Annotated in this window: 51 protein-coding genes and 1 riboswitch (2 of these 52 running past the window's edge); of the genes, 18 read left to right on the forward strand and 33 right to left on the reverse strand. The window is 72.0% G+C overall.

From position 1 onward, the window contains the following. Window positions 1–2: a 2-nt sliver of a pyridoxamine 5'-phosphate oxidase family protein gene (locus IE317_RS07255; RefSeq protein WP_191307550.1), read on the forward strand. The gene continues 445 nt to the left of window position 1, outside the view; only 2 of the gene's 447 nt are visible here; its start codon lies beyond the left edge, outside the window; the stop codon is cut by the window's left edge — 2 of its three bases fall inside, at window positions 1–2. Window positions 3–28: 26 nt separating this feature from the next. Continuing rightward, on the forward strand, window positions 29–607 hold the full coding sequence (locus IE317_RS07260) for a PH domain-containing protein (RefSeq protein WP_191307555.1): 579 nt from the start codon (window positions 29–31) through the stop codon (window positions 605–607). A 13-nt stretch (window positions 608–620) separates the two neighbouring features. On the opposite strand, the gene IE317_RS07265 is transcribed toward IE317_RS07260, so the two are convergent. Further along, window positions 621–1,190, reverse strand: a complete 570-nt coding sequence (locus IE317_RS07265) for a Uma2 family endonuclease (protein WP_191307896.1) — start codon at window positions 1,188–1,190, stop codon at window positions 621–623. 132 nt (window positions 1,191–1,322) lie between these two features. After that, on the reverse strand, window positions 1,323–3,170 hold the full coding sequence (gene lepA, locus IE317_RS07270) for a translation elongation factor 4 (protein WP_191307557.1): 1,848 nt from the start codon (window positions 3,168–3,170) through the stop codon (window positions 1,323–1,325). Between the two features lie 115 nt (window positions 3,171–3,285). On the opposite strand from lepA, the gene IE317_RS07275 reads away from it, so the two are divergent. Continuing rightward, window positions 3,286–3,906, forward strand: a complete 621-nt coding sequence (locus tag IE317_RS07275; protein WP_191307559.1) for a class I SAM-dependent methyltransferase — start codon at window positions 3,286–3,288, stop codon at window positions 3,904–3,906. Here IE317_RS07275 and IE317_RS07280 read toward each other — a convergent pair. Both IE317_RS07280 and IE317_RS07285 read right to left on the reverse strand, forming a co-directional pair. Continuing rightward, window positions 3,903–4,277, reverse strand: a complete 375-nt coding sequence (locus tag IE317_RS07280; RefSeq protein WP_191307560.1) for a VOC family protein — start codon at window positions 4,275–4,277, stop codon at window positions 3,903–3,905. The genes IE317_RS07275 and IE317_RS07280 overlap by 4 nt on opposite strands. Window positions 4,278–4,300: 23 nt before the next feature. After that, entirely contained in the window at window positions 4,301–5,164 is an 864-nt protein-coding gene (locus IE317_RS07285; protein WP_191307562.1) for a DMT family transporter, read from the reverse strand. A gap of 315 nt (window positions 5,165–5,479) precedes the next feature. Here IE317_RS07285 and rpsT point away from each other — a divergent pair, with 315 nt between their 5' ends. Beyond that, window positions 5,480–5,740 (forward strand): 30S ribosomal protein S20, encoded by a 261-nt coding sequence (gene rpsT, locus IE317_RS07290; RefSeq protein ID WP_013228460.1) that lies wholly within the window; start codon window positions 5,480–5,482, stop codon window positions 5,738–5,740. Window positions 5,741–6,013: 273 nt separating this feature from the next. Here the strand turns inward: rpsT and holA are convergent, their stop codons facing one another. After that, the gene (gene holA / locus IE317_RS07295) at window positions 6,014–6,994 is read right to left on the reverse strand and encodes a DNA polymerase III subunit delta (RefSeq protein WP_191307564.1); all 981 of its coding nucleotides are present in this window, start codon (window positions 6,992–6,994) and stop codon (window positions 6,014–6,016) included. Between the two features lie 148 nt (window positions 6,995–7,142). Continuing rightward, window positions 7,143–7,276, forward strand: a riboswitch (SAM riboswitch). A 13-nt stretch (window positions 7,277–7,289) separates the two neighbouring features. Between holA and thrC the strand changes: the two genes are divergently transcribed. After that, window positions 7,290–8,555, forward strand: a complete 1,266-nt coding sequence (gene thrC, locus IE317_RS07300; protein WP_091316170.1) for a threonine synthase — start codon at window positions 7,290–7,292, stop codon at window positions 8,553–8,555. 316 nt (window positions 8,556–8,871) lie between these two features. Here the strand turns inward: thrC and IE317_RS07305 are convergent, their stop codons facing one another. From IE317_RS07305 to nadD, 7 genes are all read right to left on the reverse strand, one after another. Further along, window positions 8,872–11,244, reverse strand: coding sequence for a ComEC/Rec2 family competence protein (locus tag IE317_RS07305; protein ID WP_191307566.1), 2,373 nt, complete (start codon window positions 11,242–11,244; stop codon window positions 8,872–8,874). A gap of 157 nt (window positions 11,245–11,401) precedes the next feature. After that, on the reverse strand, window positions 11,402–12,121 hold the full coding sequence (locus IE317_RS07310) for a ComEA family DNA-binding protein (RefSeq protein ID WP_191307568.1): 720 nt from the start codon (window positions 12,119–12,121) through the stop codon (window positions 11,402–11,404). 112 nt (window positions 12,122–12,233) lie between these two features. Then, window positions 12,234–13,103, reverse strand: coding sequence for a DegV family protein (locus IE317_RS07315; RefSeq protein WP_191307570.1), 870 nt, complete (start codon window positions 13,101–13,103; stop codon window positions 12,234–12,236). 4 nt (window positions 13,104–13,107) lie between these two features. After that, complete coding sequence (gene octT / locus IE317_RS07320) at window positions 13,108–13,836, reverse strand: diglucosylglycerate octanoyltransferase (RefSeq protein WP_191307572.1); 729 nt, start codon at window positions 13,834–13,836, stop codon at window positions 13,108–13,110. A 3-nt stretch (window positions 13,837–13,839) separates the two neighbouring features. Continuing rightward, entirely contained in the window at window positions 13,840–14,454 is a 615-nt protein-coding gene (locus tag IE317_RS07325) for a histidine phosphatase family protein (protein WP_191307573.1), read from the reverse strand. After that, complete coding sequence (rsfS, locus tag IE317_RS07330) at window positions 14,451–14,846, reverse strand: ribosome silencing factor (protein ID WP_191307575.1); 396 nt, start codon at window positions 14,844–14,846, stop codon at window positions 14,451–14,453. Before rsfS ends, IE317_RS07325 begins: the two co-directional genes overlap by 4 nt. A 59-nt stretch (window positions 14,847–14,905) precedes the next feature. Further along, window positions 14,906–15,475, reverse strand: coding sequence for a nicotinate-nucleotide adenylyltransferase (gene nadD / locus IE317_RS07335; protein WP_229902549.1), 570 nt, complete (start codon window positions 15,473–15,475; stop codon window positions 14,906–14,908). A 197-nt stretch (window positions 15,476–15,672) separates the two neighbouring features. On the opposite strand from nadD, the gene IE317_RS07340 reads away from it, so the two are divergent. Continuing rightward, entirely contained in the window at window positions 15,673–17,784 is a 2,112-nt protein-coding gene (locus IE317_RS07340) for a RecQ family ATP-dependent DNA helicase (protein WP_191307578.1), read from the forward strand. Window positions 17,785–17,875: 91 nt separating this feature from the next. After that, entirely contained in the window at window positions 17,876–19,600 is a 1,725-nt protein-coding gene (argS, locus tag IE317_RS07345; RefSeq protein ID WP_191307579.1) for an arginine--tRNA ligase, read from the forward strand. Here argS and IE317_RS07350 read toward each other — a convergent pair. Next, window positions 19,597–20,172, reverse strand: coding sequence for a TetR/AcrR family transcriptional regulator (locus IE317_RS07350; protein ID WP_191307580.1), 576 nt, complete (start codon window positions 20,170–20,172; stop codon window positions 19,597–19,599). The genes argS and IE317_RS07350 overlap by 4 nt on opposite strands. A 61-nt stretch (window positions 20,173–20,233) precedes the next feature. Between IE317_RS07350 and IE317_RS07355 the strand changes: the two genes are divergently transcribed. Then, a complete protein-coding gene (locus tag IE317_RS07355) occupies window positions 20,234–20,947 on the forward strand; it encodes an SDR family oxidoreductase (RefSeq protein WP_191307581.1) in 714 nt (237 codons plus the stop codon). 43 nt (window positions 20,948–20,990) lie between these two features. Here IE317_RS07355 and proB read toward each other — a convergent pair whose 3' ends face one another. The 5 genes from proB to IE317_RS07380 all read right to left on the reverse strand — a co-directional run bounded on the left by proB (window position 20,991) and on the right by IE317_RS07380 (window position 27,371). Then, the gene (gene proB / locus IE317_RS07360; RefSeq protein ID WP_191307582.1) at window positions 20,991–22,100 is read right to left on the reverse strand and encodes a glutamate 5-kinase; all 1,110 of its coding nucleotides are present in this window, start codon (window positions 22,098–22,100) and stop codon (window positions 20,991–20,993) included. Then, a complete protein-coding gene (obgE, locus tag IE317_RS07365; RefSeq protein ID WP_191307583.1) occupies window positions 22,097–23,554 on the reverse strand; it encodes a GTPase ObgE in 1,458 nt (485 codons plus the stop codon). The genes proB and obgE overlap by 4 nt, the downstream gene beginning before the upstream one ends. Before the next feature lie 107 nt (window positions 23,555–23,661). Beyond that, the gene (gene rpmA, locus IE317_RS07370) at window positions 23,662–23,919 is read right to left on the reverse strand and encodes a 50S ribosomal protein L27 (protein ID WP_191307585.1); all 258 of its coding nucleotides are present in this window, start codon (window positions 23,917–23,919) and stop codon (window positions 23,662–23,664) included. Between the two features lie 38 nt (window positions 23,920–23,957). Then, window positions 23,958–24,272, reverse strand: a complete 315-nt coding sequence (gene rplU, locus IE317_RS07375; protein ID WP_003067132.1) for a 50S ribosomal protein L21 — start codon at window positions 24,270–24,272, stop codon at window positions 23,958–23,960. Between the two features lie 165 nt (window positions 24,273–24,437). Then, entirely contained in the window at window positions 24,438–27,371 is a 2,934-nt protein-coding gene (locus IE317_RS07380) for a translation initiation factor IF-2 N-terminal domain-containing protein (protein WP_191307586.1), read from the reverse strand. Between the two features lie 547 nt (window positions 27,372–27,918). On the opposite strand from IE317_RS07380, the gene IE317_RS07385 reads away from it, so the two are divergent. Continuing rightward, window positions 27,919–29,346: a S8 family peptidase gene (locus IE317_RS07385; protein WP_191307588.1), complete on the forward strand. Its 1,428-nt coding sequence runs from the start codon at window positions 27,919–27,921 to the stop codon at window positions 29,344–29,346. A 217-nt stretch (window positions 29,347–29,563) separates the two neighbouring features. Here IE317_RS07385 and IE317_RS07390 read toward each other — a convergent pair whose 3' ends face one another. From IE317_RS07390 to IE317_RS07420, 7 genes are all read right to left on the reverse strand, one after another. After that, on the reverse strand, window positions 29,564–30,385 hold the full coding sequence (locus IE317_RS07390) for an ABC transporter permease (protein ID WP_191307590.1): 822 nt from the start codon (window positions 30,383–30,385) through the stop codon (window positions 29,564–29,566). A 1-nt stretch (window position 30,386) separates the two neighbouring features. Continuing rightward, window positions 30,387–31,193, reverse strand: coding sequence for an ABC transporter permease (locus IE317_RS07395; protein WP_191307592.1), 807 nt, complete (start codon window positions 31,191–31,193; stop codon window positions 30,387–30,389). 137 nt (window positions 31,194–31,330) lie between these two features. Next, window positions 31,331–32,287 carry an ABC transporter ATP-binding protein gene (locus IE317_RS07400; RefSeq protein ID WP_191307594.1) on the reverse strand — a complete coding sequence of 319 codons (957 nt, stop codon included), beginning with the start codon at window positions 32,285–32,287 and terminating at the stop codon, window positions 31,331–31,333. A 30-nt stretch (window positions 32,288–32,317) separates the two neighbouring features. Continuing rightward, entirely contained in the window at window positions 32,318–35,608 is a 3,291-nt protein-coding gene (locus IE317_RS07405; protein WP_373308987.1) for a phosphodiester glycosidase family protein, read from the reverse strand. A 105-nt stretch (window positions 35,609–35,713) separates the two neighbouring features. After that, window positions 35,714–36,424: a maleylpyruvate isomerase family mycothiol-dependent enzyme gene (locus IE317_RS07410; RefSeq protein ID WP_191307596.1), complete on the reverse strand. Its 711-nt coding sequence runs from the start codon at window positions 36,422–36,424 to the stop codon at window positions 35,714–35,716. Window positions 36,425–36,481: 57 nt separating this feature from the next. Then, window positions 36,482–36,892, reverse strand: a complete 411-nt coding sequence (ndk, locus tag IE317_RS07415) for a nucleoside-diphosphate kinase (RefSeq protein ID WP_043777641.1) — start codon at window positions 36,890–36,892, stop codon at window positions 36,482–36,484. 55 nt (window positions 36,893–36,947) lie between these two features. Continuing rightward, entirely contained in the window at window positions 36,948–38,495 is a 1,548-nt protein-coding gene (locus IE317_RS07420; protein ID WP_191307598.1) for an alkaline phosphatase D family protein, read from the reverse strand. Window positions 38,496–38,619: 124 nt separating this feature from the next. Here IE317_RS07420 and IE317_RS07425 point away from each other — a divergent pair, with 124 nt between their 5' ends. After that, window positions 38,620–40,977: a penicillin acylase family protein gene (locus tag IE317_RS07425; protein ID WP_191307600.1), complete on the forward strand. Its 2,358-nt coding sequence runs from the start codon at window positions 38,620–38,622 to the stop codon at window positions 40,975–40,977. Window positions 40,978–40,998: 21 nt separating this feature from the next. Here IE317_RS07425 and IE317_RS07430 read toward each other — a convergent pair whose 3' ends face one another. Then, window positions 40,999–41,568: a TetR family transcriptional regulator gene (locus tag IE317_RS07430; protein ID WP_191307602.1), complete on the reverse strand. Its 570-nt coding sequence runs from the start codon at window positions 41,566–41,568 to the stop codon at window positions 40,999–41,001. Between the two features lie 87 nt (window positions 41,569–41,655). On the opposite strand from IE317_RS07430, the gene IE317_RS07435 reads away from it, so the two are divergent. Further along, the gene (locus IE317_RS07435; protein ID WP_191307604.1) at window positions 41,656–42,549 is read left to right on the forward strand and encodes an SDR family oxidoreductase; all 894 of its coding nucleotides are present in this window, start codon (window positions 41,656–41,658) and stop codon (window positions 42,547–42,549) included. Window positions 42,550–42,553: 4 nt separating this feature from the next. On the opposite strand, the gene IE317_RS07440 is transcribed toward IE317_RS07435, so the two are convergent. Both IE317_RS07440 and folC read right to left on the reverse strand, forming a co-directional pair. Beyond that, window positions 42,554–42,910, reverse strand: a complete 357-nt coding sequence (locus IE317_RS07440; protein WP_373308994.1) for a DUF4233 domain-containing protein — start codon at window positions 42,908–42,910, stop codon at window positions 42,554–42,556. Window positions 42,911–42,942: 32 nt separating this feature from the next. Continuing rightward, entirely contained in the window at window positions 42,943–44,598 is a 1,656-nt protein-coding gene (folC, locus tag IE317_RS07445; RefSeq protein ID WP_191307608.1) for a bifunctional tetrahydrofolate synthase/dihydrofolate synthase, read from the reverse strand. Between the two features lie 73 nt (window positions 44,599–44,671). Between folC and IE317_RS07450 the strand changes: the two genes are divergently transcribed. Both IE317_RS07450 and IE317_RS07455 read left to right on the forward strand, forming a co-directional pair. After that, window positions 44,672–45,307, forward strand: coding sequence for a class I SAM-dependent methyltransferase (locus tag IE317_RS07450; protein WP_191307610.1), 636 nt, complete (start codon window positions 44,672–44,674; stop codon window positions 45,305–45,307). A gap of 71 nt (window positions 45,308–45,378) precedes the next feature. Next, window positions 45,379–46,248, forward strand: a complete 870-nt coding sequence (locus IE317_RS07455) for an SGNH/GDSL hydrolase family protein (protein WP_191307612.1) — start codon at window positions 45,379–45,381, stop codon at window positions 46,246–46,248. Here IE317_RS07455 and IE317_RS07460 read toward each other — a convergent pair. Both IE317_RS07460 and IE317_RS07465 read right to left on the reverse strand, forming a co-directional pair. After that, window positions 46,232–47,008: an alpha/beta fold hydrolase gene (locus IE317_RS07460; protein WP_191307613.1), complete on the reverse strand. Its 777-nt coding sequence runs from the start codon at window positions 47,006–47,008 to the stop codon at window positions 46,232–46,234. The two genes, IE317_RS07455 and IE317_RS07460, sit on opposite strands and share 17 nt — an antisense overlap. Window positions 47,009–47,018: 10 nt before the next feature. Continuing rightward, window positions 47,019–47,780: an alpha/beta fold hydrolase gene (locus IE317_RS07465; protein ID WP_191307615.1), complete on the reverse strand. Its 762-nt coding sequence runs from the start codon at window positions 47,778–47,780 to the stop codon at window positions 47,019–47,021. Window positions 47,781–47,855: 75 nt separating this feature from the next. Between IE317_RS07465 and IE317_RS07470 the strand changes: the two genes are divergently transcribed. Then, entirely contained in the window at window positions 47,856–48,752 is an 897-nt protein-coding gene (locus IE317_RS07470; RefSeq protein ID WP_229902529.1) for a LysR family transcriptional regulator, read from the forward strand. Window positions 48,753–48,864: 112 nt separating this feature from the next. On the opposite strand, the gene IE317_RS07475 is transcribed toward IE317_RS07470, so the two are convergent. Beyond that, window positions 48,865–51,486 carry a valine--tRNA ligase gene (locus IE317_RS07475; protein WP_191307617.1) on the reverse strand — a complete coding sequence of 874 codons (2,622 nt, stop codon included), beginning with the start codon at window positions 51,484–51,486 and terminating at the stop codon, window positions 48,865–48,867. A 56-nt stretch (window positions 51,487–51,542) separates the two neighbouring features. Here IE317_RS07475 and IE317_RS07480 point away from each other — a divergent pair, with 56 nt between their 5' ends. The 4 genes from IE317_RS07480 to IE317_RS07495 all read left to right on the forward strand — a co-directional run bounded on the left by IE317_RS07480 (window position 51,543) and on the right by IE317_RS07495 (window position 56,111). Further along, the gene (locus IE317_RS07480) at window positions 51,543–51,836 is read left to right on the forward strand and encodes a hypothetical protein (protein WP_191307619.1); all 294 of its coding nucleotides are present in this window, start codon (window positions 51,543–51,545) and stop codon (window positions 51,834–51,836) included. Window positions 51,837–51,942: 106 nt separating this feature from the next. Continuing rightward, window positions 51,943–52,380, forward strand: a complete 438-nt coding sequence (locus IE317_RS07485) for a MarR family winged helix-turn-helix transcriptional regulator (protein WP_191307620.1) — start codon at window positions 51,943–51,945, stop codon at window positions 52,378–52,380. 65 nt (window positions 52,381–52,445) lie between these two features. Then, the gene (locus tag IE317_RS07490; RefSeq protein ID WP_191307621.1) at window positions 52,446–53,747 is read left to right on the forward strand and encodes an MFS transporter; all 1,302 of its coding nucleotides are present in this window, start codon (window positions 52,446–52,448) and stop codon (window positions 53,745–53,747) included. A gap of 42 nt (window positions 53,748–53,789) precedes the next feature. Next, window positions 53,790–56,111: an FdhF/YdeP family oxidoreductase gene (locus tag IE317_RS07495; protein WP_191307622.1), complete on the forward strand. Its 2,322-nt coding sequence runs from the start codon at window positions 53,790–53,792 to the stop codon at window positions 56,109–56,111. On the opposite strand, the gene IE317_RS07500 is transcribed toward IE317_RS07495, so the two are convergent. Both IE317_RS07500 and IE317_RS07505 read right to left on the reverse strand, forming a co-directional pair. Then, a complete protein-coding gene (locus IE317_RS07500) occupies window positions 56,102–56,626 on the reverse strand; it encodes a hypothetical protein (protein WP_191307623.1) in 525 nt (174 codons plus the stop codon). The genes IE317_RS07495 and IE317_RS07500 overlap by 10 nt on opposite strands. A 345-nt stretch (window positions 56,627–56,971) precedes the next feature. Continuing rightward, window positions 56,972–57,671, reverse strand: the 3' end of a protein-coding gene (locus IE317_RS07505; RefSeq protein ID WP_191307624.1) for an LCP family protein. 740 nt of this gene lie beyond the right edge of the window; 700 of the gene's 1,440 nt are visible here — the last part of the coding sequence; its start codon lies beyond the right edge, outside the window — the gene reads right to left on this strand; the stop codon is at window positions 56,972–56,974.

Consider the following 57,671-nt stretch of genomic DNA (forward strand, 5'->3'; position numbering starts at 1 on the left):
GACCCCGCCGGCCCCAGGAGTCGTCCCGTTGTCCGAGTCACCGCACCGCGTCACGACGCCGGTCAAGGTCCTCGTCGGCTTGCTCGCCGTCGCCGACGCCGGGTTCGGCGCGGCGCTCGCCACCGGGCTCGTGCGCGGCCTCTCGCCGTGGCTGATCGGCGGCGCCTACGCGGCGACCGTGCTCGCCGCGGTGGTGGCCTACCGCGTCTCCCGTGCGCGCGACCTCAAGCGGGGCTTCGAGGGCCTGCGCGACCTCACCATCGGCGACGAAGGGCTCCGCCTGCCCGCAGGCACGCTGAGCACGCGCCTGGTCCCCTGGCCGGAGATCGCCGAGGTGAGCGTCCGCCGTTCGGCTCGCTTCGGCGACGGCTACCTGCGCGACGCCCTCTGGGTCGACCTAATCACCGGCGGAGGTGTCGAGAGCTCGGTGCAGCGCTACGCGCCGCGCAGCAAGCTCCAGCCGGCGCCACCCGACCGGCGGCAGTTCGAGCAGACCGCAATCCTTTCCCCGGCCCTGTTCGACGCGGTGCTCGACCGGCTCCGGAAGGAACTGCGCCACCGGCAGCTGCACGCCCAGCTCCGCGGCACCCGCTTCCGGCAGGACTGACCGGCGGCCGGGCTCAGCCGAGCCGGCCCAGCAGCTCCCGGGGCACGATCCGCACCGGGAAGGGCCGCTCGAGCTCGACCGGCTCGTCGCCCGCAGCCTTGGCCACCTGCTGGTAGCGACCTTCCTCGTCGAGCTCGAACACCGTCAGCGCCGGCTCGGCCGGTTCGATCACCCAGTAGCTGTGAGTCCCGAGTCGTTCGTAGACCGCCTTCTTGGTGTTGAGATCGTGGATCGCCGTGCTCGGCGACAGCACCTCGACCGCCAGCGCCGGTGCTGCCGGGAGGTCCTTGTCGGTGAAGTCTTCGTCCCGGCCGACCAGGACGTCCGGCTGTAGCTCGATTTTGTCACCGGAGTGCACCGCGAACGGCGCGCCGATCACCTCGAAATCGGGCGGGCACGATGCTTCGAGCACACCGTAGAGCCGGTAAGCGATCTTCTGGTGTCTTCGACCGGGCGCGGGGCTCATGATGAGCACCCCGTCGATGAGTTCGTAGCGTCGGCCATCGTCCGGCATTCCCTCGAGGTCGTGCACCGTCAGGGGGCCCGACCCGGCGGGAAGCTCGATGTCTGCCATGACTGTCATGGTGCTCTCCTTTCGCTCTTCGCACCAGAGCAAAGCAGAGAGCACCGACAGAAACCGCATCGAACGCGAGTTCGGCGCCCATATTCACACCACTGCGTGAATATGGGCGCCGTTGTCACATCAACGGAACAGTTACTTCTTCTTTCCGGAGTCCTCAGTGGACAGTGCGGCGACGAAAGCCTCTTGCGGAACCTCGACCCGGCCGACGGTCTTCATCCGCTTCTTGCCTTCCTTCTGCTTCTCCAGCAGCTTCCGCTTCCGCGAGATGTCACCGCCGTAGCACTTGGCCAGCACGTCCTTGCGGATCGCGCGGATCGTCTCGCGGGCGATGATCCGGGACCCGACCGCCGCCTGGATCGGGACCTCGAACTGCTGGCGCGGGATCAGTTCGCGCAGCCGCGTCGCCATCCGGTTGCCGTAGCCGTAGGCCGCGTCCTTGTGCACGATCGCCGAGAACGCGTCCACGGTTTCGCCCTGCAGCAGGATGTCCACCTTGACCAGGTCCGAAATCTGCTCGCCGGCCTCTTCGTAATCGAGAGACGCGTAGCCGCGCGTACGCGACTTCAGCGTGTCGAAGAAGTCGAAGATGATTTCCGCCAGCGGAATGTTGTAGCGCAGCTCGACGCGGTCCTCGGACAGGTAGTCCATGCCGAGCAGGCTGCCGCGCTTCGTCTGGCACAGTTCCATGATCGTGCCGACGAACTCCGACGGCGCGAGGATGCTGACCTTCGACACCGGCTCGTGCACTTCGGCGATCTTCAGCCCGGACGGCCAGTCCGACGGGTTGGTCACGACCACCTCGCTGCGGTCCTCCAGCACCACGCGGTAGATCACGTTCGGCGCCGTCGAGATCAGGTCGAGGCCGAACTCGCGCTCGAGCCTGTCGCGGGTGATCTCCAGGTGCAGCAGGCCGAGGAAGCCGCAGCGGAAGCCGAAGCCCAGCGCCACCGACGTCTCCGGCTCGTAGTCCAGGGCGGCGTCGTTGAGCTGGAGCTTGTCCAGCGCCTCGCGCAGCTCGGGGTAGTCCGAACCGTCCACCGGGTACAGGCCGGAGTAGACCATCGGCTTCGGCTCGCGGTAGCCCGCCAGCGCCTCCTTGGCGCCGTGACGCTCCGACGTCACGGTGTCGCCGACCTTCGACTGGCGGACGTCCTTCACGCCGGTGATCAGGTAGCCGACCTCGCCGACGCCGAGGCCCTTGCTGGGCTTGGGCTCGGGCGAGATGATCCCGACCTCCAGCAGCTCGTGCGTGGCGCCGGTCGACATCATCTTGATCTTTTCGCGCGGCGTGATCTTGCCGTCGACGACGCGGATGTAGGTGACGACGCCGCGATAGGTGTCGTACACCGAGTCGAAGATCATCGCGCGGGCGGGCGCGTCGGCGTCGCCCTGCGGCGCCGGGACCTGCTTGACGACCTCGTCGAGCAGCTCGCCGACGCCCATGCCCGTCTTGGCCGAGACGCGCAGCACGTCCTCGGGCTCGCAGCCGATGATGTGGGCGAGCTCACCCGCGTACTTGTCGGGGTCGGCCGAGGGCAGGTCGATCTTGTTCAGGACCGGGATGATCTGGAGGTTGTTCTCCAGCGCCAGGTACAGGTTGGCCAGGGTCTGGGCCTCGATCCCCTGCGCGGCGTCGACCAGCAGGATCGCGCCTTCGCACGCCTCCAGGGCCCGGGAGACCTCGTAGGTGAAGTCCACGTGGCCGGGGGTGTCGATCATGTGCAGGACGTGGTTCTGCCCGTCGAGCTTCCAGGGCAGCCGGACGTTCTGCGCCTTGATCGTGATGCCGCGCTCGCGCTCGATGTCCATCCGGTCGAGGTACTGGGCCCGCATGGCGCGCTCTTCGACGACGCCGGTGAGCTGCAGCATGCGGTCGGCCAGGGTCGACTTGCCGTGGTCGATGTGCGCGATGATGCAGAAGTTCCGGATGAGCTCCGGCGGCGTGAAGGTGGTGTCGGCGAACTTGCTGGACGCTGTCACTCGAATGAGTCCTCGGAAAGTCGGGGATGGCCACCTCTATGTTCCCATGGCCCTCCGGGTGCGGGTGGGGGTCATCCCCGATGCGGGGTTCCGCGATCCGTGGTGCCCTCGAAGTATGAGCGATATGCACCAGCCGGCACCTCCTCCCCAGCCGGAGACCAGCGGGTTCGCCCGTGTTCTCGACCGTGCGTTCGGTCACCCCTCCGGCCCCCTCGGCCGCCTCGGCGGCTGGGTCATGGCCCGCGGCAACGCCGCCACCGAACACCGCGTCGTCGACCTCGCGAAGATCGAGCCGGACGAGACCGTCCTGGTCGTCGGGCCCGGTCCCGGCGTCGGCCTCGAGGCGGCCGCGCGCCTGGCCGGGCGCGCCATCGGCGTCGACCCCTCCCCCGAGATGCTCACGCTGTGCCACGAACGCTGCGGCGACCGGGCCGAGCTGCGCGAGGGGTCGGCGGCGCACACCGGCGAGCCCGACGGGTCCGTCGACGTCGTCCTGAGCGTGAACAACGTCATGCTGTGGGAAGACCGCGCGGCCGGGTTCGCCGAGCTGTGCCGGGTGCTGCGCCCGGGAGGACGGCTGCTGCTGTCCGCGCACGAGAAGTGGCTGCCGGTGAGCAGGCACGTCCTGGCCGACGAAGCCGCCGCCGCGGGCTTCGCCGACCTGCAGACCTGGACCTGGGAGCCGCCGGGGTTCGCCGCGCTCGCCGCGCAGCTGCGCGCGGTCAAGCCCGCCTAGCGGGTGTCCGTGCGGATCGGGTGCCCCTCGGGCACCTCGACCAGCACGATGCGCGTGCCGTCCGGATCGGCGATCCAGGCCTCGTCGAGGCCCCACGGCTCGCGCTGCGCGTCACGCACCGGCTCCAGGCCCTTCGCCTTGAGCTCGGCCAGGGTGCCGACGAGGTCGCGGACCTGCAGCCAGAGCACCAGATCGGGCGACGAGCCTGCCTCGCCCGCGCCGGAGACCTCCAGGGAGCCGTGGCCGAGGAAGAACACGGTGCCGCCGGGGAACTCCCGCTCCACGGCCAGGCCGAGGGTGTCGCGGTAGAACGCCGTGGACGCGGCGGCGTCCCGCGGGCGGATCAGCAGCCGGCTCTTCAGGATCTCCATCCGACCATCCCTACCGGACGGGCTCAGGCGGCCGCAATCGCGGCGATGCCGGACAGCACGATCACCGACCCGGCGAGCCGCCGGACGGCGTTCTGCTCGCCCAGGACCAGCCACGCGGCGAGGCCGCCGAGCACGATGCTCAGCTCCCGGGCGGGCGCGACCAGGCTGACCGGCGCCATGGTGAGGGCGAACAGCACGAGGATGTAGGCGATCGGCGAGAGCACCGCGACGAGGAAGACCTCGCGGCGCTGCTCGCGCCAGATCCGCCTCACCTCGGCGCGGTCGGCCAGGGCGCCGGGCACGAGCAGCACGCTCTGCAGGACCGAGCCGAGACCGAAGTAGACGACCGGAGGCACGCCGAGGCCGGTGACCGAGTGCGCGTCCCAGAGCGTGTAGCCGGCGATGACGGCCCCGGTCAGCAGGCCGTAGAGGATCCCCGCTTTCACCGCCCGCGGGTCCTCGGCCGTGCGGCCGGTGCTGATCACCAGCACCCCCATGACGACGAGGAACGCCCCGACCAGGCCGAGCGGGCCGGGCCGTTCGCCGAGCACCAGGACGGCGGCGAGCACCGACAGCAGCGGCCCGGTGCCGCGCGCGACGGGGTAGACGACGGAGAGGTCGCCGACGCGGTATCCCCGCTGCAGCACGACGCCGTAGGCGATGTGCAGCAGCGAGGTCCCCACGGCGGCCAGTAGCCAGCTCCATTGTGGACGGTCGTTTTCAGCGATCAGCAGCACGATCGTGACCGGCAGCAGCAGGACGGCGCCGACGGTGTAGTAGAGCCAGACGAACTGGGTGCCACCGGAGGAAACCCGCTTGGCCGCGAGGTTCCAGGCGGCGTGCACCACGGCGGCGACGAGGACGAGGGACAAGGCGGTGGCGTTCACGGGACCCCTTCGGTTTTCGCGCGCGCGAAAACACCGGTCCTCCAGGCTTTTGCCCCGTCAGATGAACGACCGGCCGTCCGGGCCCGCCGATGGTGCCGCTCGGACCAGCCCCGCCGGCCCTGGTTGTGGGCTGCTGGAACGGGCCGGCGACGGAACCCTAGGCACTACCGCTGCCCACCGTACTCCCGCCGCGGGACCGGCTGTTAGAGTGGACGCTCGCTGCCCGTGCGGCATTCCGTCATGGAGGAAACCCGGGATTTTCCGGGGCCACTTCAGCGCGGCGGCGATCTCACCGAGTGAAACAGGAGTTGCCCTATGGCCAACATCAAGTCGCAGATCAAGCGCATCACGACGAACGAGAAGGCGCGTCAGCGCAACCAGGCGATCCGGTCCTCGGTGAAGACCGCGATCCGCAAGGTCCGCGAAGCCGCCGAGGCCGGCGACAAGGCCAAGGCCGTCGAGCTGCAGCGCGACGCCGCCCAGAAGCTGGACAAGGCCGTCTCGAAGGGCGTCATCCACGCCAACCAGGCCGCCAACAAGAAGTCGGCGCTGGCGAAGCGCGTCAACGCGCTCTGAGCTGCTTGATTTCTGGAAAAGCCCCGGCTTCGGCCGGGGCTTTTCTCGTGTCCGGGGCACGCGGCCGAGCGCGCCGCGGGTTGCTCGGCGGTGATTTCACCGAGCCGGGAGCGTCCGTGAAGGTCGGCGACCACCAGGCGCGCGGCGGCGGAGGTCGGCGAGTGCACAGGGCGCGCGCGACCACCCGCCGGCGAGCCGCTCCCTGTGCATTCCCCGGCCACCTGCCCGCGCGGACCGGCACCCCGGCGTGATGCCTTTCGAGACCGGCAGCGGTCAGCGGTCGCCCTTGGCCGCGGCCACCTCGAGGACCGCTCGCTCCAGCGCGTAGCCCGGGTCCGCCGCCACGCCCTTGACCTCGGCGTTCAGCCGCGCGACCACGCGCATCGCCGTCGCGAGGCCGTCGGGGTTCCAGCCGCGGGACTGGCCCTGCGCCTTGCGGATCTTCCACGGCGGCATGCCCAGCTCGCCCGCCAGCTGGTTCGGGTTGCCCCGGCCCGCGCCGGAGACCCGGGCGATCGTGCGGACCGCGTCGGCCAGCGCGTCGGCCACCAGCACGTGCGGGACACCCAGCTGCATCGCCCACCGCAGCGACTCCAGGGCCGCCGCGCGGTCGCCGCCCACCGCCTTCTCCGCGACCGCGAAACCGGTCACGTCGGCGCGGCCGCGGTGGTAGCGGCGGACCGCGTCGGCGTCGACGGCGCCGTCCGTGTCGGCGACCAGCTGTGTCGCCGCCGAAGAGAGTTCCCGCAGGTCGGAGCCCACGGCGTCGAGGAGGGCGGCGACCCCCGCCGGGTCGATCTTGCCGCCCACCCGGCGCACCTCGTGGCGCACGAACTGCTCCCGCTCGGCCGGCTTGGTCAGCTTCGGGCACTCGGTGACCTCGGCGCCGGCCTTCTTCAGCGCCGCCGGGAGCGTCTTGCCCGCCTTGCTGCGGCCGCCGCCGGTGTGCACGACGACGAGCACGACGCCGTCCGCCGGGTCCTTCAGGTAGGCCGCGACGGCGTCGGCCAGCTCCTGCGAGATGTCCTGCGCCGACTCGAGGACGATCACCCGGCCTTCGCTGAACAGCGACGGGCTGACCAGTTCGGCCAGCTCGGGAGCTGTGAGATCGGACACCCGGACCCGCGTCAGCTCCGCGGTCGGGTCCGTCGCGCGGGCGGCGGCGAGCGTCTCGCGGACGGCCCGCTCGATCAGCAGTTCTTCCTCCCCGAGCACCAGCTGCAGCGGGGCCGGGGCGGTGGCTTGCGCGGTCACCCCGGAATCCTCTCACTTGCGCTCTCGTGCGCCCGCTCCGGTGATGTCGAGCGGCCACCGTGGCACGGGCCGAGCGCGATGTCGTACGGTGTAGCCGAGGCAGCCCGCCCCGGACGATCCGGCGTGCGCGGCACCGACAACCGAATACCGCTCATCCAGAGGGGCAGAGGGAACGGCCCGACGAAGCCCCGGCAACCGGCGTACAGCCCGTCATCCCGCGATCGCGGGGTAGCTGACGACCACGGTGCCAATTCCGGCCCGCTTCGGCGGGGCAGATGAGGAAAGGAACCTCGCGATGACCGCAACCCTCGGCACGACCTCCACCACCAAGACCCCGGATCTCGGTCCCGCCGTCGAACTGGTGTCGAAGGAAGAGGGTCACCGGCAGCCGCTCGCTCCGGAATTCGTCTCCGCCGAAGACTTCTCGCCGCTCGAGGTCGCCTACGACTTCGGCCGCGTCCGCCGCGAAGACATCGAGGCCGGCCCCAAGAACATCTGGCGCTACAAGAAGCTCCTTCCCGTTCCGTCCAACGTCGAAGAGATCCCGAACACCGAGCCGGGCGCGACGCGGCTGGTCCGCGCCGACCGCCTCGCCAAGGAACTCGGCCTCAAGCGCGTGTGGGTCAAGGACGACACCGGCAACCCGACGCACTCGTTCAAGGACCGCGTCGTCGCCGTCGCGCTGGCCGCGGCCCGCGAGTTCGGGTTCGAGGTGCTCGCGTGTCCGTCGACCGGCAACCTGGCCAACGCGACGGCCGCCGCAGCGGCCCGCGCCGGCTGGCGGTCGGTCGTGCTGATCCCCAAGACCCTCGAGCGCGCCAAGATCCTCACCACCGCGGTGTACGACGGCGACCTCCTCGCCATCGACGGCAACTACGACGACGTCAACCGCCTCGCCACCGAGCTCGCCGGCGAACACCCGAAGTGGGCGTTCGTCAACGTGAACGTCCGGCCGTACTACTCGGAGGGCTCGAAGACGCTGGCCTTCGAGGTCGCCGAGCAGCTCGGCTGGCGCATCCCGCCGCAGATCGTCGTCCCGATCGCCTCCGGTTCGCAGCTGACCAAGGTGGACAAGGGTTTCCGCGAGCTGGGCCAGCTCGGCCTGGTGGACGCCAGCCCTTACAAGGTGTTCGGCGCGCAGGCCACGGGTTGCTCGCCGGTGTCGGCGGCGTTCCGCGAAGGCCACGACGTGGTCCAGCCGGTGAAGCCGGACACGATCGCCCGCTCCCTGGCGATCGGCAACCCGGCCGACGGCCCGTACGTGCTCGACATCGTCAACCGCACCGGCGGCGCGATCGAGGACGTCTCCGACGAAGAGGTCGTCGAGGGCATCCGCCTGCTGGCCCGCACCGAAGGCATCTTCACCGAGACAGCGGGCGGGGTGACCGTCGCCACGGCGAAGAAGCTGGTCGAGACGGGCAAGCTCGACCCGGACGCCGAGACGGTGCTCCTCATCACCGGCGACGGCCTCAAGACCCTCGACGCGATCGAGAACCACGTGGGGCCCAAGGCAACCCTGCCGCCCTCGGCCGCGGCCGTGAACGAGGCTCTGGGCTACTGAGCTCCGGCCCGGGGCGGGTTCGGCCCGCCCCGGGCGCTCAGCCGGGGCTCGGCGGTCTGGTGGCCGGGAGGTTTCGGCCCGGAGATCGCCGCGCCGCCTCGGGCGGGACTTCGCTCGCCGCAACGGGGGCCGTCGCCAGCGAACGCTCAGCGGCGGAAGAATGCCGCCCAGCCAGGAAGAACGCCGCACCTCCTCCGGGTCGGGAGTTCGCCCCTCGCGGCAAGCCATCACCGCCAACGCCCAGCCGCCACAAGAACGCCACCCGACCACGGAGACGCCGCCTCCCGGACGGAACCCCGCCCTTCGGGGCGGGGCGTCACCGGTGAGGTGGGCCGCGGGGCTCGCCGCGGCGGGATATTGCTGTTCCGGTCAGCACTGCGGTGTCGCCGTCCAGGTCGGTGCGGGTGACTCGGGCGCCGAGGGCCGTCAAGGTGTCTATTGTGGATTTGCTGGGGTGTCCGTAGGGGTTTCCCGCGCCCACGCTGACCAAGGCCACCCGTGGGGCCACCGCCGCGAGGAACGACGGCAGCGAGTAGCGGCTTCCGTGATGCGGGACCTTCAACACCTCCGCCTTCAGATCTCCGATGTCGGCCAGCAGGTCCGCCTGCGCGGCCAGTTCGACGTCGCCGGTCAGCAGGATGCGGCCCGCTGTGGTCTCCGCTCGCAGCACCACCGAGCTGTTGTTGATCGTCGTGCCGTCCGGTCGTTCGGGCGCGCGGGCCGGTACGTAACGCGGGCCCAGGACGTCGAGCGCCAAGCCTGGCCAGGCCAGCCGTTCGCCCGGGTTCAGCTCCACCAGCGGCACCGCCCGCCGGGTGGCCTCGGCGGCCACCTGGCGCCATGCCCACCCCGGCGAGCGGCCCGGGCCGACGGCGATCGCGCCGACCGTGCGGCCGTCGAAGACCGAGGTGAGGCCGCCGATGTGGTCGGCGTGCAGGTGGCTCAGCACCAGCAGCGGAATCCGGTCGACCGCCAGCCGGTGCAGGCATTCGTCGACCGGCCCCGGCTCGGGGCCGGCGTCCACGACGACCGCGCGTCCCGGCTCGGCGGTCGCCAGCACGACCGCGTCGCCCTGGCCGACGTCGCATTCGACCATCGCCCAGTTCCGCGGCGGCCACGCCGGGGCCAGCACCCGGACCGGCACGAACACCAGTAGCGCGCCGGCGACGAGCACCGCCATCAGCACCCGCACCCGGCGGTGCCGGACCGCGAGCACCAGCACCACGAGGACGGCGGCGGCCAGGAGACCGCCCATCCAGCCGCCGGGCCAGGCGATGACCGCGCCCGGGGCTCGCGCGCCGTGCCGGGCGACGGTGATCAGCCACCGGGCCTCCGGGTCGGCCAGGTGGACCAGGACCTTCCCGGCCCCCGGCCACCACGGGCCGGTGACCGTCGCCAGCACGCCGAGCACCGTCGCCGGGGCCACCACGGGCGCGGCGAGGACGTTGGTCAGCACCGAAACCAGGCTCACCGAGCCCGCCATGCCGGCCAGCACCGGCGCCGTCACGAGGAACGCCGCCAGCGGGATCGCCAGCCCTTCCGCGAAGCCCGGCGGGATCCCCCGCCGGACGAGGGCGTCGGCCCAGCGGGGCGCGAGCAGGACCAGCCCGCCGGTGGCGCACACCGACAGCGCGAAGCCGAAGTCCGTGGCCATCGCCGGATCCGCCACCACCAGCACGCACACCGCGAAGGCCAGCGCGGGCAGCGCCGAACCACGGCGGCCCAGCGCCAGGGCGAGGAGCGCCACGGCCGCCATGACGCCCGCGCGCAGCACGCTCGGCTCCGGACCGACCAGGACGAGGAACCCGGCCAGGCAGGTCCCGGCCGCCGCGGCCGACAGGCGCGGCCCGAGCCGGAGCAGCCGCAACAGGAGCAGGACGGCCCCGCAGACCACCGCCAGGTTGCCGCCGCTGACCGCGGTCAGGTGCGCGAGGCCCGCGGCGACGAACTCCTGCTCGACGCGCGGGGACAACGCGCTCGTGTCGCCCAGCACCAGCCCCGGGAGCAGGCCCGCAGGTTCGTCCGGCAGGACCTGGCACAGGTCGTGGAGACCGGCGCGCAGCCCGGCCGCGGCCCGTTGCCACCACGGTGAGGGGCCCGGTTCCGCCGGCGGGCCGCGCACCGACAGCACCGCCACGGTCAGGTCCGCGCCGCGGGGCGGCATCAGCAGGCCCGTCCCGGTGACCTCCTGGCCGGGCAGCAGGGACGTCCACTGGTCGACCGGGGCCAGCAGCAGGACGCGGCCGGATGACTGAACCGGCCGTCCGTCGACCGATGCCGTGCGGACGTCGGCCGCGAGGACGACCGAGCGCGCGCCCGCTTGCCGGTCGGCGTATCCCGCGCTGCGCACGGGTTTCGGGCGTTCGGCGATGGTGACCCGCAAAGCCCCCGGCAGCCCTTCTGCCGCTGCGATGCGGAGCTCGTCACGCTGGGCGTCGCGGATGCGCCAGGAGATCGGGCCTGCCGCCAGGAGGCCCAGGACCAGCAGGGCCGCCGCCGCGTCGCGTGCCCGGGGATGGCCGCGCGCTCGCCACAGCACGAGCACGGCGACGACCGCCGAAGCGAGGCCGGTGGCGACGGCCGTCCACCAGCCGGCCAGAAGACCGGCCAACGCCGCCAGCCAGCAGACCACTGCCGCCGGGACGAGCCGCATGTCCTGCCGGGTGTCGGCCACGGGGGCGGTGCTCATGCCGCCGCCACCTCCCCCGCCCGACCGAACCCGGCCGCATCACCGGCGCCGACCGCAGCCCGCGGCGTGTCCGCCGTCCGGACGCGCCCTCCCGCCAGGAGCGGGCTCGCCTTCCCCCACTCCGCCGTGGGCCGGACATCAGGTCCGAGGACGGCGATCATCCGACCGTCACCTGCTCCCTCAGTTTCCGGAACCGGCTTTCGCCGATGCCGTCGACGTCCCGCAGCTGCTCCACCTTCGTGAAGCCGCCGTGATCCGTGCGCCACTGGACGATGCGCTTGGCCATCACCTCGCCGACGCCCGGCAGCGTGTCCAGCTGATCTGCCGTCGCCGTGTTCAGGTCGACCTTGGCGCCGGCCGCCGAAGCTCCGGGGTCCGATGGTGCAGCCGGCGCCGGGACACCGACCGCCAGCTGCTCGCCGTCCGCCACCTTGCGGGCCAGGTTCAGTGCGCCCACGTCCACGCCCGGCTCCGGACCACCCGCCGCGCGCAGGACGTCCGCCACGCGGGCACCCTGGGGCACCGTGACCAAGCCCGGTGACCGGACCCGGCCGATCACGCTGATCACCAGCCCCGGTGGCGGCGCCGCGCGCGCCTCCACCACCGGTTTCGCGGTGGGCAGCGCGGGCGGTGGCTCGGGTGGCGGGCCGCCGCCGGCCAGCGCGACCGCACCAAGGATGACGGCCACGACCGCGGCGAGGACACCGGCCACTGCCCACCGGCGGCGGCCGGTACCGGCCGTTCCACCCGGCAGCCAGCGCCGGACCAGCCGGCCTCCCGGGCCGACCGTGCTCGCATCGGGCGAGAGCTGGTCGGCCAGCCAGGAGAGCCGGTCGTTGACGGAAGAGCCCGGATCCCGGGCGGACTGCTCGAACACACGATCGACGTTAGGGGGCGCGGGGCGGGGTCCGACAGGGGTGGCGTTGCGTCCTGTGGACAACCGGGGTGTTGTGGATGGATTGCCGGTGCCGAGCCCGGAACCGGGTGGTTCAGTCGTGCCTGGGTGCCAACCGCGGGACCGTCCGCTGGACGACGACCCCCAGCACCCCGGGACCCGTGTGCGCCCCGATCACCGCCCCCAGCTCGGAAACCACGCAGCCCGCCGAGCGCGGCACGGCCTCTTCGAGCCGGTTCGCCAGCTCCACCGCCCGTTCCGGCGAGGCGAGGTGGTGGACGGCGAGCTCGACGTCGTCGTCGGCCGCCGCCTGGGCCGCGAGTTCGACCAGGCGCGCGATCGCCCGGTTCATCGTGCGGACCTTCTCCAGCGGCAGGATCCGGCCGTCGGACATGTGCAGCACCGGCTTCACCGCCAGTGCCGTGCCCAGCAGCGCCGCCGCCGGGCCGATCCGGCCGCCGCGGCGCAGGTGGTCCAGGGTTTCCACGACGAACAACGTCGACGAACAGCCGGCCGCCGTCACCGCGGCGGCCTCGACCTCCGCCGCCGAAGCACCGGCCGAAGCGGCCGAAGCGGCGTGCAGGGCGGCGAACCCGAGCCCCATCGCGGTCGTCCGCGAGTCGACGACGCGGACCCGGTCCGGCCCGACCTCCTGCGCCGCCAGCACCGCCGCTTCCCAGGTGCCCGACAGTTCGCGCGACAGGTGCACCGACACGATCGCGTCCGCGCCATCGGCGAACGCCGCCTGGTACTCCTTCGCGAATTCGGCAGGAGTCGGCCGTGACGTCGTGACGATCTTCCGCTGCCTCATCGCCTCCGCGACCGCCGCCGGTCCGGTCTCGACGCCGTCGAGGGAAACCACGCCGTCGACCAGCACGTGCAGGGGCACCACCCGGACCGAGTGCCGTTCGGCGAAGCCCTCCGGCAGGTGGGCGGTGGAATCCGTGACTACGGCGACCGACACGCCGTCAGCCTACGTGGCCGGGGGCCAGCTCCGGCGCCATCAACACGGACATCGCCTCGCCCACCGCGGCGTGTCCCGGCCAGCCCCAGTGCATGCCGTCCGGGTTGCCCGCGCCGCTCAGCACGTGCTCCCCCACGACGGCTTCGAGGTCCAGCAACGGAACTCCCGCTCGCGAGCTCCACGCCGCCATCGCCGCCGCCGCGGCCGGGCGCGCGGTGTGCACGCCGCCGTAGGCCGCGGCGCGGTGAACCGACGGCAGCCAGCCGAAGATCGGCAGCTCGGGCCGCAGGACGCGCAGCGCGCCCACGGCGGTGTCGAGGTACTGCACGGTGAGCTTGGCCGGCAGCACCGCGGGCCGGCCGCGCAGCGCCACCGCCAGCCGCGGTTGCGCCGCGAGGTAGGCCTTGCGCACGACGCGCCGCAGCGGGTCGGGCCGCAGGTAGCGCAGGCCGGTGCGCAGGTAGGTGGGTAACGGCGAGGGCAGTGTGTCCATGCTGCCGATCGCGAACACGACCGCGTCGACGTGGTGCAGGTCGGCCCAGACCCGCGGATCACCGGTCAGCGACCACCAGGCGTCGCGGGCGTTCCAGCCGATGCCCGCGACCAGATCGGCGGTGCCACCGAGGGCGGCGGCCGCGACATTGGGCCACAGCCGCGGCTCGTCCGCGGCGCAGGGTCCTTCGGGACCGTGAAAGCTCAGCGAATCGCCGAACACGAGCAGGCGCGGCCCCATCGGCTAGCCGTGCATCCCCGCGTTGTAGGCGTGCAGCCGCCACTTCCCGTCGCGACGGCCCAGCTCGACCCAGTGGCAGTTCGAGATCCCGCCGAGGGACGGCCAGGTCGGCACCGGCAGGTTCAGCAGCCGCGCGGTCAGCGCGATGATCAGCCCGCCGTGCGCGGCCAGCAGCACGGTGTCGCCCGCCGCGGAGTTGGCCTGCTGCAGGTCGGTGACGACTTCGCCCGCGCGGTCGGCGACGTCGACGCGGCTCTCGCCGCCCGGCGGGGCCCAGGTCGCGTCGGTGCGCCAGCGGTCGCGTTCACCGGGGTAGGCCTGGTCGACCTCCTCGCCGGTGAGCCCCTGCCATTCGCCCAGGTGCGTCTCGCGCAGCCGCTTGTCGATGCGCAGCGGGACGCCGATGGCGTCGGTGAGCACGGTGGCGGTGTCGGTGGCCCGGCGCAGGTCGGAGGCGATGACGAGGTCCGGGGAGAAGCGGGCCAGTGCGGGCACCGCGAACCGGGCCTGGTTCCAGCCGCGGGGGGTCAGCGCCGAGTCGAGGTGACCCTGCATCCGCCCGGCGGCGTTGTAGTCCGTCTCGCCGTGACGCCAGAGCACCAGCCGCCGCGGGCTCACGAGAGGTCCGGGTCCTCGTCGGCGGGTGGCTCCTCGAGACCTTCCACCTCGATGCGCGGGCAGTCCTTCCAGAGCCGCTCGAGGCCGTAGAAGGTGCGCTCTTCGACGTGCTGGACGTGCACGACGACGTCGACGTAGTCGAGCAGCACCCAGCGCCCTTCGCGGGCGCCTTCGCGGCGGACCGGCTTGTGGCCGCTCTCCCGCAGTTTTTCCTCGACGTTGTCGACGATCGCGCCGACGAGGCGCTCGTTGGACGCGGAGGCGATGACGAAGGCGTCGGTGATGACGAGCTGTTCGGACACGTCCAGCACGACGACGTCGCTGGCCTTCTTGTCCGCCGCCGCGTGGGCGGCCGCTACGGCCAGCTCTCGAGCCTCGGACGTGGCTGCCACAGTGCTCCTTTTCGGATCGGGTTCGCCCGAGAAGGGTACCCGCAGGCACCGACAGTGGTTCAGTCGCTCTTCCGGTACAGGTCGTTCTTGGCGATGTAGCGGACGACGCCGTCGGGGACGAGGTACCAGACCGGCTCCCCGCGTTCGACCCGATCGCGGCAGCCGGTGGACGAAATGGCCATCGCGGTGACCTCGACGAGGCTCACCTTGCCGCTGGGCAGGTGGTGGGAGTTGAGCCGGTAACCGGGCCGCGTGACGCCGATGAAGTGCGCGAAGTCGAACAGCTCGTCGGCCTTGTGCCAGGTCAGGATCTGTTCGAGGGCGTCGGCGCCGGTGATGAAGAAGAGCTCGTCGTCGGGGTATTGGGCGTGCAGGTCGCGCAGGGTGTCGACGGTGTAGGTCGGGCCGCCGCGGTCGATGTCCACGCGGCTGACCGAGAAGACCGGGTTGGACGCGGTCGCGATCACCGTCATCAGGTAGCGGTCCTCGGCCTTGGTCACCTCGCGGGCGGTCTTCTGCCACGGCTGCCCGGTGGGGACGAAGATCACCTCGTCGAGCTCGAACCGGGACTGGACCTCGCTGGCCGCGACGAGGTGGCCGTGGTGCACGGGGTCGAAGGTGCCGCCCATGACCCCGATCCGCCGTGGTGACATGACCGCAGAGCCTATAAGGCGCGGCGCCGGGAAGCCCGGTGCTCTTCGCCACCTCGCCCGACCGGGCCGCAGACTGTGATTTGGATCACAATACGGCCCGTATGCGTCGCGAACGCTCCGTTCGCGACGCCGCCGATTCCCGATCTGTCGGTGGGATGGGGTAGACGTGGGACGTGGACACGACCAGCACCACCTCAGCACTCCGCGACCGCGCCGAGACCCTCCTCCGGGCACTGGCCGGCGACTCGGCGAAGCTGCGCGAAGACCAATGGACCGCCATCGAGGCCTTGGTCGCGCAGCGGCGCCGCGCGCTGGTCGTGCAGCGCACCGGGTGGGGCAAGTCGGCGGTGTACTTCCTGGCCACGGCGTTGCTGCGGGAGCAGGGCAGCGGGCCGACGGTCATCGTCTCGCCCCTGCTGGCGCTGATGCGCAACCAGATCTCCGCGGCGGCGCGCGCCGGGATCCACGCGGCGACCATGAACTCCGCGAACGCGCAGGAGTGGGACCAGGTCCAGGCGTCGGTCGCGGCCGGCGAGGTCGACGTCCTGCTGGTCAGCCCCGAACGGCTGAACAACCCCGACTTCCGCGACAACGTGCTGCCGAAGCTGACCGCGAGCACCGGGCTGCTGGTGGTCGACGAGGCGCACTGCATTTCGGACTGGGGCCACGACTTCCGGCCGGACTACCGGCGGCTGCGCACCCTGCTGGGTGACCTGCCGGAGGGCGTGCCGGTACTGGCGACGACGGCGACCGCGAACGACCGCGTGGTCACCGACGTCGCCGAGCAGCTGGGCCTCGGCACCGGCGCGGACACGCTGGTGCTGCGCGGCAGCCTCGACCGGGAAAGCCTGCGGCTGTCGGTGTGCCGGCTGCCGACGTCCCAGGCGCGGCTGGCCTGGCTCGCCGAGCACCTGGCCGAGCTGCCGGGTTCCGGGATCATCTACACGCTGACCGTGGCGGCGGCGCACGACGTCGCTTCGCTGCTGAAGGACCGCGGGTACCCGGTGGCGGCCTACACCGGCAAGACCGACCCGGCCGACCGGCAGGCGGCCGAGGACGACCTGCTCGCCAACCGCGTCAAGGCCTTGGTCGCGACGTCCGCGCTGGGCATGGGGTTCGACAAGCCGGACCTCGGGTTCGTCGTGCACCTCGGCGCGCCGTCGTCCCCGATCGCCTACTACCAGCAGGTCGGCCGCGCCGGGCGTGGCGTGGAACGCGCCGAGGTCGTGCTGCTGCCCGGCGAGGAGGACAAGGCGATCTGGGCGTACTTCGGGTCGCTGGCCTTCCCCGACGAGCTGCGGGTGACGCAGGTGCTGAACACCCTCGCGTACGCCGACCGTCCACTGTCGACGGCCGCGCTGGAGCCGTCGGTCGAGCTGTCCCGGTCACGGCTGGAAATGGTGCTCAAGGTGCTGGACGTCGACGGCGCCGTCCGGCGCGTGAAGGGCGGCTGGACGAGCACGGGCGAGGAGTGGCAGTACGACCGCGGGCGGTACCGGCGGGTCGCGGAGGCGCGCGACCGGGAGCAGGAGGCGATGCTCGGCTACCTCGCCACCGGCGGCTGCCGGATGGAGTACCTGCGGCGGCAGCTCGACGACCCCGAGGCGGCGCCGTGCGGGCGGTGTGACAACTGCACCGGGCAGCACTGGGACACGACCGTGGCCGAAGACGTCGCCGAAGCCACCCGCGAGCGGCTCCAGCGGCCTGGTGTCGAGGTCGCGCCGCGGAAGCAGTGGCCCACCGGGATGTCCTCTTTGGACGTTCCGGTCTCCGGCCGGATCTCCGCCGACGACCAGGCCGAGCCGGGCCAGGTGCTCGGGCGGCTCACCGACGTCGGCTGGGGCAACCGGCTGCGGGAGCTCGTCGGCCCCCAGGCGAAGGACGCCGAGGTACCGGACTCCGTGTTCAAGGCGTGCGTGCAGGTGCTCGCCGGCTGGCAGTGGGCGCAACGGCCGGTCGCGGTCGTCGCGGTGCCGTCGTCGACGCGGCCGCAACTGGTGTACAGCCTGGCGACGCGGCTGGCCGAAATCGGCAGGCTCGACTTCCTCGGCGCGCTCGACGCCGAGGGGCCACCGCCGCGTCAGGCGAACAGCGCGCAACGGCTGGCCGACCTGTGGCGGCGGATGAGCATGCCCGCGGATCTCGCGCAGACGCTGCCGGGCGGACCGATCCTGCTGGTGGACGACGTCATCGACACCGGCTGGACGATGACGCTGGCCGCGCGGCTGCTGCGGCGGGCCGGGGCGCCCGCGGTGCTGCCGTTCGCGTTGGCCAGCACGGCCTGAGGGAAGGAGGCAGGCGGTAAACCCTTCGTCATCGGCCGGTCACGCTCGCTACGCTGCGGGCTTTCACGACCGAGCCGAAGGAGGGGACACCGTGCAGCAGACCGCCGACGTTACCGAGGAGCTGGCGCGCCGCGTGGTGGCCGCCGCCGGTCAGGCACTGGACGTCGAACTCACGCCGGAACAGGCGCTGGTCCAGGCGTCCCCGCGGGAAGGCGTCGACTTCCAGGCCAACCTCGCGATGAGCCTGGGCAAGCAGCTCGGCCGTCCGCCGCGCGAGGTCGCCGGGCTCATCGCCGGAGCGCTGGAGCTCGACGGGATCGCCGATCCGCCGGAAGTCGCCGGGCCGGGCTTCCTGAATTTCGTGCTGCGCCGGGACTGGCTCGAAGGGCGCACCGGCGCACTGCTCGGCGATCCTCGCCTCGGTGTGCCGGAAACTCCCGCGCCCCGGCGGATCGCGCTCGACTACAGCAGCCCGAACGTGGCCAAGGAAATGCACGTCGGGCACCTGCGCTCGTCGGTGATCGGCGACGCACTCGCCCGCCTGCTGCGGTTCGCCGGCCACGAAGTGCTGCCGCACAACCACCTCGGCGACTGGGGCACGCCGTTCGGCATGCTCATCGAGCACCTCCTCGACGTCTCCGCCGGGCAACGCGCCATCGCCGACCTCGACGCCTTCTATCGCGAAGCACGCCGGAAGTTCGACAGCGACGAAGAGTTCGCGACTCGGGCGCGGACTCGTGTCGTCAAGCTGCAGGGCGGCGACGAAGACACCCTCGCCGTCTGGCAGGAGCTCGTCGACGAGTCGACCCGGCACTTCAACGAGGTCTACGACCTGCTGGGGATCTCCTTGACCGACAAGGACATCTACGGCGAGAGCTTCTACAACCCGTACCTCGCCGCTGTGGTCGCCGACCTCGAGGCAGCCGGTCTCACCGAAGTCAGCGACGGCGCGATCTGCGTGTTCCCCGAAGGATTCCGCAACCGCGACGGCGACCGGCTGCCGCTGATCGTCCGCAAGCGCGACGGCGGTTACGGGTACGCAGCCACGGACCTGGCGACCGTCCGGTACTGGACCGCCGAACGCGGCGCCACCGACCTGCTCTACGTCGTCGGAACGCCGCAGGCGCAGCACTTCGCGATGGTGTTCGCCGCCTGCCGCGCCGCGGGCTGGCTGACCGGGCACGCCGAGCACGTCGGCTTCGGCACGGTGCTGGGCGCGGACGGCAAGGCCATGCGGACCCGGGCCGGCGAAACCGTCAAGCTGGTGGACCTGCTCACCGAAGCCGTGACGCAGGCCGCCGCGGTCGTCGCCGAACGCAGTGAGCTCGACGCGGCAGGGCAAGCCGAAGTCGCCCGGGCCGTCGGCATCGGCGCCGTCAAGTACGCGGACCTGTCCGGTGACCGCGAGCGCGACTACGTCTTCGCCTGGGACCGGATGCTGGCCAAGGAGGGCAACACCTCGGTGTACCTCCAGTACGCGCACGCGCGGACGCAGTCGATCCTGCGGAAGGCGGGCGGACTGCCCGAAGGCACCGACGTCGTGCTTGAAGCGCCGGCGGAACGGGCGTTGGCCCTGAAGCTGCTCAGGTTCGGCGAAGCATTGAAGGCAGCGACAAGCGCGTACGCGCCGCACAAGCTCTGTACGTACCTGTACGAAACCGCGGTCGCTTTCTCGCGGTTCTTCGAGGAATGCCCCGTGCTGAAGGCGTCTTCGCCGGAGTTACGGGCGTCGCGGCTGAGGCTGACGGCACTGACGTCGCAGGTACTCGTTCTGGGGCTCGAACTGCTCGGCATCGAAACGCCCGAACGGCTTTAGCGAGCGGCGAGGAGCGCCACCAGTTCGTCCGCCAGACCGCGGTCGACCGGTTCGCGCGTCGCGAGGAGCCGGTACCAGAGCGTCCCGAACACGACGTCGATCACCGTGCCGGGGCGCACGCCGGCCGGAAGTTCGCCACGCTCGCCGGCGCGGTCGACGAGCGTGGCGAGCGCGTCGCGGCGGCGGAACAGGAAGTCCTCGCGGAAGCGCTTGCCGAACTCCGGGTCGATCTGCGCCTGGGCCATCAGCGCCCGGAGCGTGTCCGCGACCGGGGACTTCCCGCCCAGCTCGAAAGTGCTGCCCAGGAACCGGGCCAGGTCGGCGCGGAAGGAGCCCTGGTCGGGGACGGGGATCTGCAGGTCGGCCTTCGTCGCGAGCGCGTCGAGCAGGACGTCGGCCTTCGACGGCCACCAGCGGTAGATCGTCTGCTTGCCGACGCCCGAGCGGGCGGCGATGCCTTCGATGGTCAGTGCGCCGTAGCCGGCCTCCGCGACCAGTTCGAGGGTCGCGGCGAGGATCGCCAGCCGGCTCTGCTCACTGCGCTTGCGGCCGGGGCGGGACTGGTCGGTCATGGGCTCCGATGGTAGCGTCAATTTTGAAACGAGACGTACCGGTTCGAAATGGGGAACAAGCATGAGCATCGCTCTCGTGGCCGGCGGCACTTCGGGCATCGGCCTGGCGACCGCGCGACGGCTGCAGCAGCGGGGATACGACGTCCACGTCACCGGGCGGGGCAAGGAGCGCCTCGATGAGGTGGCCGCGAGCGACCCATCGCTGACCGGACACCAGGCCGACGGCGGCGACGCCACGGCGATGGGCGCGCTGGCGTCGTCGCTGGGTACGGTCGACGTGCTGGTCGTGAGCCTGTCCGGCGCGGAAGGCATGGGTCCGGTCGAGACGCTGGACCTCGCGATGCTGCGGCGGGCGTTCGACGCGAAGTTCTGGGCCCACCTGACGACGATCCAGGCCGTGCTGCCGCACCTGGCGGCGGCCGGGTCGATCACCCTGCTCAGCGCGATCACGGCCCGGGCGGCGATGGCCGGCACGGCCGGGATCGGCGCGCTGAACGCGGCAATCGAGGGGCTGGTCAAGCCGCTGGCGGTCGAGCTCGCGCCGAGGCGGGTGAACGCCGTGTCGCCGGGAGTGGTCGACACGGCGTGGTGGAGCGGGTTCCCGGCGGAAATGCGGGAGGGATTCTTCGCGCAGACGGCGGCGGCGATCCCGGTCCGCCGCGTCGCGACGGCGGACGATGTCGCGGAGGTGGTGACGCTCGCGGCCACGAACCCGAACCTGACGGGGACGGTCCTGGAAGCCGACGGCGGGGCCCGGCTGGTCTCGCTGGGGTGAGGGCAGGCGGCACTTTCACGTGAAAGTGCCGCCTGGGGTTGGGTCAGCGGCGGAGAGGGACGAGGTCGTCGGCGTGGACGACCTCGCGGCGCTGCTCAGCCGGGAGTTCTGGGGTCGAGCGGCCAATCAGGTCCGGGAGCTCCGTCGCGTCGAAGGCGACCACTCCGCGGGCCACCGGGCGGTCCTTGGTGTCGACCAGGTCGACCACGTCGCCGGCCTGGAAGTCGCCGTCCACGCCGGTGATGCCCGCCGCCAGAAGAGACCTGCGGCGGCGGACCACCGCGGTCACCGCGCCGTCGTCGAGGCGGAGCTTGCCCGTGGTGTCCGCCGCGTAGCCCAGCCAGAACCGCCGGGCCGACAAGCGCGTGTCCGCCGGGGCGAACGCCGTTCCCGGGGAAGCCGAGGTCAACGCCGCCGAGGCTTCCGAGGCCGCCGCCAGCAGGACCGGAATACCCGCTCCCGCCGCCGTGCGGGCGGCCGCGAGCTTGGACACCATGCCGCCCGTGCCCAGGCCGGAGCTGGACATGCCGACCGAAATACCGTCCACATCGGACTCCGAGAGGACCTCGGTCAGCTTGCGGGTCGCGCCGCCGCGGGGGTCGCCGTCGTACAGGCCGTCCACATCGGACAGGAGGACCAGCGCGTCGGCGCCGATCAGGTGGGCCACCAGGGCGGCCAGGCGGTCGTTGTCGCCGAAGCGGATTTCCTCGGTGGCCACCGTGTCGTTCTCGTTGACCACCGGGACCGCGCCCAGCGCCAGCAGCCGCGAAAACGTCCGCTGCGCGTTGCGGTAGTGCGACCGGCGGACGACGTCGTCCGACGTCAGCAGCACCTGCCCGACCGTCAGCGAGTACCGCCCGAACGACTCGGCGTACGCGTGCGCCAGCGCCAGCTGCCCGACGCTCGCCGCCGCCTGCTGCGTGGCGAGGTCACGCGGGCGCTTGCCCAGGGAAAGCGGGGCCAGGCCGGCCCCGATCGCCCCCGAGGACACCAGGACGATCTGAGTCTCCCGGGCGACGCGCTCGGCGATCGCGTCGACCAGCGCGTCCAGGCGGGCCACGTCGAGCCCGCTGCCCGCCGTGGTCAGCGCCGACGACCCGACCTTGACCACCAGCCGGCGAGCAGAAGCGATCGCCTCGCGAGTGCCGCTCACTCGTCGACGTCCAAGTCGTCCTCGAGCTCGTCCGAACCCTCACGCCGGACCCGGCGGGCTTCCTTGCGCTCAGCCGCGCCGACCCGGTCGCTGCGCTCCAGCCGGACGTCGGTGCCGCGCCCGGACAGGTGCATCGCCACCGAAGGCGTCGACGGCTCCCAGTCGAACTGGACGTCACCGATCGTGACCGGGCTGCCCGGCCTCGCGCCGAGCTTCGCCAGCTCGTCTTCGACGCCGAGGCGGTTGAGGCGGTCGGCGAGGTAGCCGACGGCCTCGTCGTTGCCGAAGTCGGTCTGGCGGATCCACCGTTCCGGACGCGCGCCGCGCACGATGAACGCGCCCTCTTCCTCCGGGTCGACCTCGACGGTGAAGCCGGAGTCGTCGACGGCCAGCGGCCGCAGGACGATCTTCTCCGGCTCCAGCACCGGCTGCGCCTCGCGGTACTTGTCGACGATCGCGGCCAGCGCGAACGTCAGCTCCCGCAGACCCTTGCGCGACGCCGTCGAAACCTCGAACACCTGAAGGCCGCGGGCTTCGAAGTCGGGGCGGACGAACTCGGCGAGCTCGGCCGCCTCCGGGACGTCGATCTTGTTGAGGACGACCACGCGCGGGCGTTCTTCGAGTTTCCCGCCCAGGCTCGGCGTGTACTTGGCGAGCTCCGCCTCCAGCGCGTCCACATCGGACAGCGGGTCGCGGCCCGGCTCCAGCGTCGCGCAGTCGACGACGTGCACCAGCACCGCGCAGCGTTCGATGTGGCGGAGGAAGTCCAGGCCCAGGCCCTTGCCCTCGGACGCGCCGGGGATCAGGCCGGGCACGTCGGCCATCGTGAACACCGTGTCGCCGCCGGTGATCACGCCGAGGTTCGGGACCAGCGTGGTGAACGGGTAGTCGGCGATCTTCGGCTTGGCCGCGGACAGCACCGAGATCAGCGACGACTTGCCGGCGGAGGGGAACCCGAGCAGGCCGACGTCGGCGACCGAGCGCAGCTCCAGCGTCAGGCTGCGGGCCTCCCCCGGCTCGCCCAGCAGCGCGAATCCGGGGGCCTTGCGGGCCTTCGACGACAACGCCGCGTTGCCGAGGCCACCGCGGCCGCCCTGGGCGGCGACGAACGTGGTGCCCGGGCCGATCAGGTCGGCGACCATCTCGCCGTCTTCGGTGAACACGACGGTGCCGGACGGCACCTTCATCACCAGCGACTCCCCCGCCGCGCCGGCCCGGTTGCTGCCCTGGCCCATCTTGCCGTTGCCGGCCTTGGCGTGCGGGCGGAAGTGGAAGTCGAGCAGGGTGTGCACGTTCGGGTCGACGACCAGCAGGACGTCGCCGCCGTTGCCGCCGTTGCCGCCGTCCGGGCCGCCGAGGGGCTTGAACTTCTCGCGGTGCACCGAGGCACAGCCGTTGCCCCCGTCACCGGCGGTCAGGTGGATGACCGCGCGGTCCACGAACCGGGACGCCATGACTTGCCTCTTTCACTCGCGAACAGGGGTACACAAAACAAAACGAGGGGTGGCACCGGATATTCCGGCCCACCCCTCGCTCAGAAAAGCTACGTCGAAGCCGAAACTCAGACTTCGCTCGGCACGATGTTGACCGTCTTGCGGCCACGCTTCTCGCCGAACTGGACCGCACCGGCGGCCAGGGCGAACAGCGTGTCGTCGCCGCCACGGCCGACGTTCACGCCGGGGTGGAACTTGGTGCCGCGCTGACGGATGAGGATCTCGCCCGCGTTGACTTCCTGGCCGCCGAAGCGCTTGACGCCGAGGCGCTGCGCGTTCGAGTCACGACCGTTGCGGGAGCTGGACGCACCCTTCTTGTGAGCCATAGCTCAGTCCTCTTTCTGAAACGAAGATCCGGAAACCCTTACAGGGAGATGGCGGTGACCTCGACGCGGGTCAGCTTCTGCCGGTGACCCTGGCGCTTGTGGTAGCCCGTCTTGTTCTTGAACTTGTGGATCCGGATCTTCGGACCCTTGGTCTGCTCGACGACCTTGCCGGTGACCGAGACCTTCGCCAGCGCGTCGGCGTCCGTGGTGACATCGCCACCGTCGACGTACAAAACGGCGGGGAGGATGTGCTCGGTGCCCGGCTCGCCCTCGAGCTTCTCGACCTCGACGACGTCGCCGACGGCCACCTTGTACTGCTTGCCGCCGGTCTTGACGATCGCGTACGCCGACACGGAAGTCTCCTGCATTACTCGACAATGGGTGGGGGCTCCACGCGATCGGCCCACCTGATGGAACGGCGGTCCTGGACTCGCGCAGGCGACCTGCTCTGGTGGCAGGCCGTACTACAGGTTACGTGGGGTGCCCCGGTGCGTTACCACCGGGGTCCCCCTAGTTGTTCACTTGCTCTGGTCGGAGGCGTGCACCGGCGGGCCCGCCGGCCGCGACGCCGCCCGGCGCGGACGGCGCCGGGTGGAGCGCACCGCCGGTTCGGGCACGCTGACCTCGGCGTCGGTGACCGGCTCCTCGGCCGGCTCCGGCGCCGAAGACTGCTCGACCTCGGGTTCCTCGTCCTGCGGCACCGGCACCTCGTCCGCCTCGGTGGTCACCGGGGTGCCGGCGACCTCCTGGGCGGGCTCGGCGGGCGGCTCGGCCGCCACCGGCGTCTCGTCGGCCTCCGTGGTCGCCGGGACGTCCGCGACCTCCCTGGCCGGCTCCGGGGCGAGCCCGTTGCCGTTCAGCGCGCCGTGGTCGTGCTCCTTGGCGGCCTTCGCGGCGTTGGCCACCGCCGCCACCGCGGACGCGATCGACTCGCGCCGCTCCGGCGGCGGAACCGCGTGGACCTCGGCCTTGGCGGCTTCGGCCTGCTCCTTGGCGGCCTCCTCGCCCTTGCCGCGGCCCCGCGACCGGCGGGAGCTCTTCTCCCCGCCGCCGCTGTTGCCGCCGCCGTTGCCGCCGTTGCCGTTCCCGCCGTGGGACTGCGCCGAGCCGCCGCTCGTGCGCTGGATCTCGGTCGAGACGAGCACGCCCCGGCCCTTGCAGTGCTCACACGGCGTCGAGAACGCCTCCAGCAGGCCCGTGCCGATCTTCTTGCGGGTCATCTGGACCAGGCCGAGCGAGGTGACCTCGGCGACCTGGTGGCGCGTGCGGTCGCGGCCGAGGCACTCGGTGAGACGGCGCAGCACCAGCTCGCGGTTGGACTCGAGCACCATGTCGATGAAGTCGATGACGATGATGCCGCCGATGTCCCGCAGCCGGAGCTGGCGGACGATCTCCTCCGCCGACTCCAGGTTGTTGCGGGTCACCGTCTCCTCGAGGTTGCCACCCGATCCGGTGAACTTGCCGGTGTTGACGTCGATCACCGTCATCGCCTCGGTGCGGTCGATGACCAGGTAACCGCCACTCGGCAGCCAGACCTTGCGGTCGAGGGCCTTGGTGATCTGCTCGTCGATCCGGTGGTCGGCGAACGCGTCGCCGGTGCCGGTGTAGCGCTTGAGGCGCTCGGTGAGCTCCGGGGCGACGTGGCTGACGTACCCGTTGATCGTCTCCCAGGACCGGTTGCCCTGGATCTCCAGCTTGGTGAAGTCCTCGGTGAAGAGGTCACGCACGACCTTGACCAGCAGGTCCGGCTCTTCGTAGAGCATGGTCGGCGCGCCGCCCTTCTTGCCGGAACCGGCGGCGGCCTTTTCCTTGATGACGTCCCACTGGGCCTTCAGGCGGTCGACGTCGCGGCCCAGCTCCTCCTCGCCGATGCCCTCGGAGGCGGTGCGGATGATGACGCCCGCGTCCTCCGGGACGATCCGCTTGAGGATGTCCTTGAGCCGGCGGCGCTCGTTCTCCGGCAGCTTGCGGGAGATGCCGGTGGCGCCGCCCGCGGGCACGTAGACGAGGAAGCGGCCGGGCAGCGAGATCTGCGTGGTCAGCCGGGCACCCTTGTGCCCGACCGGGTCCTTCGTGACCTGGACCAGCACGGAGTCGCCGGTGGACAGCGCCTGCTCGATCTTGCGGGCCTTGCCCTCCAGGCCGGCGGCGTCCCAGTCGACCTCGCCGGCGTACAGCACGGCGTTGCGGCCGCGGCCGATGTCGATGAACGCGGCCTCCATGCTCGGCAGCACGTTCTGGACGCGGCCGAGGTAGACGTTGCCGACGATCGAGCCGGAGCCCGACTGCGTCACGAAGTGCTCGACGAGGACGCCGTCCTCCAGCACCGCGATCTGGGTGGAGTCGCCGTGCTCGGCGACGACCATCGTGCGCTCGACCGACTCGCGCCGGGCCAGGAACTCGGCCTCGGACAGGATCGGGGCGCGGCGGCGGCCCGCCTCGCGGCCGTCACGGCGGCGCTGGCGCTTGGCCTCCAGCCGGGTCGACCCGCGGACGCTGCGCACCTCGTCGCGCGCCGGGCGCTCGGGCTGTTCGGCCTTCGCCTGACGGACGTGCGTGACGGTGTTGGGCGGGTCGTCGGTGGTCTCGGCCTCGTCGCCGTCCGAGCCCTTGCGGCGACGGCGACGGCGGCGACGGCGGCTGCCGCCCTCACCCTCGTCGGCGTCGCTCTCGGTCTCCGAAGAGGACACAGACGACTCGGCGTCCTCGGCCTCTTCGGTGTCCGCTTCGGGCTTTTCGTCGCCGTTGCGGCTCCTGCGGCGCGGCTGCTCCTCGGCCTGGTCGTCCTCGGTTTCGGCGGCCTCGTCACCGCCCTCGGCGCCCTTGCCCCGGCCACGGCCGCGACGGCCCCGGCGGCGGCGACGGCGGCTGCCGCCGTCCTCGTCCTCGTCCACCCCGGAGTCGGCCGACGGCGCGGTGTCCTCGGCCTCTTCCTCGGCGACCTCGCGTTCGGGGCGGGCCGGCGGCTCCGCGAACGGGTCGGCCGGCTTGCGGACCGGCTTGGCGGCGGGCTCGGCCGGCTCCGGCGGCAGGAAGACCGGGGACGGCGCGGCGAACACCGGCAGGTGCGCGCGGGCCTTCTGCCGCGGCCGCGGCTTCTCGGCCTCGGCGACCGGCACCTCGGGCACCGGAACCTCGGGCACCGGCGGGCGGGTCTCCTCGGGCTGGGCCGGCGCGGCGGACTCGGCGGGCTCGGCCGCCGTGTCTTCGGTCTCACCGGGCGCGAAGGCCTCGGCCACCTTGAGCGCCACGTCCCTGGTCACGCTCGACTGCGCGCTGCGCACGCTTTCACCCAGCTCGGCTAGCTTCGCGAGGACGTCCCGGCTGTGCGACTGGAGCAGCTTGGCCAGCGCGTGCACCCGGATCCGGGGCGGCAGGTCGGCCAGCGGGCCGCCCGTGGGTGCGGCGGGATTCCCGCCGGTGTGCTCGGCGGGTGTTTCCGCGTTCGACATAGGACACCTTTCGCCCCCGGGCGCGTCTGCCGGTTCGCACCGGCAGGGACGCGGCCGCGCAGGGGCCCCTTTCTGATCGTTGCCGCCGTGGTGGTCACCAGCGGCGGGAATCCTTGCCCGGCAACCGGGCGCCGCACCACCGCTGCCGATGGGGCGCAACCCGGTCAAAGGTCTGCTCGGCGGCGTGCGAGGCACTTGCGGCCCCCGGGCCGCCCGCCACGTCGTCCAGCCGCCCGGTTCTCGGGCGGCGACGCGCGCCACGGGAGTTCACGCACATCACCGGGCCACAACGCCGCAGGCAGCACCTCTCACGTGCGCCCCACGGCCCAGCGGCCACCCCGAGTATCCCACACCGGGTGACCACTCCGGTGTACTCGGTACCTCACGCAGGCACCCGGGCGCGCCGTACCGCCCCCACCTGCCCCACGGCCGGGGGAACTTCGCCGCAGCGCTTGTCCGCCGGGCACGCGGTGGTTACGGTGCGGCTCGGGGTGACCGGGATCTCGCGCGCCGGCACCCGCGGTTCCTGCATCCGGTGGGAGGTCCGGTGTCCCTGCTGGCGCGGCCGCTGCGAGCGGCCGTGTGCACCGTCCTGGTGCTTTCGGGATGCGTCACCGCCGGTCAGGCGGCGGCCGGCGAGTCCGGCTGCGCCCACGGCCGGGCCCTGCGTTACGTCGTCACCTTCGATCGCGGCACCTCCGAGGCCGCGGCCCGCGCGGAGATCGACGGTGCCTGCGGCGCCACCACCGTCTACTACCCCCAGATCGCCGTCGCGGTCGCCACCTCGGGCGACCCGGGCTTCGGCGGGCGGATCGGGCTCGACCGGGCCTTCAGCGCGCAGGCCGAGCGGCTGGCCGCGCAGCGCGTCGCCGAGGTCAAGCCGCAGCCCGCGCGGGCCGCGCTGCCGGCGACCGACCCCGCGAAGGTGCCCACGGCCGACCTGAGCGGGCAGCAGTGGGACATGCGGATGATCGACGCCCCGGCCGGGACGACCGGTTTGCTCGGGAGCCGGGACGTCGTCGTCGGTGTGCTCGACTCCGGCATCGACCCGGACCACCCCGACCTGAGCGACGCCGTCGACCGCGACGACTCCGCCGGCTGCCTGACCGGCGCCCCCGACCGGTCGCCGTCGGCGTGGGTGCCGACGACGTCGGTGCACGGTACGCACGTGGCGGGGATCATCGCGGCGGCCGACGACGGGCGTGGCGTGACAGGAGTGGCACCCGGGGTGCGGGTGGCGTCGGTGAAGGTGATCGACGACCGCGGCTACGCCGACCCGGAAGCCGCGGTGTGCGGGCTGATGTGGGCGGCCTCCCGGCACATGCGGGTCACGAACAGCAGTTTCTTCGTCAACCCGTGGACGCTGTCGTGCATCCGCGGCAGCGACCGCGGGGTGGTGCACGAGGTGCTGGCCCGCGCGGTCGAGTACAGCACCTCGGCGGGCACGGTGAACGTCGCGGCGGCGACGAACGAGGCCGTGGACCTGACGCCGTCGGCGCGGTCGGGGGCGCGCGGGGCGAGCAGCGGGTGCGAAGCCCTGCCGGCCGGGCTGCGGGACGTCGTCGCGGTGTCGGCCGTCGGCCCGGACCGGGTGAAGGCGGGGTACAGCTCGTACGGCCTCGGCGTGATCGACGTCACGGCGCCGGGCGGGGAGACCGGCGAGTGCGTGCTGTCGACGGTGCCGGGCGGGTACGCACCGCTGTGCGGGACGTCGATGGCGGCGCCGCACGTCACCGGGGTGCTGGCGCTGCTGGCGTCCGCCGCGCCCGAGGCCCGGCCGCGGCAGCTGCGGCGGACGCTCGAGGCGCAGGCGACGCCGATGCCGTGCCCGGCCGACTACGACCTGACCGGAGACGGGCTCCAGGACGCCTACTGCGCCGGGTACGAGGGGTACAACGGGTTCTACGGGCACGGGATGGTGCACGTCCCGGCGCCCGCGGCCCAGCCGGGTGGGGAGCCCGACCAGGCCAGGTGACCCGCCGGCCCTGGTTGCGGTCTGACCGCCCCCGCTGTCCGATCCGGCCCGTGCGCGCAGCCGGATCTCGCGTGATCGAGACCGGATCTCGCGTGATCGAAGGCGGAACTCGCGTGATCCGGGCCGGTTCTCGCGTGACCGGGCGGGCCTCACGCGTGACCGGGCGGGCATCTCGCGTGATTGGGGAGGCATCTCGCGTGATTGGCGGGGCATCTCGTCAGGTCAGGAGGAGCTTGGCGATCCGGCGTGTCGAGGCCCAGAGGCCGAGCGCGCCCAGCAGGACCAGGTACGCGAGGTTGATCAGCATGCCGCCCGACAGCAGGCCGGTCGCCAGGCCGCGCATCAGCTCGATCGCGTGGTAGAGCGGGAGGCAGCGGACCACCCACTGCAGCGCTTCCGGGTACACCGACAGCGGGTAGAAGGTCGTCGCGAAGAGGAACATCGGGGTCAGGATCAGCTGGATGTAGTCGAACTGGGCCGTCGAACGCAGGAACGTCACCAGGGCCATGCCGATCGCCGAGAACGCCAGGCCCACCAGCAACGCCGCCGGCACCATCAGCAGCGCCCACCACGAGCTCAGCAGGCCCATCGCCGCCGCGATCGCGAGGAACGCCACCGCGTAGATGCCGCCGCGGGTGATCGCCCAGCCGATCTCGCCCAGTGCCACGTCCAGCGGGCCGATCGGGGTCGCCAGCATCGCGTCGTACAGCTTCGCGTAGCGGAGCTTGAAGAACAGGTTGTACGTCGATTCGAACACGGCGCCGTTCATCGCCGACGTCGCCAGCAGCGCCGGCGCCACGAACGCCACGTAGCTCATCGGGCGCCCGTCTGGGCCGGCCACCTCGGTGACCAGCTTGCCGAACCCGACCTGGAACGCCAGCAGGTAGAGGAACGGCTCGGTGGCACCGGCCAGGAACAGCAGCCAGTTGGCGCGGGACACCATGACCGAGCGTTCGACGAGCATGCGGGCGCGGCCCGCGTACAACGCCGGCGGGAGGATGCGCAGCAGGAGCCCGGCGCGGGCCTCGACGGTCGTCATCTCAGACCACCAGCCTCCGGTAGAAGGCCCGGTGCGCGAGCACCCACCCGGCCGCGAACAACGCCGCCAGCACCGCGAAGTGGCCGAGCATCGCCCAGCCGCCGACGCCGCCGACGCTCACCCCGCGGGCCAGCTGCGTGCCGTGCCACAGCGGGGAGAGCCAGGCCAGCCAGCGGATCGCCGCCGGCAGCTGGGAGATCGGGAAGAACGTGCCGGAGAACAACGTCATCGGCATCACGACGAACCGGAAGATCAGCCCGAACCGCTGGCCCTCGTCGAAGGTGCTCGCCGCGAACGCGGCCATCGGCGTGGTGCAGGCGAGGCCGGTGACGGTGCCGGCCAGGATGACCAGCAGCACGCCCGGCCCGGTCCACGCGCCGAAGAACAGCGCGACGAAGGCGTAGATCGCGCCCGCCAGCGTCAGGCGCAGCGCCGACCAGATCAGGTGCCCGCCGAACACCTGGCCCGGCGAGACCGGCGTCGCCGTGACAGCCAGGTAGTCCTTCTGCCACTTGAAGCCGGACAGGACGGGGTAGCTCGACTCGCCGACGGCCTGCTGCGCGGCCCCGGCGGCCAGCAGCGCGGGGGCGATGTACTGGAGGTAGGACAGGCCGCCGGTGACCGTGCCGGGCCGCACCTGGGAGCCGAAGCCGAGCCCCATCGCGGCGAGGAACAGCACCGGTTGCAGGCCGGTGGAGTACAAGGTGGACACCCAGTGGCGGCGGTACCAGGTCCAGCGCCCTTCGACCTGCAGCCAGGCGCCCTGCCACTTGCCGACCACCCGGCCGGTCGATTCGACGGTGGTCACGGTCGCCTCCTCGCGCACGCCCAGAGCCGCGGGAGACGGCCGGGGGTCCGGGGTGCGGGGGCCGCGCCCCCGCGGAACACCTTGACGACGGTCATCGGCGAGCGCTTTCCGCGAGCATGGTTCTCCCCCATCCCGAGTCAGTCGACCAGCGTCCGGCCGGTGAGCCGGAGGAAGACGTCCTCCAGCGAGCTGCGGCGCACCAGGCTCGACAGCGGCCGGACCCCGCGGGAATGCGCGTGCTCCAGCGCGTCCTCGCCGTCGTCGCTGTAGAGCAGGACGCGGTCCGGGAGGATCTCCACGCGCTCCGCCAGCCCCTCCACCTGCTGGGCCGCCCCGACCTGCTCCCCCGGCGCGAACCGCAGCTCGACCACCTCGCGCGTCGAATACCGCCGGATCAGCTCCGCCGGCGAGCCCTCCGCCGCGATGCGGCCGTGGTCCATCACCACCAGTCTGTCGCACAGCTGCTCGGCTTCGTCCATGTAGTGGGTCGTGACGATCAGCGTCGTGCCCTGGGCCTTGAGCCGGAACAGCCGGTCCCACAGCAGGTGCCTCGCCTGCGGGTCGAGGCCCGTGGTCGGCTCGTCGAGCAGGAGCAGTTCCGGGTCGTTGACCAGCGAGCGGGCGATGGTCAGCCGCCGTTTCATGCCGCCCGACAGCGGGTCGACCTTGTCGCCGGCCCGGTCGGTGAGCTGGGCGAACTCCAGCAGCTCCTCGGCCTTGCGCCGTGCGGCGGCGCGTGACAGGCCGAAGTAGCGGGCGTAGACCATCAGGTTCTCGCGGACGGTCAGCTCGACGTCCAGGTTGTCCTGCTGCGGCACCACGCCGAGGCGCGCGCGGATCCGCGGCCCGGCGGCCTCCGGATCCAGCCCCAGCACGCGCAGGTCGCCGTCGGTGCGGGGCGAGACGCACGCGATCATCCGCATGGTCGAGGACTTGCCCGCGCCGTTCGGGCCGAGGAACCCGAACGCCTCCCCGCGCCGCACCTCGACGTCGATCCCGCGCACGGCCTCGAACGCGCCGAAGCGCTTCACCAGTGCCTTCGCCTGCACCAGTGCCGGTTCCCGGTCCTCCGCATCGTCCACGCTTCGCACCATAGGACCCACCACCGACAAAAACCGAGCGGATTAGCCGCGGACGGTCACCACCAGCGCGGCTGTCACCCCGTTGACCTGCACCGACAGCCGTGCGACACCCGGTCGCAAAGCGGTCAGCACGCCCGAAGCCGGGTCGAACGAAACGACGCCCCGGCCGACCTGCCAGTCCGCGCTCACCGGGTAGGCCACCGGCACCTCCCGCGTCCCCTGCCGCACCGAAGCCCGGACGACCGCGCGTTCGCCGCGGGCCAGCGACGACGGCCCGGTCAGCGACAGCGCGTCGACGTTCGGCCGGGTCTCGAACCGCACCGGCTGGGCGCGGTCGGCCGGGTCCACCCGCAGCAGCGTCCAGCCGACGAACCCGCCATCGCCCGGCGCCGCCGCGGGTGCCTTGCCCGAGTTGCCGTTGACCAGGTACGGCACCCCGTCGACCCGGGACAGCGAGAACACCCCGGCGTGTGACGCCACCGCGGCGGCGGGCTTGCCGGAGGACTGCTCGAACCCGGTCAGCCACCGGGTCAGCAGGGCCGCTTCCTTCCGGTCGCCGAGCTGCGAGTTCCCGGTCGGGCTCGGGTCCTGCACCGGGTGGTGCATGGCGACGACGACCCCGCGGACCGACCGGTCGGCCGCCGCGGAGTCGAGCGCCGACCGCAGCAGCCGGACCTGGTCGAACCCGCCGGCCCGCAGCGAACCGCGCGAGGAGTCCAGTAACACCAGCCGGATGCCGCGGACGTCGACGACCCGGTGCGTCACCCCGAAGGCGGCCTGGAAGTTCGCGAGGCCGTTGCCGCCTTCCGCCTCGTGGTTGCCCGGCACGTAGTACCAGGGCACCAGCTCGCCGAGCTCTTCGGTGATCACCTGCCGGGCCAGCACGAAGTCGGGTGCCGTGCCGCGGTCGACGAAGTCGCCGTTGATCAGCACGAGGTCCGGTTTCGCCGCGACGGCTTCGCGCAGCGCCCGCCGGGCCTGGGCGACCAGCGGCCCCGCCGGGTCGTCCGCGGTGAACTGGGCGTCGCTGACCACCGCGACCCGCAGGCCGCCGTCCAGGACGCCGTCGGTGACCAGCGCCGGGTCGTGCGGGGCGGGATCGGCGGGCACGGTCGTCGTCGGCGCCACCTCGAAGGTCAGGTCGTCGAACACCAGCCGGCCTTCGTACTGCTGGTCCGGCACGTTCTCGACGGCGTAGAAGCGCGCCAGGCGCTGTCCCGCGGGCAGCCCGGCCGGGATCGTGGCGGTGACGTACTTCCAGCCCGTCCAGTCCACGCTCAGCGAAAGGTCCACAATGGACGCCACGTTCGCGGCGTCGCGCAGTTCCGCCCGCAGCCAGGCACCCTGGCCGTCGCCGTTCACCCACAGTCCGATCTTCTGCGTGCCCGGCGGAACCGGAAGCGGCGAAGAAGGCGTCACGTACGCGGCGCGCGTCGCGGTCGTGCCGGTCAGCCGGTAGTCCAGCGCCAGCCCGGCGCCGCCGTCGTGGCCGGGCACCGCGGAGAGCGCCGCGCCGACGACCGCCGGGAACACCGTGGCCGTCCAGCCCGCCGGGCCGTCCAGCCGCGACGCCACCTGCGCCACGGTGCCGACCGAGGCGGCCAGGTGCGTGGTCAGGCCGGCCGCCGAAGCGGTGATCGCCGAAGCGCCGGACGCGGTCAGCGCGGTCACCGCGTAGCCGTCGCCGGACGGTTCGACCCGCACGACCGAGTGGTCGTAGTCCAGCTTGACGTCGTCGGGTTCCAGCCAGGTGCCGTAGCCGTCGGCGTCGTAGCCGTAGACCTTGAACGTGCTGCGCGCGCCCGCGCCCGACAGCGCGACCTGCTCGGTGCTCGTGCCGAGCCGGACCGGTTCGCCCAGCACGGAAAGCGCCGTCTTCCCGGACGCCCGGCCGGAGCGCGCGACGACGTCGACGCCGCCCGCGTGGTGCCCCGTGACGACCCCGCGCGTCACGGTCGCCCGCCGCGGATCCGAGGTGCTCCAGCGCGGGTCGGCGGCCACCGCGGCGCCGGTCTCGTCGTGACCGTCGGCGACCAGGTGCCGGGTCAGGCCCGAGAGCACGCGGTCCGCGCCGTCCGCCGCCACGGCCGGTGCCGGCGCGAAGCCGGTGAGCTTGCCGCTGCCCGGCACGGTCGCGAAGCCGATCCCGTTGGGCACCAGGCGTTCCCCGCCGTCGGACGGCGAGTTCCGGACGCTCGGCGCGGCTTCGCCCTCGTTGCGTGCCAGGAGCGTCGACGATCCGCCGCCGTCGAGGTTGACGGCGTCGTCCGCACCGAGGCTCTTCATGTGCCGCGCGAGCTCCAGCTCGGTCATCCCGCGGCTGTCGGCCTGCCGTCCGTCCACGGTGGCCAGCCACAGCTTCCGGCCGTCGGCGGAGAAGCCGACCGCGGTCCGCGGGTGCATGGCCACGTCGTCGACCGGCTGCACGACGCCGTCGCGGAGGAGGACTTCGTTGCCGCCCACCGCGACCGCGATCTTCCCGGCGTCCGAGCGCGGCGCGTAGGTGACGCCGACCGCGTCGCCCGGCCGCAGCGCGGCGAGCCCGTCCGCCCCGGCTTCGCGAGCCAACAGCAGTGTGGTGCCCGCCGCGACGGGACCGTCGGCCGGCTGCTCACGCACGGCGGTCACGACGCCGTCGCGCAGCTCGGCCTCGCGCACCCGGGAAGCACCCGCCACCGACGTCCGGCGGCTCGAAGCGCCCCACAGCGGCGTGTAGACGCCGATCGCGTCGGTGCCGAGGACCGGGCTGTTGAAGTTGGTCGCCTGCACGGCGCCGCCGGGCAGCGTCACGGTGGCTTCGAGGAAGATCGACGCGAGCCGGGCCTTGCCCTCGCCGGTGATCGACGCGGTGAGGTTGTGCCCGGCGGCCGGGGCGGTCTGGAGCTGCCCGCGATCGATGCCGACGCCGATCGGCGCGCCGGTGGCGCTGATGTCGAAGAAGTCGCCGTTGACGCCGGCCACCGCGCCCGCCCGCGCAACCTGCTGCGACAGCGGCGTGCGCGCGGAAACCGTCCCTGGACTCAGGTACGTCGGCTTCAGCACCTTGCTGCCCAGGTCGACGGCGAGGGTGTCGCCGCGGATCCAGCCGGCCGGGTCGAACCGGTCGAACTGGGTGAGGTTCAGCCCGGGCGCGACCTCGGTGGTCGCGCTGCCGGTGATCAGGCCGTCGTCCGGGTTCGCGGCGGCGAACGCCGGACCTTCGTGCGCCGACGACCCGGCGGGCGCGGCTTCCACCGGCGGCGTGCCGAGCGGCGCTTTCAAGGGATCGTCGGGAACGGCGAACGCGGTCGCGAACAGGGCGACGAGCGGCAGCGCTATGCGTGACTTCTTCACCAGGTACCCCAGTATCGAGTGAGAGTGAGCCAGGCCAGCACAGCGCAGCGGCACGGCCGGGGGAAGACTTCCCGGTGAACGCCGCCTGAATGGTCTAGAACACCATCACGGGGTAAGAGGTGAGGCGAGCAGCGCCTTCGCGGCTTCGCCGGTGACGCGCGGGTCCGGGCCGGTGCGCTTCCACAGGCGCAGCAGGAGATCGCGCGCGGGCCCTTCGACCTCCGCGCCGTCGGCGGCAGGCCCGAGGGCGGGCGGCTCGCCGGGGTGCACGGTCCAGACGTCACCGGTGTCGGTGGCGCGCAGGGTGACCGGCCCGGGCAGCTGTGGCACGGCGTGCCAGCGCGTCACGCGCGGCAGCATCGCGCCGAGGACCTCGTCGACGCCGTCCGCGGCCACGGCCGGGTCAAGCACGTGGGCGCTCCCCGAATCGGCGAGGTGGACCGCGGTTTCGTGGACCTGGCGGCGGAACCAGAACGCCTTGGTCTTCTCGGTGCCGCCGAAGTGCCAGCACCGGTCTTCGGGATCGGCGGCCTCGAGCGCGCCGAGCAGGAGCTGGGCCCCTTCGGCGTACCAGGACACCAGCTCGGCGTCGGGGAGCTCCTCGAAGTCCTGCGGGTGAACTTCGCCGGTGGTGACGACGGTGGCGGCCCAGCGGTGCACGTTCCCGAGGTGGGTGCCGAGGTCGGCGAGCGTCCAGCCGGCGCAGTCCGGCACCGGCGCGGCCGGGTCGCCGGTGCGCAGCCGCTCGGCGAACGCGCTGGTGAGCTCGCGCAGCACGGGCAGGTACTCGCGGGCCGGGAACGGCATCGTCGTCATGAAATCTCCCCAGGGGTCCGGGGCCACGCAGTGACCCCGGACCACAGCATCACAGCGTCACAGGTCGGGGAACCAGAGCTTCAGCTCGCGCTCGGCCGACTCCGGCGAGTCCGAGCCGTGGACCAGGTTGTACTGGGTCTCCAGCGCGAAGTCACCGCGGATGGTGCCCGGGGTGGCCTTCTCGACCGGGTCCGTGCCGCCGGCCAGCTGGCGGAACGCGGCGATGGCGCGCGGGCCCTCGACGGCGAGCGCGACCAGCGGGCCCGAGGTGATGAACTCGAGCAGGTCGCCGAAGAACGGACGCTCCTTGTGCTCGGCGTAGTGCTCCTCGGCCAGCGCCTGCGGAACGGTCCGCAGCTCGAGCGCGGCGAGCTTGAGGCCCTTGCGCTCGATCCGCGAGACGACTTCGCCGACGAGGCCGCGCGCGACGCCATCGGGCTTGACCAGGACCAGCGTGCGTTCAGTCACGACGGTTTTTCTCCTTAATACTGTTTTCGGTGCGCGCGAGCCTAGCCGACCCTGCTCAGCGGCCTTGCGGGTGCAGTGTCTTCGACCACAGCGACGCCCCGGTCGCGTCCCGCAGGTCCACCGTGAGGTCGCCGCTCGGGCCGTCGACGTTCAGCTCGCCGAAGTGCTGGAAGCCGTCGATCGGAGCCGTGTTCGCCGCCGGCGGCGCGTGCACGAACACCGCCTGCGGGCCGAACGTCGGGTCCAGGGTGTTCGGCCCGAACGCGCCGGCGTTCAGCGGGCCGGACACGAACTCCCAGAAGGGGTCGAAGTCCTGGAAGGCCGCCCGGTCGGGCGAATAGTGGTGCGCGGCGGTGTAGTGCACGTCGGCGGTCAGCCAGACGACGTTGCGGACGCGGCGGCGCTGGATCTCCCGCAGCACCCACGCCAGTTCGGTCTCCCGCCCGCCGGGGGCGCCCGGCAGGTTGTTCGCGACGGCTTCGATGTCGGCGCCGTCCGGGACGACGAGCCCCAGCGGCATGTCGGCCTGGACGATCTTCCACGTCGCCGTGCTGCGGCCGAGCGCGTCGGCCAGCCAGCGGGCCTGGGCGTCGCCGAGGATGTAGCCCGGCTTCGTCTGGTCCGCCGTGTTCGCGTTGCGGTAGGTCCGCATGTCCAGCACGAAGATCTCGACGCGGGAGCCGTAGGTGAAGCTGCGGTAGACGCGGCCGTCGACGGCCCGGCGCGAGTCGATCGGATGCCACTCGTGGAACGCCTGGTACGCCCGCGGTGCTAGGACGTCGACGCGCTTCTCGGTGTAGGCCGGGTTGTCGAGGATCTTGCCCGGGTACCAGTTGTTCAAGACCTCGTGGTCGTCCCACTGGACGTAGGCGGGCACCTGCGCGGCGAAGCGCTTGAAGTTGTCGTCGAGCCGGTTGTAGGCGTGCTGGCCGCGGAACTCGTCGAGGGTCTCGGCCACCTTCGACTTCTCGGGCGTGACGACGTTGCGCCAGGTCCGGCCGCCGGGAAGGGTGACGGTTTCGGTGAGCGGGCCGTCGGAGTACACCGTGTCGCCGCTGTGCAGGAACAGGTCCGGGCAGCGGGCCGCCATCGCGGAGAAGATCGTCATCCCGCCCAGTGCCGGGTTGATGCCCCAGTTCTGGCCGACGACGTCGCCCGACCACAGGATCCGCGCGTCGCGGCGGCCCACCGGTGCGGTGGCGAACCGGCCGGTCAGCGGCTCGCTCGTGGCGCGGCCGTCGAGGGCTTCGGCGGTGACGCGGTAGTGGTACTCGGTGCCGGGTGCCAGCGCGGGGACGCGCACGCGGCCGGTGCCGCCGCTGTCCGGGCCGACGAGCGGGCCGGGGACTCGGCGGGCGTGCCGGAACGACGGGTCCCGCGCGATCTCGACGACCAGGCGCGAGGGCCGGTCCGCGCGGGACCAGACGATCGCCGAGCCCGGGGTGACGTCGCCGGACTGGACGCCGTGGGTGAGCACCGGCCGGTCGCGGCGGACGAGCGGGACCGCGGCGAAGGCCGTGGACGGCACGACGACGCCGGCGGCGACCGCGGAGGCGCCGGTCAGCCCGGCCTTGAGCAGGGTGCGGCGGGAGTGTTCGGTCATGCGCGGTTTCTATCCCGCCGCGGCCAACACCGGCTTGCGCGCGGGTGAACGGATATTGGGGTTTTCCCCCATACCGGGAGCCGGTCGCCGTCGGTAGCTTGGTGATCACGACAAGGGGGTACGAATGGCACTCTTCAGGAAGGCGCTCGCCGTTGCCGCGGCCGTGCTTTCGGTCACCACACTTGGCGCGGGGGTCGCGAACGCGGGTGAGGACGGCGCGAAAGCCGTGCTGCGCTACACCGAACACGGCATCCCGCACATCGTCGCGAAGGACTTCGCGGGCCTCGGCTACGGGTACGGCTACGGGGCGGCGACCGACAACGTCTGCGAGCTCGCGAAGATCTACGTCACGGTGAGCGCGCAGCGGTCGCGGTACTTCGGCCCGGACGGCGAAGGCTACCCGTCGCTGTCCGAGGCGAAGAACAATCTGCACAGCGACCTGTTCTTCCAGCAGCTCAACGATTCCGGCGTGGTCGACAGGCTGGTCTCCCAGCCCGCGCCCCAAGGGCCGCGGCCCGAGGTCCGGCAGGTCGTTTCGGGCTACGTCAAGGGGTTCAACGCCTTCCTGGCCCGCACCGGCCGGTCCGGGATCACCGATCCGGCCTGCCGCGGCGCGGAGTGGGTCCGGCCGATCACCGAGCAGGACTTCTACCGGCACTTCTACTCCATCGCCGTCACCGGAGGCCTGGGCTTCGTCACCGAAGGGCTGTTCGCGGCGCCGCCGTCCGGTGCGCCGTCGCCGGCCCCGGGCACGCCCGCGCAGCTGTCGGCGAGCCTGCGCGACGGGCTCGGCAAGGGCGGGCTGGGCAGCAACGGGATCGCCGTCGGCGCGGACGGGACCGCGGCGGGGCGCGGCAGTGTGCTGCTCGGCAACCCGCACTACCCGTGGCACGACGGACGGCGGTTCTGGCAGAGCCAGCTGACCATTCCCGGCCGGGTCGACGTGGCCGGGGCGAGCCTGCTCGGCATGCCGTTCGTCATGATCGGGCACACCGCGGACGCGGCCTGGACGCACACGGTGTCCACCCCGGTCACGTTCGGCCTGTTCGAAGTGCCGCTGGCGGCCGGTGATCCGACGACGTACGTGGTCGACGGCAAGCCCGAGAAGATGACCTCCCGCGAGGTCACCGTCCACGTGCGGCAAGCCGACGGCTCGCTGAAGCCGGTCCGGCAAACCTTCTGGTCGACGCGCTACGGCCCGGTGCTGAACGACGTCGGCGGGTTCCCGGTGCCGTGGACGGCGAAGTCGGCGTACGCGCTGCGAGACGCCAACGCGACCAACCTGCGCGGGCTGAACACGTGGTTCGAGCTCGACCAGGCCCGCAGCACGGCCGACGTCGTGCGCGCGCTCAGCCGCACCCAGGGTGTGCCGTGGGTGAACACGATCGCCACCGACCGGGCGGGCAACGCGCTCTACGCCGACATCCAGGTCGTTCCGCACGTCACCGACGAGCTGGCTCGCACCTGCAGCACACCGACCGGCCGGCAGACCTTCGACGCCGACGGACTGGCCATTTTGGACGGTTCGCGGACGTCCTGTCAGTGGGGTTCGGACCCGGGCGCGCTCGAGCCGGGGATCTTCGCGCCGGCCCGGCTGCCGCAGCAGCAGCGCCGGGACTACGAGCTGAACGCCAACGACAGCGCCTGGCTCGCGAACGCCCGCGCGCCACTCACGGGATTTCCGCGGATCGTCAGCGAGCAGGACACCGAGCGTTCCCCGCGCACCCGGGAAGCGCTGCTGACGGCCGAGGCGGGCAAGTTCACCACGGACTCGATGAAGAAGATGCTCTTCGCGGACCACAGCCTGTTCGCCGACCTGGCGGCGGCGGACCTGGCGAAGCTGTGCGCGTCGTTCCCGGACGGGCGGGCCCCGTCGTCGTCCGGCCCGGTCCCGGTCGGCCCGGCGTGCACGGCGCTGGCGAGCTGGGACCACACGTACTCCCTCGACAGCCGTGGTTCCCTGCTGTTCCAACGGTTCGCCGCCCGGCTGGCCAACGTCGACCGGTTCTCCGTGCCGTTCGACCCGAAGGCTCCGCTGACCACGCCGAACACGCTCAACGGGGAAAATCCGGACGTCCGGAAGGCGTTCGGCGACGCCCTCGTGGAGCTGCGCGCGGCGGGTCTCGCCCCGGACGCCCGGCTGCGCGACGGCCAAGCCGTCACGCGCAACGGCGAGCGCATCCCGATCCACGGCGGCCAGGGTTTCCTCGGCGTGCTGAACGTGATGACACCGGTGTGGGATCCGGCCCGCGGCAACACCGAAGTCGCGCACGGCTCCAGCTTCATCCAGGTGGTCGGGTTCAGCGGGCGCGGGTGCCCGGACTCCTCGACGTTGCTGACGTATTCACAGTCGGCCAATCCGGCGTCGCCGTACTTCAGTGATCAGACGCGGCTTTACAGCCGTGGTGAGTGGGTGAAGGGCCGATTCTGCGAGGCCGACATCCTGCGCTCCCCCGCCCTGCGGGTGGTGGTGCTGCGCTGACATCCCGGCGGGGGCGGGCACTCAGCCACCCGCCTCCGCCGCCAGCGCACGCAGATCCGCGAAAGCCTCGGCCAGGTGCTCATCCAGGCCGCGCACGGACTCCCGGATCCACACCCCCGCCGCGTGATGGAAGGTGACCCAGCCGACGTGCGCCGCCAAGGAGGCGGCACGCTCACTCACCCCTCGCTCACGCAAAGCCGCCGCCAGGGCATCCGCCATCGCCGCGGCCTTGGCCAGATCGCGCTCCCGCAGCGCCGGCGTTGCGGCGATGACCGCCAGCCGCGGTTCGGCGAACGACCGGTTGCCCTCCAGGATCGCCGCGGCCTTCTGGAAGGCTCGGAGCAGGACTTCCAGCGGCGGCAGGCCTTCGGGCGCGTCGGCCACCGACCGGGTCAGGTCGGCGCGCAGAGCGGCTTCGCCGTCGAACAGCACTTCGCGCTTGTCCGGGAAGTGCCGGAAGAACGTGCGCTCGGTGACGCCGGCCCGGGCGGCGATCTCGGCCGTGGTGGTCCGGTCGAATCCCCGCTCCTGGTACAGCTCCAAGGCCGCCTGCTGGAGGCGGCGGCGCGCTTCTTCCCCGCTGCGTGGCACTCCGTCACCTTACCCGTAGTGACAGTCACTGACATGACGAGGTAGAGTTCGTAGCGTCAGTCACTGTCACTACGTCGGAGAGAACACATGCACGTCTTCGTCACCGGCGGTTCCGGCCTGACCGGACCCACCGTCGTCGCCGAGCTGATCGCGGCCGGCCACACCGTCACCGGCCTGGCGCGTTCCGATGCGGCGGCTGCCCGGCTGGCCTCGCTCGGCGCCACCCCGCACCCCGGCTCACTCGACGATCTCGACAGCCTGCGCACGGGCGCCGAAGCCGCCGACGGCGTCCTGCACATGGCCTTCGGCGGCGATTTCGCCGATCCGGACGACATGATGCGCCGCGACACGGCCGCCATCGATGCCCTCGGCAGCGCGCTGGAGCACACGGGCAAGCCGCTCGTGAGCACGTCCGGCACGCTGGTCATGCCCGCCGGCCGCGAAAGCACCGAGCGGGACGAACCCGACTCGTCCGGGCTCGCCGCGTTCCGGATCGCCGGCGAACGGGCCTGCCTCGGCTTCGCCGGGAACGGCGTGCGCGCGAGCGTGGTCCGGCTCGCGCCGACCGTCCACGGCCCCGGGGACTACGGCTTCATCGGCATGCTGATCGACACCGCCCGCAAGACCGGCAAGTCCGCCTACGTCGGCGACGGCGGCAACCGCTGGCCCGCGGTGCACCGGCTCGACGCGGCGGCGCTCTTCCGCCTGGCCTTGGAGGCCGCGCCGGCCGGCAGTGTGCTGCACGGGGCCGCGGAGAACGTCCCGTTCCGGAGCATCGCCGAGACGATCGGGCGCGGCCTGGGCCTGCCTGTCGTCTCGCTGACCCCGGAGGAGGCCACCGGCCACTACGCGAGCCCGTTCATGGCCACGGTCTACGGCTTCGATGCGCCCGTCAGCAGCGCTCTCACACGGGAACTGCTCGGCTGGTCACCCCGCCACCCGACCCTGCTCGACGACATCGAACACGGCGACTACCTGTAGGAGGTCAGGGCTGGGGCTGCTGGCTCGCCAACGTTCCCGCGGCCATCCGCCGCGCCACATCGCGGCGCAGCCACAGCAGCCACAGCCACACCGCCAGGAAGATCACGCCGAGCACGGCGATCGCCGGCAGCCAGAACACCAGCGCGATGAGCACCACCTGCAGCGTCAGGATCACCGGCACCGCCCACGGACGCTTGACGAACCCGCACGTCACGATCAGCAGGACCGCCACCGCGATGACCGTCCAGCCGGTTCCGGTGGACAGCCCGCCGCCCAGCTTGTTGACCACCGGCAGGGCGAGGGCGACCGTGATCGCCTCCATGATCAGCGTTCCGGACATCACGCCGCGGAAGCCCTTCATGGGGTCCTTGGGCTTGGGCGTCTCCTTGGACGTCACGCCGGCTCCTTCCCGAACAGCGTGCGCGCCTCGCCCGCCGTGACCACCGAGCCCGTGACCAGCACGCCGCCGCCCGCCAGTGGCTCCTCGGGGTCGTCGTTGGTCTCCACCAGCGCGATCGCCGTCTCGATCGCCGTCTCCAGGTCCGTCTCGGCGACGACGCGGTCCTCGCCGAACACCGAGATCGCCAGCTCGTTCAGCTCCTCCAGCGGCATCGAGCGAGGCGAAGAATTGCGCGTCACGACGATGTCGGACACCACCGGCTCGAGGGCGTCGAGGATGCCGTGGGCGTCCTTTTCGGCCATCACGCCGACTACCGCGACCAGGCGGCGGAAGGCGAACTCCTCCGACACCGTCTTCGCGAGGGCGCGGGCGCCGTGCGGGTTGTGCGCCGCGTCGAGCAGGACCGTCGGGGCCGACCGGACGCGCTCGAGCCGTCCCGGGGTCTCGACTTCGGCGAACGCCTCGCGCACCGCCTCCACGACCAGCTGCTTGTCCTTGCCCGCGCCGAAGAACGCCTCGACCGCGGCCAGCGCGAGCGCGGCGTTCGCGGCCTGGTGGGCACCGTGCAGCGGGAGGAAGATCTCGTCGTACACGCCGCCGAGACCCTGCAGCTTCAGCAGCTGCCCGCCGACGGCGACCTCCTTCTCGAGCACGCCGAACTCGCTGCCCGCGCGGGCCACCGCGGCGTCGACCTCGACCGCGCGCTCCAGCAGCACCTTCAGCACTTCCGGGTCCTGCTCGGCGATGACCGCGACCGAGCCGGGCTTGATGATGCCCGCCTTCTCGCGCGCCGCGCTCACCGCGTCGGGCCCCAGGTACTCGACGTGGTCCAGGCCGATCGGCGTGATGACGGCGACGTCGGCGTCGGCGACGTTCGTGGCGTCCCAGGCGCCGCCGAGCCCCGCTTCGAGCACCGCGGCCTCCACCGGGGCGTCGGCGAACGCGGCGAACGCCATCCCGGTCAGGATCTCGAACTTGCTCATCTCGACGCCGTCCGCCGAGGCACCGTCCACCATGGACACGTACGGCGCGATGTCGTTCCACAGCTCCGCGTAGCGTGCGGCGGAGATGGGCCGGCCGTCGAGGGCGATCCGCTCGGTGACCAGCTGCAGGTGCGGGCTCGTGTAGCGGCCGACGCGCAGGCCCATCCGGGTCAGCAGGGCGTCGATCATCCGGGCCGTGGAGCCCTTGCCGTTCGTGCCGGCGACGTGCAGCACCGGGTAGCCGCGGTTCGGCTCGCCCAGCAGCTGCGTCAGCGCCGAGATCCGGGTCAGCGACGGCTCGATCTTCGTCTCCGGCCAGCGCTGGTTCAGCTCGGCCTCGACAACCATCAGCTCGCGCCGCGCCTCGGGCCCGTTCGGGTCGCCGTACTGGACCTGCTCGCCCTGGTCGTCGAGCTCGTGCAGCTCGGTGTCCTCGGGCACGGTCAGATCGGGCACCGGGCCGGTCGCGAGGTTGTCCCCGAGCTGGCCGACCCCGCCGATCCCGCCGCGCGAGCCGCCGCCGGCTTCGAACGCGGTGTCGCGGACGTCCAGTTCCGGGTCGTGGTCGTCGGACTCCTCGTAGCCCGACGTCCCCAGTTCGTCGACGCCCGCGAAGCTGTCCAGATCCGACAGGTCCGGCCTGCGACCTGTCTCATCCTGCGGCACTGAATCTCCTCCGGCCTGGGGTTTCGCACTTGCCTTCCGAGTCTACGTGCGTGACGGGTGGCACTCTCGACGCATGCCGTTCAACCACAACGACCACTACCACCCGCTGCTGCTGGACCTGCTGCCGCCGGGGCCGGGCATCGCGCTGGACGTCGGGTGCGGCACCGGCCGGTTCGCCCGGCGGCTCGCCGCGACGGGCATGGCGGTGGAGGCGGTCGACATCTCGGCGGCGATGGTCGAGGCGGCGTCCGGGCTGGGGTCGCCGGGGCCCGGCGAGATCGTCTACCGGCAGGCCGACGTCACCACCGACCCCCTGCCCGAGGCGCACTACGACTACATCTCGTGCCTGGCGTCACTGCACCACATGCCGTTCGAAACGGTCGCCAAGCTGCGCCGCGCCCTGGTGCCGGGCGGCGTGCTGGTGGTGCTGACCCCGGCGCGGCCGAGCAGCCCGAAAGACTGGGCCCGCGAGGCTGCCGCCGTGCCGCTGAACGCGCTGGCACGGCTCGTCGTGCACGCCGCGGAACGGCTCAACGGCGGCAGCGACGGCGGCCCGCCGGTTCCGACGCTGTTCCGGTTCCCGACGATCGCCGAACTGCGCCGCGAGTCGGCCCGGCTGCTGCCCGGCAGCACGGTCCGGCCGTTGCTCTTCTGGCGCACCTTGATCACTTACCGTGAGCACGGTGACGGTGACCCGACTGGCGGGTGAAGTCCGGCCCTTCGGCGGCTCCGGCTCGCTAGATCTGGTGTCGGCACTTCCACCGCGAGAACGGGGCCTTCATGCGCACCACCCGGCTGCTCGTCGCCGTCTCCTCGGCAGCCATCCTGCTCACGGCCACCGCGGCCGCCGCGTCGGCCGCGGGAATCCACCACTACGTCGCCCTCGGCGACTCCTACACTTCGGGGCCGTTCATCCCGGTCCAGCGGTACGACCCGCTGGGCTGCGGGCGGTCGACGGCGAACTACCCGTCGGTCGTGGCGGCCGCGCTCAAGCCCGGCACGTTCACCGACGTCAGCTGCGGCGGCGCCGACACGGGGTCGATGACCCGGGCGCAGCAGGTCCCGTTCAACGGCACCAACCCGCCGCAGCTGGACGCCCTCCGGATCGACACCGACCTCGTCACCCTCGGCCTCGGCGCCAACGACTACGGCCTGTTCGGCAGCGTGACCACGATGTGCCCCGGACTGCGGGCCGGCGACCCGACGGGCAACCCGTGCGAGCAGCACTTCACGACCAACGGCGTCGACACGGTGACGACGGCGATCACCGCCATCCAGCCGCGGATCGGCGCCGTGCTGTCCGCGATCCGCCAGCGTTCGCCCGGTGCCCGGGTGCTGGTCGTCGGCTACCCGCGGATCGCCCCGGAGAGCGGGTACTGCCCGGACGTCCTGCCGTTCGCCGACGGCGACTACGCCTGGCTGAACCGCGTCGAGAGCGACCTCAACGCAGCCCTCGAAGACGCCGCGGCGAGCGGGGACGCGCAGTACGTCGACACGTTCGGCCCGTCGCGCGGCCACGACGCCTGCGCGCGCGGCGGGTCGGCGTGGATCAACGGCAAGGACCAGAACATCTTCGCGGCCGCCGCCTACCACCCGCTGCGGGCGGGGATGGCCGGCGTGGCGGCCGTGGTGCTCAAGGCGTTGCGCTGAGGAAGTCCAGCACGAGCCGGGCGAACTCGTCCGGAAGCTCGGCCGGGGCGCCGTGCCCCGCGTCGATTTCGGCGGCGCGGGCGTCCGGGATCGCGGCGGCCAGTTCGCGCTGCTGGGCCGCCGTCACGATCCGGTCGTGCGCGCTGCCGAGCACCAGCACCGGTGCGGTGATCCCGCCGAGCACGGGCCGCAGGTCGACGGCGCGGTCGGCGCCGATCTGGCGGTCCGCGCCCGGCTGGATCATCGTTTCCAGGGTCTTGACCAGCTGTTCGTTGCTCTCCGCCGTCGCCTGCTCCCAGTAGCGCGGACCGAAGGCCATCAGCGGGAGCATCCGGGCGAAGGTCCCGGTTTCCAGCAGGTCCAGCCAGTACCGGAACTCGGCGTCCTGCCGCACGTCGGTGGCCGGCCAGGCGGCGTGCAGGACCGCTCTCCGGACGCGGTCCGGGCGGGTGCCGGCCAGGTGGGCCGCCACGACCCCGCCGAGCGAGTGCCCGACGACGTCGGCCTTCTCGGCTCCTGCGTGGTCCAGGACGGCTTCGGCTTGGGCGGCGAGGGCTTCGACGGTGAGCGGGCCGCCGCCGTCACGGGTTCGGCCGGAGCCGGGGAAGTCGGGGGCGAGGACGGTGAACCCGTCCGCTTGCGCGGTCAGCTGGCCCCACTGTTCGCGGGACGCGGCCGTGCCGTGCAGCAGGAGCAGCGCGGGGCCGTCGCCGGTGCGGTCGTAGTGGACGACGGTGTCGCCGAGCGTCACTTCGGGCATTCTCGCTCCTTCAGGCGATCTCGCGGAGGGCGGCGGTGAACGCGCGCGGGTTTTCCTGGTGCGGGATGTGCCCGCACCCGGCGAACACGTGCACCCGGGCACCGGGCGTTTCCGCGGCGCAGCTGCGCGGCACTTCGAGCGGGATTTCGGCGTCGAGCTCGCCGTGCAGGTAGGTGATCGGGGTCTGGAGATCCTTCAGGCGCGGCCGCGGGTCGTAGGTGGTGCACTCGGTGAACAGCTCGTCGATGTACGGGCCGGAGTCGAGCAGCTGCCGGATCGTCCAGTCGACGAGCCCGCGCGGGGCGCCGGGGGCGAACCAGTTCGGCACCCAGTCCTCGAGGGTGCCGACCCGGTCGTCGACGAGCCGTTTCCGCAGGTCCTGGACCTTGTCGAGCATGCCGGTGGCGGGCCAGTACCCGGGGCTGTCGACGGCGACGACGCGTTCGACCAGGTCCGGCCGGGCCAGCGCCAGTTCGGTGGCGAAGACGCCGCCGATGCTCGACCCGACGACGGTGGGCTTGATCCCCAGCGTTTCGATCACCGTCGCGAGGTCGGCCGTGACGCCGTCGATGGTGTTCCCCTCGGCGGGGTGGTCCGAGCGGCCGCACCCCCGCCAGTCGAGGGTGACGACGCGGTGGTCGCGCACGAGGTCGGGCAGGCACGACGTCCAGACGCGGCCGCTGGTCCCCCAGCCGTGCAGGAGCAGCAGGGCCGGGCCGGTGCCGGCGTCTTCGTAGTGGAGGCGGATTCCGTTGACGTCCAAGAAGGGCATGAACCCGAGCTTGGTGCCCGGGGGCCCGCTTTTCGATGGGCAGTCCGTTCGTACACTGATCACGAATCCTGATGAATGGGGGCGGTCGTGGAGCTGCGCCAGCTGAGGTACTTCGTGACGGTCGCCGAGGAGCTCCACTTCGGACGCGCGGCCGAGCGCCTGCACATCGTCCAGCCCGCGGTGAGCCAGCAGATCCGGCGGCTGGAGCGGGCACTGGGCGTGACGCTGTTCGAGCGGACGACGCGTTCGGTGGTGCTGACGGAGGCGGGGCAGCGGTTCCTGCCCGCGGCCCGCGCGGTCCTGGCGGCGGCCGAGCGGGCGGTGGACTCGGTGGCGGACTTCCGTGACGTCCGGCTGCTGCGGCTCGGCACGAGCGAAGGCCTGGGCGACCGGTTGGACGTGCTGCTGGCCGAGTTCACCCGGCGGGCCCCGGAGGCGCAGCTGGAGCTGGTTCACGCGCCGACGGCCCAGCGCCTGCACCGGGTCCGCGACGGTTCCCTGGACGCGACCATCGTCCGCGGCGGCCGGCCCGCGCCGGGGCTCGACTTCAGTCTGCTGTGGACGGACGAGGTGGTGGTGGCCCTGCCGGCCTCGCACCCGCTGGCCGAGTCGGAGGTGGTCCCGTTCGCGGCACTGGCTGCCCTGCCGGCGCGGTTGAGCCCGCCTTCGCGGAACCAGCCGTTGTACGACCTGATCGTTTCGTGTTGCCGGGAGGCGGGCTTCGAGCCGGTGCTCGGCAAGGAGTTCACGACGGCGCAGGACACGTTGGGAACACTGGGTTTCGGGCGTCCGCACTGGACGGTGTTCTACCGGGCGCACGCGAACCTGCTACCGGTGCCGGGCGTGGCGTTCCGGCCGTTGACCGGCCCGGCGCCCCGGATGCCGACGTACCTGGCCACCCCGGCGGACCGGCGGGTGACACCGGAGGTGGTGGCCCTGATCGAGGCGGCGCGGACGACCGAGGCCGGCTGAGCAGCCCCCGTTTTCCACGCTACCCGAGGGGTACGACAAAGCCCGGCGCTCCGCAACCGGAGCACCGGGCTTCGTCCACAACTTCAGGAAGCACCGGGCTTCCTCCACACCATCAGGATGCCGGCAGCGCCGCCAAGCGGGCCGTGATGCGGTCGATGTCCGCCGCCGCCGTCTCCTTGCGGGTTTTGATCTTCGCCACGACCTGCTCCGGGGCCTTCGCGATGAAAGCCTCGTTGCCGAGCTTTGCCTCCGTCTGCGACAGCTCCTTCTCCGCCGCCGCGAGGTCCTTCTGGAGGCGCTTGCGCTCGGCCGCCACGTCGACCGTGCCCGACAGGTCCAGCTCCACCGTCACCACGCCGTCCGCCAGGGCCACTTCCAGCGAGGCGCTCGCCGCGAAGTCGTCCGAAGCCGGGGTCAGGCGCACCAGGGAGCGGACCGCCTCTTCGTGGCCGCCCGCGTAGCCCGCCAGCCGGGCCGCCACCTTCTGGCCCGGCTTCAGGCCCTGGTCCGCGCGGAACCGGCGGATCTCCGTCACCAGCTTCTGGACGTCCGCGATCCGGGCGTCGGCCGCCGGATCCGCGTAACCCTCGAACGGCACCGGCCAGGACGCCACCACCAGCGACTCGCCGCCGGTCAGCGCCGTCCAGAGCTTCTCGGTGATGAACGGGATGAACGGGTGCAGCAGCCGCAGCACCGTGTCCAGCACGTGTCCGAGCACGGCACGGGTGGCGGAGACGCGCGCGGAATCCCCTTGGTACAGCTGGACCTTCGCCAGCTCCAGGTACCAGTCGCACAGCTCGTTCCAGGTGAACTGGTAGAGCGCGCCCGCCACCTTCGCGAACTGGAAGTCCTCGAACAGGCCGTCCACTTCGGACACCAGCGCGGCGAGACGCCCCAGGATCCAGCGGTCCGCCTCGGTCAGCTCCGCAGAGGCAGGCAGCGGAGCGGCGACCGAAGCGCCGTTCATCATCGCGAACTTCGTCGCGTTCCACAGCTTCGTGCAGAAGTTGCGGGAACCCGCCGCCCACTCGTCGGCCAGTGCCATGTCCGCGCCCGGGTTGGCGCCACGGGCCAGCGTGAACCGGGTCGCGTCCGCGCCGTAGGCGTCCATCCACTCCAGCGGGTCGATCACGTTGCCGCGCGACTTCGACATCTTCTTGCCCTGGGCGTCGCGGATGAGCCCGTGCAGGTAGACGTGGTCGAACGGCTGCTTGCCGTCCATCTGGTGCACGCCGAACATCATCATCCGGACGACCCAGAAGAAGAGGATGTCGTAGCCGGTCGACAGCACGCTGGTCGGGTAGAACCGCGCCAGGTCTTCGGTGGACGACGGCCAGCCGAGCGTGGACATCGGCCACAGGCCCGAGGAGAACCACGTGTCCAGCACGTCCGGGTCCTGCGTCCAGCCCTCGCCCGACGGCGGCTGCTCGTCCGGGCCGACGCAGACGACCTCGCCGTCCGGCCCGTAGTACACCGGGATGCGGTGCCCCCACCACAGCTGGCGCGAGATCGTCCAGTCGTGCATGTTGTCGACCCAGTCGAAGTAGCGTTTGCCCAGCTCCGGCGGGTGGATCTTGGTGCGGCCGTCGCGGACCGCGTCGCCGGCCAGCTTGGCCAGCTCCTCGACCTTGACCCACCACTGCAGCGACAGCCGCGGCTCGACCACCGTGTCGCACCGCGAACAGTGGCCGACCGCGTGCACGTACGGCCGCTTCTCCGCGACGATCCGGCCGGCCTCCCGCAGCGCGGCGACGACCGCCGGGCGCGCCTCGAACCGGTCGAGGCCCTCGAACGGCCCCGGCGCGGTGATCTCCGCGCGCTCGTTCATGATCGTCAGCATCGGCAGGTCGTGGCGGCGGCCGATCTCGAAGTCGTTCGGGTCGTGCGCCGGGGTGACCTTCACCGCACCCGTGCCGAACTCCGGGTCGACGTGCTTGTCGGCCACGATCGGGATGCGGCGGCCGGTCAGCGGCAGCTCGACCTCGGTGCCGACCAGGTGCGCGTACCGCTCGTCGTCCGGGTGGACGGCGACCGCGGTGTCGCCCAGCATCGTCTCGGCGCGGGTGGTGGCCACGACGATCGCGGTGTCGCCGTCGCCGTAGCGGATCGAGACGAGTTCGCCGTCGTCGTCGTTGTGGTCGACCTCGATGTCCGACAGCGCCGTCTGGCAGCGCGGGCACCAGTTGATGATCCGCTCGGCGCGGTAGATCAGGCCCTCGTCGTAGAAGTTCTTGAACACCGTCTGGACGGCCTTCGAGAGGTTCTCGTCCATGGTGAAGCGCTCACGCGACCAGTCGACGCCGTCGCCGAGGCGCTTCATCTGGCCGAGGATCTTGCCGCCGTACTCGGCCTTCCACTCCCAGACGCGCTCGACGAACTTCTCGCGGCCCAGGTCGTGGCGCGAAAGGCCCTCGCCGGCCAGCTGGCGCTCGACGACGTTCTGCGTCGCGATGCCCGCGTGGTCCATGCCCGGCAGCCACAGCACCTCGTAGCCCTGCATGCGACGGCGGCGGCTCATCGCGTCCATCAGGGTGTGGTTGAGGGCGTGGCCCATGTGCAGCGAACCGGTGACGTTCGGCGGCGGCAGTACGATCGAGAACGGCGGCTTCCCCGACGAGGCGTCGGCCGTGAAGTACCCGGCCGCTACCCAGCGGTCGTACATCGGTGCTTCCTCGGCGGCCGGGTCCCAGGCACCCGGAAGGTCGGTGGTCTGCTGCGGAGCGTTCTCGGTCACAATGGACAAGTCTACGAACCCGTCACGGCGGGTCACCCAGGGGGAAGGCACTCGGGATGACACAGCCTCAGCAGCCGCAGGATCCGGACGACCGGCGCCTCGAGACGCACCCGGACCTGATGAACCCGGATTGGCAGAAGTACGCCGCCCGGGACGCCTGGCTGGGCGCGAAGAAGGACCTCAAGAAGCGCCGCAAGCAGGAACGCCGCACGGGGGGTTACCGGCAGCCGGGGGCGAGCCGCTGGCCGGGCGTGCTCGCCCTGCTCATCGTGGTCGTGCTGGTCGTCGCGGCGGTCGTCGTGCACCAGCTCCAGGGCATCGGCGTCAACGAATTCGTGTACTTCGGGTAACGCCGGCCGACCTGAGGCAGGCCCGCGAGCAGCCCTCGCCCGCCGCCCGGCCGGATCTTCGTCACAACCAGATACACAGCTCGGACTGCACAGTTAAACTGTGTACATGGGAGAAATACCTCCGCACGTCGCCGAGAGCGCGGGCTGGATCCGCGGGGTCGTCGCGCAGCTGCACCGGCGGCTGCGTCACGTCGACAACGCCGGGATCCTGACGCCGTCCCAGTCCGCCGTGCTCCACCGGCTCCACCGCGAAGGCCCCGCCACGCAGGGTGAGCTGGCCGCCGCCGAGCACGTGCGGCAGCAGTCGATGGCCGCCACCCTCGGCGTCCTCGACGAGCTCGGCTACCTCGACCGCACGCCCGATCCGGCCGACCGGCGGCGGGTGGTGATCAGCCTGTCCGGCGCCGGGCGCGACACCGTGCGCGGGATCCAGCAGCACCGGGACGAGTGGCTGGCCCAGGCGCTGCTGGACGAGCTGTCCCCCGCCGAACTCGACGCCGTCACCCGCGCGCTGCCGCTGCTGCAGCGCGTCGCCGAACACTGAAGGAGCTCCTCACGGCCACCGTCACCGCACCCGCGAAATTCGGCGCCCGCCTGGTCACCCCGCTGGTGGCCGGCGCGGTGCTCAACCCGATCAACTCCACGCTCATCGCCGTCGCGCTCGTGCCGATCGGGCAGAGCTTCGGGGCCGGCCCCGGCCAGACCGCCTGGCTGATCTCCGCCCTCTACCTGGCCACCGCCGTCGGGCAGCCGGTGGTCGGCCTGCTGGTCGACCGCCACGGCGCCCGCCGCGTCCTGCTCGGCGGTGCCAGCTTGGTCATCGTCGCCGGGATCGCGGGCATGATCCCGGTCTCCGTCGAGTGGCTGACCGGCGTGCGGGTCGTCCTGGGCCTGGGCACGTGCGCCGGGTTCCCGGCCGCGATGGCCGTGCTGCGCCACCACGCCGAAGCGCACGGCCAAGGCGTCCCCGCCCGGGTGCTGTCGGTGCTGTCGATGTCCGCCCAGACGGTGATGGTGATCGGCCCGACGCTGGGCGGGCTGCTGATCGGGCTCTTCGGCTGGCCGGCGATCTTCGCGGTGAACATCCCGCTCGCCGGGCTCTCGCTGGTCCTGGCCCTGCTGTGGGTGCCGAAGGACGACCGCGGCGAGCGCACCGCCACCCGGATAGACGTGCTCGGCATCGCGCTGTTCTCCGCGACGCTGCTCGCGCTGCTGTTCTTCCTGATGGACCCCGGCGCCGAGGTCTGGCTGCTCGCCGTGGTCGCCGCCTTCGGGACCGCCTTCACCCTCGTCGAACTGCGGCGCGACGCGCCCTTCCTCGACTTGCGGATGCTCGCCGCCAACGGCGCGATCCTGCGGACCTACCTGCGGCAGGCGCTGAGCTTCATGGCCATCTACGCGATCATGTTCGGGTACGTCCAGTGGCTGGAGACCGCGCGGCAGCTGTCCGAGGAGGCCGCCGGGCTGATGCTGCTGCCGATGTCGGGCACCGCCGTCTGCGCCGCGGCGTTCTCCGGGCGGGCGTCCGGCATCAAGGCGCGGCTGGTCACCGTCGCGGTGGCCCTCGCGGGCGGCTCGGCACTGCTGCTGCTCGTCCACGACGGCACCTGGACCGGCGCCCTGCTCGCCCTGGCCGCGTTGTTCGGCCTCGCGCAGGGGCTGACCAGCGTCGCGAACCAGACGACGCTGTACCGCGAAGCCCCGGCCGAGCAGATGGGCACCGCGAGCGGCCTGTTCCGCACCGCCCAGTACCTCGGGGCGATCGTGGCCTCGACGCTCATCGCGCTCTGCTACGGCCCGCACGCGGACTCGGCCGGCCTGCACCGGCTGGCCCTCGCGCTGGTCGTCATCAGCGGGCTGCTGCTGGTAGTGACCGTCGCCGACCGGGGCCTGCGCGCCGCACGCGCGTGACCCCGGTGGCCGTCGACGATCATCGAGGCGCACGATGGGCACATGACCCGTGAAGCGCCGGCGCAGGACGTGGACGAAACCCGCCTCGAGGTGGGCAAGCCGAAGGGCTGGGCGGCCGGGATCCCCGGTGTCGCGGTGTCGCTCGCCCGGAGCGTCGAGCAGATGGGCACCGGCCGGACCGTCAAGGCGCTGCGGCTGCTGAACCAGCGCGAAGGCTTCGACTGCCCGGGCTGCGCGTGGCCGGAACCCCGCGAGGTCGACGGCGAGAAGCGCAAGCTGGCCGAGTTCTGCGAGAACGGCGCCAAGGCCGTCGCCGAGGAAGCCACGAAACGGCGGGTGGATCGCGCCTTCTTCGCGCAGCACCCGATCGCCGACCTCGAAACCAAGACCGACTACTGGCTCGGCCAACAGGGCCGGATCACCGAGCCGTTCGTGCTGCGCGAAGGCGCGACGCACTACGAACCGATCACGTGGGACGCCGCGTTCGAGCTGGTCGCCGGTGAGCTCAAGGCGCTCACCGACCCCAACGAGGCGATCTTCTACACCTCCGGCCGCATCAGCAACGAGGCCGCGTTCCTCTATCAGCTGCTGGTTCGCTCCTTCGGCACCAACAACCTGCCCGACTGCTCCAACATGTGCCACGAGTCCTCGGGCGCGGCGCTGTCGGCCACCACCGGTGTCGGCAAGGGCTCGGTGAGCCTGGCCGACATCCACCAGGCCGACCTGATCGTCGTCGTGGGGCAGAACCCGGGCACCAACCACCCGCGGATGCTCTCGGCGCTGGAAGAAGCCAAGGGGAACGGCGCGAAGATCATCGCCGTCAACCCGCTGCCCGAAGCGGGGCTGATGCGGTTCAAGAACCCGCAGAACGTCCGCGGCGTCGTCGGCAAGGGCACGCCGCTGGCCGACGAGTTCGCCCAGGTCCGCCTCGGCGGCGACCTCGCGCTCTTCCAGGCCGTCGGGCACCTGCTGCTGGCCTGGGACGCCGAAGCGCCCGGCGCGATCGTCGACCGCGAGTTCGTCGACCGGGTCACCGAGGGCTTCGACGACTACGCCGAGCACCTCCGGGAGGTCGACTGGCCGGAGATCGAACGCGCCACCGGACTCCCGCGAGCGCAGATCGAGCGTGTCGCGCGGATGATCGCCTCCTCCGAGCGCACCATCTACTGCTGGGCGATGGGCCTCACCCAGCACAAGCACGCGGTGCCGACGATCTCCGAGATCGCGAACCTCGCGCTGATGCGCGGCATGATCGGCAAGCCCGGCGCGGGCCTGTGCCCGGTGCGCGGGCACTCGAACGTCCAGGGCGACCGGACGATGGGCATCTGGGAGAAGATGCCGCAGTCCTTCATGGACGCACTCGCGGCCGAATTCGGCATCGAGGTCCCGCGCGAGCACGGCTTCGACACCGTCGACGCGATCCGGGCGATGCGCGACGGCCGCGGCAAGGTGTTCTTCGCCGTCGGCGGCAACTTCGCCTCGGCGACGCCGGACTCCGAGCTGACCGAGAAGGCGCTGCGCTCCTGCTCGCTGACCGTGCACGTGTCCACCAAGCTGAACCGGTCGCACGTCGTGCACGGCCGCACCGCGCTGGTCCTGCCGACGCTCGGCCGCACCGAACGCGACGTCCAGGCGAGCGGTGAGCAGTTCGTCACGGTCGAGGACTCGATGTCGCAGGTCCACCCCTCGCGCGGGCGCCTCAAGCCGGCGAGCGAGCACCTGCTCTCCGAGGTCGCCATCGTCTGCCGGCTCGCGGAGAAGCTGTTCGGCCCGGGCCACGCCGTGCCGTGGCGGACGTTCGAGGCCGACTACGACCTGATCCGCGACCGCATTTCCCGGGTCGTACCGGGCTGCCAGGACTACAACCGCCGGGTCCGCGAGCCGGACGGCTTCGTGCTGCCGCACGCCCCGCGCGACTCCCGCGAGTTCACCGGGACCGCCAACGGCAAGGGCAACTTCACGGTCTCGGAGCTGGAGTACCCCCAGGCACCCGAAGGCCGGCTGCTGCTGCAGACCATGCGCAGCCACGACCAGTACAACACCACGATCTACGGGCTTTCGGACCGCTACCGTGGGATCGAGAACGCCCGGCGCGTGGTGCTGGTCAACCCGGACGACCTCGCGGCGCTCGGCCTGGCCGACGGCGCCCTGGTCGACCTGGTCTCCGAGTGGCGGGACGGCGATCGCCGGGCGCCGGCGTTCCGGATCGTCGCGTACCCGACCGCGCGCGGCTGCGCGGCGGCCTACTTCCCGGAGGCGAACGCGCTGGTGCCGCTGGACTCGGTGGCGGACAAGTCGAACACGCCGGTGTCGAAGGCGATCGTCGTGCGGCTCGAACCGGTCGTGGCGGACCCTCAGCCCTGATAGTCCTTCTGCAGGGTGCCGGTCATGTCCGTGACCACCGCCTGCACGTTGTCCAGCGTCGCGGGCGGGATCATCGCGGCCTCGGTGCCACCGTCGGTGATGGCCACGCCCAGCACCACGTTCCCGGTCCGCACGGCGGCCCACTGCTCGGAGAAGCCGGCCTCGTCACCGACCCCGGTGGCGAGCCGGACCCCGGAGTGGTCACCGAGGGCGTCGGTCATCAGCTGGCTGGCCTTGGCCGCGGCCTCGTCCGCGTCGGACTGCGTGAACCGCACGACGGCGATCGTGACGAGCCGGTAGTCCTGCAGGTTCGGCTTGCCACCGCCGAGGTCGCGCGCGTACAGCTTGCGGCACGTGGTGACCTCGTTGCCCTCGCTGGCGTGGTCCTCCGGGATGACCTTGGCCTCGGCGGCCTTCACCGAGTCGACCGGGATCTCGACGGTTCCCGGTGCGAGCTGCGCCTGCGCGTTCGGCCCGGGCAGCCGGCAGGCGTCGATCGCGCCCGGGTAGTGCACCGAAGCGGACGCCGATTGACACCCGGCACAAAGAACGGCTGAAGCGAGGACGGGCAAGATCCACCCACCCCGGGCGACGCTGCTGCGCATAAATTCCGGACTTCCCGTATTCCCTGAAATCGATTTTCCAAGATCGCCCACCCGATCGGGTGAACTTTCTCCCGCGGCGCGGTCCTGTCCGCGCCGACGGTCATCGCACCCTGCCTCACCAGCGCGTCAGCGTCAAGACCACTGACTCAGGTGGTCCACTGTGGTCCAGTGGGGGGATGCGTGCGGAAATTCCCGCACATTTCAGGGATTCGACGGAAAATCCGGAACTTCGCCGTCGTTCAATTCGCGGTCGGGTCAGTCCACGCAGACGACACCGTTCGAAGTGATCGGATCGTCCGAAACGCCTCCGGGGCCGGTGCCACCGCCGCCCGCCGCGCCGGGGCCGGAGTACACCGTCCCGAGCACCACCTCGATGTGCCCGGCCGGCACCGACGCGGACTGCTGCGTCGTCAGCCCGCCCAGCAGCTTCGCCACCTCGGCGCCGCGTTCGGCCAGTGCGGGGCCGAAGCGGACGAGCGAGGTCCGCCGGGTGTCGGAGTTGCCGGTCGCGCGCGAGGTGAACCCCTTCTCCCGCAGGACACCCGCCACGCGGCCGGCGAGGCCTTCCTTCGGGCCCGCGTTCGAGACGTCGACGGTGACCGCCGCGGCGGGCGCCGAGGTCGACGGCGAGGTGGGCGCGGCCGACGGCGTGCCGCCGATCAGGCTCGCCGCGAAGGCCTTCACCGCGGCCGGGTCCACCTGCACCGCCGTCGCGCGGGGGTTGTTCACCGGGTCGTACCGGTAGTCGACGTTGACGACCGGGATCGTCGCGAACTGGATCCCGCCGCCGCTGACTCCGCGCATCTGCCCGACGAAGTCGAGCAGGTTCCACGAGCCGTCCAGCACCACCGAGCGCTTCACCGCGTCGATCAGGTCCGACAGCTTCCCCGGATCGGCCAGCGTGCCCGCCGACAGCACCTGCCGGGCCAGTCCGGCGAGGAACACCTGCTGGCGC

Origin of the sequence: Amycolatopsis bullii, assembly GCF_014654205.1 — a bacterium.
GTDB classification, from domain to species: Bacteria; Actinomycetota; Actinomycetes; order Mycobacteriales; family Pseudonocardiaceae; genus Amycolatopsis; species Amycolatopsis plumensis.

Bases quoted from the DNA above. Each gene is read 5' to 3' on its own strand.
- IE317_RS07265 (WP_191307896.1), bottom strand. From the start codon at position 1,190: ATGACAGTCATGGCAGACATCGAGCTTCCCGCCGGGTCGGGCCCCCTG.
- IE317_RS07275 (WP_191307559.1), top strand. From the start codon at position 3,286: ATGAGCGATATGCACCAGCCGGCACCTCCTCCCCAGCCGGAGACCAGC.
- IE317_RS07280 (WP_191307560.1), bottom strand. From the start codon at position 4,277: ATGGAGATCCTGAAGAGCCGGCTGCTGATCCGCCCGCGGGACGCCGCC.
- rpsT (WP_013228460.1), top strand. From the start codon at position 5,480: ATGGCCAACATCAAGTCGCAGATCAAGCGCATCACGACGAACGAGAAG.
- thrC (WP_091316170.1), top strand. From the start codon at position 7,290: ATGACCGCAACCCTCGGCACGACCTCCACCACCAAGACCCCGGATCTC.
- IE317_RS07305 (WP_191307566.1), bottom strand. From the start codon at position 11,244: ATGAGCACCGCCCCCGTGGCCGACACCCGGCAGGACATGCGGCTCGTC.
- octT (WP_191307572.1), bottom strand. From the start codon at position 13,836: ATGGGGCCGCGCCTGCTCGTGTTCGGCGATTCGCTGAGCTTTCACGGT.
- nadD (WP_229902549.1), bottom strand. From the start codon at position 15,475: ATGGGCGGCACCTTCGACCCCGTGCACCACGGCCACCTCGTCGCGGCC.
- IE317_RS07350 (WP_191307580.1), bottom strand. From the start codon at position 20,172: ATGACCGACCAGTCCCGCCCCGGCCGCAAGCGCAGTGAGCAGAGCCGG.
- IE317_RS07355 (WP_191307581.1), top strand. From the start codon at position 20,234: ATGAGCATCGCTCTCGTGGCCGGCGGCACTTCGGGCATCGGCCTGGCG.
- obgE (WP_191307583.1), bottom strand. From the start codon at position 23,554: ATGGCGTCCCGGTTCGTGGACCGCGCGGTCATCCACCTGACCGCCGGT.
- rpmA (WP_191307585.1), bottom strand. From the start codon at position 23,919: ATGGCTCACAAGAAGGGTGCGTCCAGCTCCCGCAACGGTCGTGACTCG.
- IE317_RS07380 (WP_191307586.1), bottom strand. From the start codon at position 27,371: ATGTCGAACGCGGAAACACCCGCCGAGCACACCGGCGGGAATCCCGCC.
- IE317_RS07390 (WP_191307590.1), bottom strand. From the start codon at position 30,385: ATGACGACCGTCGAGGCCCGCGCCGGGCTCCTGCTGCGCATCCTCCCG.
- IE317_RS07400 (WP_191307594.1), bottom strand. From the start codon at position 32,287: ATGGTGCGAAGCGTGGACGATGCGGAGGACCGGGAACCGGCACTGGTG.
- IE317_RS07410 (WP_191307596.1), bottom strand. From the start codon at position 36,424: ATGACGACGATGCCGTTCCCGGCCCGCGAGTACCTGCCCGTGCTGCGC.
- IE317_RS07420 (WP_191307598.1), bottom strand. From the start codon at position 38,495: ATGACCGAACACTCCCGCCGCACCCTGCTCAAGGCCGGGCTGACCGGC.
- IE317_RS07425 (WP_191307600.1), top strand. From the start codon at position 38,620: ATGGCACTCTTCAGGAAGGCGCTCGCCGTTGCCGCGGCCGTGCTTTCG.
- IE317_RS07435 (WP_191307604.1), top strand. From the start codon at position 41,656: ATGCACGTCTTCGTCACCGGCGGTTCCGGCCTGACCGGACCCACCGTC.
- IE317_RS07440 (WP_373308994.1), bottom strand. From the start codon at position 42,910: ATGAAGGGCTTCCGCGGCGTGATGTCCGGAACGCTGATCATGGAGGCG.
- IE317_RS07450 (WP_191307610.1), top strand. From the start codon at position 44,672: ATGCCGTTCAACCACAACGACCACTACCACCCGCTGCTGCTGGACCTG.
- IE317_RS07455 (WP_191307612.1), top strand. From the start codon at position 45,379: ATGCGCACCACCCGGCTGCTCGTCGCCGTCTCCTCGGCAGCCATCCTG.
- IE317_RS07460 (WP_191307613.1), bottom strand. From the start codon at position 47,008: ATGCCCGAAGTGACGCTCGGCGACACCGTCGTCCACTACGACCGCACC.
- IE317_RS07465 (WP_191307615.1), bottom strand. From the start codon at position 47,780: ATGCCCTTCTTGGACGTCAACGGAATCCGCCTCCACTACGAAGACGCC.
- IE317_RS07470 (WP_229902529.1), top strand. From the start codon at position 47,856: ATGGGGGCGGTCGTGGAGCTGCGCCAGCTGAGGTACTTCGTGACGGTC.
- IE317_RS07480 (WP_191307619.1), top strand. From the start codon at position 51,543: ATGACACAGCCTCAGCAGCCGCAGGATCCGGACGACCGGCGCCTCGAG.
- IE317_RS07485 (WP_191307620.1), top strand. From the start codon at position 51,943: ATGGGAGAAATACCTCCGCACGTCGCCGAGAGCGCGGGCTGGATCCGC.
- IE317_RS07495 (WP_191307622.1), top strand. From the start codon at position 53,790: ATGACCCGTGAAGCGCCGGCGCAGGACGTGGACGAAACCCGCCTCGAG.